General features: G+C 67.6%; 40 protein-coding genes and 3 pseudogenes (1 of these 43 running past the window's edge). 21 read left to right on the top strand and 22 right to left on the bottom strand.

The window, feature by feature from the left end; genetic code table 11:
- Window positions 1-1,267 carry the 5' portion of an acyl-CoA dehydrogenase gene (locus ACIQ7H_RS08265; RefSeq protein WP_395790274.1) on the bottom strand. It extends 536 nt beyond the left edge of the window, so 1,267 of the gene's 1,803 nt are visible here — the first part of the coding sequence; its start codon is at window positions 1,265-1,267; its stop codon lies beyond the left edge, outside the window.
- A 194-nt stretch (window positions 1,268-1,461) separates the two neighbouring features.
- Here ACIQ7H_RS08265 and ACIQ7H_RS08260 point away from each other — a divergent pair, with 194 nt between their 5' ends.
- The 3 genes from ACIQ7H_RS08260 to ACIQ7H_RS08250 all read left to right on the top strand — a co-directional run bounded on the left by ACIQ7H_RS08260 (window position 1,462) and on the right by ACIQ7H_RS08250 (window position 4,118).
- Window positions 1,462-2,541, top strand: a complete 1,080-nt coding sequence (locus ACIQ7H_RS08260) for a hypothetical protein (protein WP_395790272.1) — start codon at window positions 1,462-1,464, stop codon at window positions 2,539-2,541.
- 255 nt (window positions 2,542-2,796) lie between these two features.
- A complete protein-coding gene (locus ACIQ7H_RS08255) occupies window positions 2,797-3,621 on the top strand; it encodes an HDOD domain-containing protein (protein ID WP_395790270.1) in 825 nt (274 codons plus the stop codon).
- 194 nt (window positions 3,622-3,815) lie between these two features.
- Entirely contained in the window at window positions 3,816-4,118 is a 303-nt protein-coding gene (locus ACIQ7H_RS08250; protein WP_395790268.1) for a helix-hairpin-helix domain-containing protein, read from the top strand.
- Between the two features lie 49 nt (window positions 4,119-4,167).
- On the opposite strand, the gene ACIQ7H_RS08245 is transcribed toward ACIQ7H_RS08250, so the two are convergent.
- A complete protein-coding gene (locus tag ACIQ7H_RS08245) occupies window positions 4,168-5,916 on the bottom strand; it encodes a M14 family metallopeptidase (protein ID WP_395790266.1) in 1,749 nt (582 codons plus the stop codon).
- Between the two features lie 208 nt (window positions 5,917-6,124).
- On the opposite strand from ACIQ7H_RS08245, the gene ACIQ7H_RS08240 reads away from it, so the two are divergent.
- Window positions 6,125-7,996, top strand: a complete 1,872-nt coding sequence (locus ACIQ7H_RS08240; protein WP_395790264.1) for a bifunctional metallophosphatase/5'-nucleotidase — start codon at window positions 6,125-6,127, stop codon at window positions 7,994-7,996.
- A gap of 254 nt (window positions 7,997-8,250) precedes the next feature.
- On the opposite strand, the gene trpA is transcribed toward ACIQ7H_RS08240, so the two are convergent.
- The 8 genes and pseudogenes from trpA to prmB all read right to left on the bottom strand — a co-directional run bounded on the left by trpA (window position 8,251) and on the right by prmB (window position 18,475).
- Window positions 8,251-9,051 (bottom strand): tryptophan synthase subunit alpha, encoded by an 801-nt coding sequence (gene trpA, locus ACIQ7H_RS08235; RefSeq protein ID WP_395790262.1) that lies wholly within the window; start codon window positions 9,049-9,051, stop codon window positions 8,251-8,253.
- 162 nt (window positions 9,052-9,213) lie between these two features.
- The gene (gene trpB / locus ACIQ7H_RS08230) at window positions 9,214-10,437 is read right to left on the bottom strand and encodes a tryptophan synthase subunit beta (protein WP_395790260.1); all 1,224 of its coding nucleotides are present in this window, start codon (window positions 10,435-10,437) and stop codon (window positions 9,214-9,216) included.
- On the bottom strand, window positions 10,409-11,065 hold the full coding sequence (locus ACIQ7H_RS08225) for a phosphoribosylanthranilate isomerase (RefSeq protein ID WP_395790258.1): 657 nt from the start codon (window positions 11,063-11,065) through the stop codon (window positions 10,409-10,411). The genes trpB and ACIQ7H_RS08225 overlap by 29 nt, the downstream gene beginning before the upstream one ends.
- A gap of 209 nt (window positions 11,066-11,274) precedes the next feature.
- A pseudogene (gene truA / locus ACIQ7H_RS08220) lies at window positions 11,275-12,036 on the bottom strand (tRNA pseudouridine(38-40) synthase TruA); the annotation flags it as partial.
- Window positions 12,037-12,243: 207 nt separating this feature from the next.
- Window positions 12,244-14,670 (bottom strand): FimV/HubP family polar landmark protein, encoded by a 2,427-nt coding sequence (locus ACIQ7H_RS08215; RefSeq protein WP_395790256.1) that lies wholly within the window; start codon window positions 14,668-14,670, stop codon window positions 12,244-12,246.
- 280 nt (window positions 14,671-14,950) lie between these two features.
- Window positions 14,951-15,970 (bottom strand): aspartate-semialdehyde dehydrogenase, encoded by a 1,020-nt coding sequence (locus tag ACIQ7H_RS08210; RefSeq protein WP_395790254.1) that lies wholly within the window; start codon window positions 15,968-15,970, stop codon window positions 14,951-14,953.
- Between the two features lie 307 nt (window positions 15,971-16,277).
- Window positions 16,278-17,378 (bottom strand): chorismate synthase, encoded by a 1,101-nt coding sequence (aroC, locus tag ACIQ7H_RS08205; protein WP_395790252.1) that lies wholly within the window; start codon window positions 17,376-17,378, stop codon window positions 16,278-16,280.
- Between the two features lie 179 nt (window positions 17,379-17,557).
- Window positions 17,558-18,475, bottom strand: a complete 918-nt coding sequence (prmB, locus tag ACIQ7H_RS08200; protein ID WP_395790250.1) for a 50S ribosomal protein L3 N(5)-glutamine methyltransferase — start codon at window positions 18,473-18,475, stop codon at window positions 17,558-17,560.
- Between the two features lie 641 nt (window positions 18,476-19,116).
- Between prmB and ACIQ7H_RS08195 the strand changes: the two genes are divergently transcribed.
- The gene (locus tag ACIQ7H_RS08195; RefSeq protein ID WP_395790248.1) at window positions 19,117-22,572 is read left to right on the top strand and encodes an EAL domain-containing protein; all 3,456 of its coding nucleotides are present in this window, start codon (window positions 19,117-19,119) and stop codon (window positions 22,570-22,572) included.
- A gap of 144 nt (window positions 22,573-22,716) precedes the next feature.
- Here ACIQ7H_RS08195 and ACIQ7H_RS08190 read toward each other — a convergent pair whose 3' ends face one another.
- Window positions 22,717-23,370 (bottom strand): LysE family translocator, encoded by a 654-nt coding sequence (locus ACIQ7H_RS08190; protein WP_395790246.1) that lies wholly within the window; start codon window positions 23,368-23,370, stop codon window positions 22,717-22,719.
- Between the two features lie 300 nt (window positions 23,371-23,670).
- Here ACIQ7H_RS08190 and ACIQ7H_RS08185 point away from each other — a divergent pair, with 300 nt between their 5' ends.
- The gene (locus ACIQ7H_RS08185; protein WP_395790244.1) at window positions 23,671-24,645 is read left to right on the top strand and encodes a helix-turn-helix transcriptional regulator; all 975 of its coding nucleotides are present in this window, start codon (window positions 23,671-23,673) and stop codon (window positions 24,643-24,645) included.
- A 260-nt stretch (window positions 24,646-24,905) separates the two neighbouring features.
- Entirely contained in the window at window positions 24,906-25,199 is a 294-nt protein-coding gene (locus ACIQ7H_RS08180) for a hypothetical protein (protein WP_395790242.1), read from the top strand.
- Window positions 25,200-25,325: 126 nt separating this feature from the next.
- Here ACIQ7H_RS08180 and ftrA read toward each other — a convergent pair.
- Window positions 25,326-26,306 (bottom strand): annotated as a pseudogene (gene ftrA, locus ACIQ7H_RS08175) (transcriptional regulator FtrA); the annotation flags it as partial.
- A 267-nt stretch (window positions 26,307-26,573) separates the two neighbouring features.
- Between ftrA and ACIQ7H_RS08170 the strand changes: the two are divergent.
- Together ACIQ7H_RS08170 and ACIQ7H_RS08165 are read left to right on the top strand one after the other, a co-directional pair.
- Complete coding sequence (locus ACIQ7H_RS08170; RefSeq protein WP_395790240.1) at window positions 26,574-26,978, top strand: rhodanese-like domain-containing protein; 405 nt, start codon at window positions 26,574-26,576, stop codon at window positions 26,976-26,978.
- 369 nt (window positions 26,979-27,347) lie between these two features.
- Entirely contained in the window at window positions 27,348-28,388 is a 1,041-nt protein-coding gene (locus tag ACIQ7H_RS08165) for a hypothetical protein (protein WP_395790238.1), read from the top strand.
- 301 nt (window positions 28,389-28,689) lie between these two features.
- On the opposite strand, the gene ACIQ7H_RS08160 is transcribed toward ACIQ7H_RS08165, so the two are convergent.
- Window positions 28,690-31,146 (bottom strand): TonB-dependent receptor plug domain-containing protein, encoded by a 2,457-nt coding sequence (locus tag ACIQ7H_RS08160; RefSeq protein WP_395790236.1) that lies wholly within the window; start codon window positions 31,144-31,146, stop codon window positions 28,690-28,692.
- A 172-nt stretch (window positions 31,147-31,318) separates the two neighbouring features.
- On the opposite strand from ACIQ7H_RS08160, the gene ACIQ7H_RS08155 reads away from it, so the two are divergent.
- Genes ACIQ7H_RS08155 through ACIQ7H_RS08145 form a run of 3 tightly spaced genes read left to right on the top strand, consistent with a single transcriptional unit; the run spans window position 31,319 to window position 33,465 of the window.
- Window positions 31,319-32,650, top strand: coding sequence for an APC family permease (locus ACIQ7H_RS08155; protein ID WP_395790234.1), 1,332 nt, complete (start codon window positions 31,319-31,321; stop codon window positions 32,648-32,650).
- Window positions 32,647-33,039 (top strand): DUF3574 domain-containing protein, encoded by a 393-nt coding sequence (locus ACIQ7H_RS08150; protein WP_395790232.1) that lies wholly within the window; start codon window positions 32,647-32,649, stop codon window positions 33,037-33,039. The genes ACIQ7H_RS08155 and ACIQ7H_RS08150 overlap by 4 nt, the downstream gene beginning before the upstream one ends.
- Window positions 33,040-33,078: 39 nt before the next feature.
- Window positions 33,079-33,465: a hypothetical protein gene (locus ACIQ7H_RS08145; protein ID WP_395790230.1), complete on the top strand. Its 387-nt coding sequence runs from the start codon at window positions 33,079-33,081 to the stop codon at window positions 33,463-33,465.
- 236 nt (window positions 33,466-33,701) lie between these two features.
- Here ACIQ7H_RS08145 and ACIQ7H_RS08140 read toward each other — a convergent pair whose 3' ends face one another.
- Window positions 33,702-35,813 (bottom strand): diguanylate cyclase domain-containing protein, encoded by a 2,112-nt coding sequence (locus tag ACIQ7H_RS08140; protein ID WP_395790228.1) that lies wholly within the window; start codon window positions 35,811-35,813, stop codon window positions 33,702-33,704.
- A gap of 218 nt (window positions 35,814-36,031) precedes the next feature.
- Between ACIQ7H_RS08140 and ACIQ7H_RS08135 the strand changes: the two are divergent.
- A pseudogene (locus ACIQ7H_RS08135) lies at window positions 36,032-36,525 on the top strand (VOC family protein).
- Between the two features lie 115 nt (window positions 36,526-36,640).
- Here the strand turns inward: ACIQ7H_RS08135 and ACIQ7H_RS08130 are convergent.
- Window positions 36,641-37,039 (bottom strand): hypothetical protein, encoded by a 399-nt coding sequence (locus ACIQ7H_RS08130; RefSeq protein ID WP_395790226.1) that lies wholly within the window; start codon window positions 37,037-37,039, stop codon window positions 36,641-36,643.
- Between the two features lie 276 nt (window positions 37,040-37,315).
- On the opposite strand from ACIQ7H_RS08130, the gene ACIQ7H_RS08125 reads away from it, so the two are divergent.
- The gene (locus tag ACIQ7H_RS08125) at window positions 37,316-37,978 is read left to right on the top strand and encodes a glutathione S-transferase family protein (protein ID WP_395790224.1); all 663 of its coding nucleotides are present in this window, start codon (window positions 37,316-37,318) and stop codon (window positions 37,976-37,978) included.
- Window positions 37,979-38,067: 89 nt separating this feature from the next.
- On the opposite strand, the gene ACIQ7H_RS08120 is transcribed toward ACIQ7H_RS08125, so the two are convergent.
- Both ACIQ7H_RS08120 and ACIQ7H_RS08115 read right to left on the bottom strand, forming a co-directional pair.
- Entirely contained in the window at window positions 38,068-38,781 is a 714-nt protein-coding gene (locus ACIQ7H_RS08120; protein WP_395790222.1) for a DUF429 domain-containing protein, read from the bottom strand.
- 46 nt (window positions 38,782-38,827) lie between these two features.
- Window positions 38,828-40,279, bottom strand: a complete 1,452-nt coding sequence (locus ACIQ7H_RS08115; RefSeq protein WP_395790220.1) for a PLP-dependent aminotransferase family protein — start codon at window positions 40,277-40,279, stop codon at window positions 38,828-38,830.
- A gap of 60 nt (window positions 40,280-40,339) precedes the next feature.
- On the opposite strand from ACIQ7H_RS08115, the gene ACIQ7H_RS08110 reads away from it, so the two are divergent.
- Both ACIQ7H_RS08110 and ACIQ7H_RS08105 read left to right on the top strand, forming a co-directional pair.
- Window positions 40,340-41,026, top strand: a complete 687-nt coding sequence (locus ACIQ7H_RS08110) for a YitT family protein (protein WP_395790218.1) — start codon at window positions 40,340-40,342, stop codon at window positions 41,024-41,026.
- A gap of 282 nt (window positions 41,027-41,308) precedes the next feature.
- Window positions 41,309-42,223, top strand: coding sequence for a pyridoxal-phosphate dependent enzyme (locus tag ACIQ7H_RS08105; RefSeq protein ID WP_395790216.1), 915 nt, complete (start codon window positions 41,309-41,311; stop codon window positions 42,221-42,223).
- Between the two features lie 176 nt (window positions 42,224-42,399).
- Here ACIQ7H_RS08105 and ACIQ7H_RS08100 read toward each other — a convergent pair whose 3' ends face one another.
- Window positions 42,400-43,485: a helix-turn-helix domain-containing protein gene (locus ACIQ7H_RS08100; RefSeq protein WP_395790214.1), complete on the bottom strand. Its 1,086-nt coding sequence runs from the start codon at window positions 43,483-43,485 to the stop codon at window positions 42,400-42,402.
- A gap of 188 nt (window positions 43,486-43,673) precedes the next feature.
- On the opposite strand from ACIQ7H_RS08100, the gene ACIQ7H_RS08095 reads away from it, so the two are divergent.
- The 5 genes from ACIQ7H_RS08095 (at window position 43,674) to ACIQ7H_RS08075 (ending at window position 51,399) form a co-directional block, all read left to right on the top strand.
- Entirely contained in the window at window positions 43,674-44,471 is a 798-nt protein-coding gene (locus tag ACIQ7H_RS08095) for a DUF2306 domain-containing protein (protein WP_395790212.1), read from the top strand.
- 24 nt (window positions 44,472-44,495) lie between these two features.
- Window positions 44,496-44,813, top strand: coding sequence for a hypothetical protein (locus tag ACIQ7H_RS08090; protein WP_395790210.1), 318 nt, complete (start codon window positions 44,496-44,498; stop codon window positions 44,811-44,813).
- Between the two features lie 396 nt (window positions 44,814-45,209).
- Complete coding sequence (locus tag ACIQ7H_RS08085; protein WP_395790208.1) at window positions 45,210-45,767, top strand: ECF-type sigma factor; 558 nt, start codon at window positions 45,210-45,212, stop codon at window positions 45,765-45,767.
- Window positions 45,768-45,769: 2 nt separating this feature from the next.
- Window positions 45,770-48,109, top strand: a complete 2,340-nt coding sequence (locus tag ACIQ7H_RS08080) for a protein kinase (RefSeq protein ID WP_395790206.1) — start codon at window positions 45,770-45,772, stop codon at window positions 48,107-48,109.
- Between the two features lie 116 nt (window positions 48,110-48,225).
- Entirely contained in the window at window positions 48,226-51,399 is a 3,174-nt protein-coding gene (locus tag ACIQ7H_RS08075) for a beta strand repeat-containing protein (protein WP_395790204.1), read from the top strand.
- Between the two features lie 12 nt (window positions 51,400-51,411).
- Here the strand turns inward: ACIQ7H_RS08075 and ACIQ7H_RS08070 are convergent, their stop codons facing one another.
- From ACIQ7H_RS08070 to ACIQ7H_RS08055, 4 genes are all read right to left on the bottom strand, one after another.
- Entirely contained in the window at window positions 51,412-52,440 is a 1,029-nt protein-coding gene (locus tag ACIQ7H_RS08070; protein ID WP_395790202.1) for a glycoside hydrolase family 5 protein, read from the bottom strand.
- A 419-nt stretch (window positions 52,441-52,859) separates the two neighbouring features.
- Window positions 52,860-53,192: a LysR substrate-binding domain-containing protein gene (locus ACIQ7H_RS08065; protein ID WP_395790282.1), complete on the bottom strand. Its 333-nt coding sequence runs from the start codon at window positions 53,190-53,192 to the stop codon at window positions 52,860-52,862.
- A 296-nt stretch (window positions 53,193-53,488) separates the two neighbouring features.
- Window positions 53,489-55,423 carry a lipoxygenase family protein gene (locus ACIQ7H_RS08060; protein ID WP_395790200.1) on the bottom strand — a complete coding sequence of 645 codons (1,935 nt, stop codon included), beginning with the start codon at window positions 55,421-55,423 and terminating at the stop codon, window positions 53,489-53,491.
- A 499-nt stretch (window positions 55,424-55,922) separates the two neighbouring features.
- A partial coding sequence (locus ACIQ7H_RS08055) for a choice-of-anchor Q domain-containing protein (protein ID WP_395790198.1) occupies window positions 55,923-57,671 on the bottom strand: 1,749 nt, incomplete at its 5' end.

The following is a 57,671-nucleotide window of genomic DNA, read 5'->3' as shown; positions in this document are numbered from 1 at the left end:
AGCCATAGCCGCCCAGCACCTGGATCGCGTGATCGGAGGCGATCACCCCGTACTCCGAGCTCCATGACTTGACGATCGGCGTCAGCAGATCGAGCAGGCGGCCGGATTCCTCGCGCGTGCTGGCCTCCAGCGCATGCGCCTTCAGGTCGACCAGAGTCGCCGCGTACAGGCACAGCGCATAGCCGCCCTCGACGAAAGCGCGCTGGCGCAGCAGCAAGCGCCGCACATCGGCGTGTTCGATGATCGCCACCGGCTTGGATTCCGGATCGCGCATGTCCACCGGCCGGCCCTGGCGACGCTCGCGCGCGTACTGCAGGGCGTACAGATATCCGCGGTAGGCCAGCATCACCGCGCCGATGCCAACCCCGATCCGCGCCTCGTTCATCATGTGAAACATCGCCGCCAGGCCCTGATTGGGCTGGCCCACCAGTTCGCCTACGCACTCGCCACCTTCGCCGAACTTGAGCACGGTGTTGACGATGCCGCGCTGGCCGAGCTTGTGGTTCAGACCAGCCAGCTGCACGTCATTGCGCGCGCCGACATTGCCGTCGGCATCAATGTGATTGCGCGGCACCACGAACAGGCTGATGCCTCGGGTGCCGGCGGGCGCGCCTTCGATACGTGCCAGCACCAGATGGATGATCGTCTCGCCCAGCGTGTGCTCGCCGCTGGAGATCCACATCTTCTGGCCTTCGAGCCGATAGCTGCCGTCGGCTTGAGGGATCGCGCGGGTGCGGATATCGCCCAGCGAGCTGCCCGCCTGCGGCTCGGACAGGCACATGGTGCCGAAGAAGCGCCCGGCCAATAGCGGCTCGGCATAGCGCTGGATCTGCGCGGAGTTGCCGTGCGCCAGCAGCAGATGCGCGGCGCCGCGCGTAAGCAGGCCATAGCCCGCCGCCGCCGTGTTCGCCCCCATGAACAGGCCGTCGCAAGCCAGGGCCAAGGTGTACGGCAGGCCCAGGCCACCGTGCTCTGGCGGCGCCGAGGCCGCATTGAAACCACCCTCGGCATAGGCCGCCGTCACTGTGCGGGTCGAGGCCGGCAGCACCACACCACCCTCAACGAACTGCGGCTCCTCGCGATCCGCCTGCGCCGCCTGCGGCAGGAACACCTGTTCGGCCAGCTGCTGCGCGGCCTCCAGCACTGCATCGATCGCGGCAGGCTCATGTGCCGCGAAGGCCGGCAGGGCACACAGGCCCGGCAGGTCCAGCACCTCGGTGAGCATGAAGCGCTGGTTGCGCAGGTCGACAAGCGGGCTGGCGGACATCGGCAGGTGACCACGGCGGCGGGAGGCGAGGGGCCGAAGCCTAGCAAGCCGAGCCGATGCGAACACGCCCGCGGGCTGCAGATTTCTCCTCAAGTTGCGCCGATGCCGGCCGCTAAACCGACTAGCGGAACACCGCCGACCGACCTCGGCATCAGACCCGCCGCCAGCAAACCCGCCGAATCGAGGAGCCCGCCATGCGCATCACCGGTGCTGACATCCAGCTGAGCTCCTCACGCGAGTTCCGCCAAACCGAAACCCGCCAGGAACGGCTTGAGATCCGGCTCGGGCCGAGCGCGCCCGCGCCACGGCCTGAACTCGAAATCTCACCCCGCGCGCGCGAACTGGCGGTGCAGCTGTCGGCGGATGAAAGCCCGCTGCTGGCACCGCAGGAGGCCGCCGCAACCGACGAGAGCGCCGCCCGCGGCGACCCCAATCTGAGCCTGCTGATCGGCCTGATCGAAACCCTGACCGGGCGCCCAGTGCGCCTGTTCGACGCCAGCTCTCTCGGATCTGCGCCCGCAGCAGAGGCCGCCGTTGCAGCCCCTGCACAGGCCAGTTCGCAGGCCGCGGCGCCCAGCACCGACCCGGGCTTCAGCATCGACTACCAGGCCCGACAGACCCGCAGCGAGTACGAGCGCACCAGCGTGCAGGCGCAGGGCGAGATCCAGACCGCGGACGGCGCACGGATCCGCTTCTCGCTGAATCTGCAGATGGAACGCGCCTACAGCGAGACCACCGAGCTGCGCTTCACCGCCGGCGCCGCCGCCCAGCGCAAGGATCCGCTGGTGATCAATTTCGATGGCCGCGCCGCGAAGCTGACCGACCAGCGTTTCGAGTTCGATCTGGATGCCGATGGCCAGACCGAGCGCCTGCCCCTGCTCAGCGGCGGCAGCGGTCTGCTGGCGTTTGATCGCAATCGCGACGGCCGCATCAACGATGGCCGCGAACTGTTCGGCGCGCTCAGCGGTGATGGCTTCGGCGACCTGATCGCGCTCGACAGCGACGGCAACGGCTGGATCGACAGCGGCGACACGATCTTCGGCCAGCTGCGGGTGTGGATGCCCGACCCCACCGCGCCCGATGATTCCGAACGCGGCCGGCTGATCACACTGGAGGAAGCCGGCGTCGGCGCGATCAGCTTGAGTTCGATCAGCAGCGCATTCGACCTGCGCGGCACGGGCAACAGCGACCTCGGCGAGATCCGCAGTACAGGTCTGTATGTGAGCACCGCGCGTGAGGTCGGCACGGTGCAGCAGATCGACTTCAGCGTGTGAGGCGCCCACGGTGGGCAGCAGCGTGTGAGGCCAGATTGTCGCAGCGCAGCGCAATGATTCGCGCAGGCTGCAAACGACAGTGACAGCATGCTTGAAACAGCGCGCATGCCGGCCATGCAACCCGTCACACAAAAGCGCGTTGCAGCGTGCGAGGAACCGACAAATCCCGGCCATCGTCGCAGATCGAGTTCACACGGATTAGACTCGCGGGCCTACCGCAGGTTTTCGCGGGCCCGCACAAACAGGAATCCACGCATGCAGCTTGATGCACTCTTCGACCACGCCAGCGCCCTGCCCACGGTGCCCAAAGTGGTTCAGGAGCTGATCACCAGCCTGGACGATGACAACACCTTGATCGGCGACCTCGCGCCCAAGATCGCGGCCGACCCGGTGTTGTCGGCGCGTCTGCTGCGACTGGCGAACTCGGCTTACTACCACCCCTCCCGGCCGATCGGCACGATCGAGGACGCGCTGCGCATGCTCGGCTTCAGCACTGTGCGCACGCTTGTGATCAGCGCCGGCCTCACCAGCAGCTTCCGGCCGATTCCGGGGCTCGATCTTGCCGCGTTCTGGCGCTACAGCCTGAAGGCCGCGGTGATCGCTCGCTGGTTGGCCCAACAGGCCGGTGCCGAACCGAACCAGGCCTTTACCCTGGGCCTGATGCACGGCATCGGCCAGCTGGTGATGCACGCCGCCATGCCCGAGAAAATGCTCGCTGTCGCACGCATCGCCGGCGGCTTCGATCCGCGTCGCAGCGATGTCGAGAAATACTCGTTCGGCTACAGCTTTGTCGATGTCGGCGCGCGCCTGGCTGAGCTATGGCGCTTCCCGAACGCCTACCCCGCCGCCCTGCGCGCTTGGTCGGAGCCTTTGGAACAGCCCGAGTTCGACCGGCTTGCCGGGGTGCTGAATATCGCTGCCTGGCGCGCGCGCTGCGATGTGAACGGCCTGGATCCGGATGAGATCGCCGGCACCCTGCCCTTCAAACTGCTGGATGCGCTGGAGATCGATGAAGCGGTGATCGAGGACATGCCCAGCCCACGCGAGCTGGCCTCCGAATTCGACGCGCTGTTGGCCTGAGCGCGAACGGCAGGCCGCCCGGACCGCGGTCTCCACGTCATCAACCAGCGCAACTCCCGCAGCCGGGTGCATTTCTGCCTACAGTGTCGAGACAGGTGCGTCCCGTGCCGCCAGCAACGACTACGGCGCCAGTTCACCCGCCGACCACGGCATCCAACCCTTGGCGAAGGCTTGGCTGATTCAAGGACTGAGCAATGCATCCCCGCAAGGTGGCTCGTGATCGCCTGCGCACCCTGACCGACCTGCCCAACGTCGGTGAGGCCACCGCCGCGGATCTACGACTGTTGGGCATCGAGACGCCGAGCCAGCTGGTCGGCAAATCGGCGTTCGCGATGTACGCCGATCTGTGTGCGCTCACCGGTGTTCGGCACGATCCCTGCGTCATCGACGTGTTCCTGTCGGTCACCCGCTTCATGGCCGGCGACGACGCGCGCCCGTGGTGGGCCTACACCGCCGAGCGCAAACAGATGCTTCAACAGACGAACGGAAACGGCTGAGCGTGCAGCGGCGAATCCGCCGCCCGCTGCCTGCACCGCGAGCCACGCGCTACTGGGCGAGCTGGTCCAGGGCCGCCTGCCCCAGGCGAAGCACGGGATAGCGGCTGAACTCGGCATCGAAGTACGGCGAACGCTCATAGAAGAAGCGCAGCCGAGCGCGCGGGCTGCCGGCGAACGCTTCGTCCTGCAGGCGGGCGTCGAACTCGGCCTTCAGCGCCGGATCGCTCGCCAGCATCTCGCGGGCCATCGTTTCCATCACCCGCGCTTCGGCGTACTCCTTCTCCTCGAAGATGGCATCAAAGAATCCCCAGCGCAGCAGGCTGTCCGGCGAGCCCGGCTCCAACAGCAGGGCGACCAAACGAGCGCGTGGCTGGTCCATCGGGATCAGCCAGCTGCCGGCGGTGAGTTCGGCCGGCCCGGTTTCGGCGACCTGCTTCAATGCGCTGATCATGTGGCGGCCTTCGAATGGCCGCGCCGCCCAGACGACCTCGCTGAAGCGATAGCGCTCGGCATCGATCACCTGCGCGGCAGGCAGGCGCTGCATCTGCACTGCGTGCAGCTGCAGACGTTCGATCACTGCGGTCCACTGCGGCGGCACCACGTACGCGGCCGGCGCCGGGGCTTCGGCAGTGACGATGACTTCACGCTGCACCGGCAGGCGATAGGTTTCGGGCTGGTTGATGTCGTACTGCACCCAGATGCCACCGCTGACATCGCTCTGCGTTCGGGTGTAGGCGTAGCCGAGAAAATCCTCCTCGACCGTTGCTTCGGTCAAGCCGAAGTCGAGTGGGATCGTGCTGCCGACGGTAAAGCGCTCGGCATCGGCGGCGGCAACCGCGGCCTTCAGCGCAGCCGGATCGCGGCCGATGCTGCGCAGCAGCTCCAGCAGCAGGGCTTCATTGACCGCCGCGCGGGTCTTGAAGTCTTTCAGCATGTGGGTTTCCAGCAACAGCCCCGGCCGCCCCGCGGCCGCCGCATAGCCGATTGAAAAGCGCGGCGCGGAAGCGCCCTCGACCAGACCGGCGCGCAGATCGGTGCCGTCCTTCAGGCTGATGTAGTAGGTCAAGGGCCAACCCTGCGCGGCCAGCGCCGGCTTGACGGCGCCGTCAAACACTTCGCGCTGCCAGGCGGCTAGTGCGGGCGCAATGTTCCGCTCGGTTTCAAACGCCCAGGTCATGGCGTACTGGTAGTCGGCGCCATTGGTGTTGTGCATGTCGATCAGCAGATCGGGCTGCCAGCGTTGCCACAGGCGCAGCCAGGCCTGCATCTCGGGTGCGTCGGCCTTGGTGTAGTCGCGATTGAGGTTCAGATTCTGCGCAGTGGCACGCCAACCCATCGCCTCCGGGCCGTTCTGGTTGATCCGGTTGAAGGGCGAGAAGCGCTCGTGACCGTCGACGTTGAGCACCGGCACCAGCACCAGCACCACCGGCTCCAGCAACTCGGAGTATTTGCCGCTGACCGTGAGATCGCGGGCCAGCGCCATCAGCACATCCTTGCCCTCGTGCTCACCGGGATGGATGGCGGCCTGGATCAGGATCACCGGTTTGCCGGACGCGCGCGCGGCTTCCGGGCTGAGCTCGCCGCCCGCGGCCAGCACTACGGCCTGCATGGGCCGACCCTGCGCGCTGGTGCCGAAGTCGAAAGTCGACAGCTGGCTGCAGGCGGCATCCAGCCGCTCGAAGTAAGCGCGGGTTTGCGCATAGCGCGGAGTCTCGGTGTAGGCGCTGGCTTCGGCGGGCGTGGTCCAGTCGGTCGCCGCGCTTGCGGCGGCAGCGGTGAGAATCAGCGGGATCCACATGGTCGACGGCGCGCCCTTCAAGATGACGAAGGCGAGCAGGGTCGCGCGGGCACGGGCGCTCGGCCAGTGCCAGAAATCCGGGTGTCGCGTCCTGCAAACGATCGCTTTGCCCGCAGTGTCAAAGACGGCGAACTCCAGAGGGCAAACGGTCGGCAGCGGCCTTCACTGCGGTTACCCTGTCCGGATGACTTCCTGCCTGATGTCGACCATGCCCCCCAGAATCCAGCCGCGTCGCCTGTACCGCCCCGTGCTGCTCGCCGCCTGCAGCGCACTCGCGGCCTGCAGCGTCAACCCGCCGCTGCCCAGCGCGCCGGTCGACGACTTCGCGCTGCGGATCCTGCATATCAACGATCACCATTCGCGGCTGGCGCCCGACACCGGTGGCGAGCTCAAGATCGACGGCGAAACCGTACAGCTCAGCTTCGGCGGCTTTCCAGCGGTGACTCAGACCATCGAGGCGCTGTCGGCGGGCGTGCCCAATGTGCTGAAGCTGCACGCCGGCGACGCAATCACCGGCGATCTCTACTTCACCCTGTTCCAGGGCGAGGCCGATGCGGATCTGATGAACACGGTCTGCTTCGATGCGTTCTCGGTCGGCAACCACGAGTTCGACACCGGAGACGCCGGCCTCGCCAAATTTCTCGACTTTCTGTGGAAGGATCGCAGCCGCTGCGCCACGCCTGCGCTGGCAGCCAATGTGCGGCCGACCGTCGGCAGCTCGCCCTTGGCGCCGCGCACCGCCAATGACTATCTGCAGCCGCACCTGGTGCTGGAACGCGGCGGCCGCCGGATCGGCATCGTCGGCATCGACATCGCCGGCAAAACCAAGTCGGCGTCCAGCCCCGACGCCGGCACCGCCTTCGATGACGAGCTCACGACGGCGCAGGCGCAGATCGACCAACTGCAGGCCGAGGGCACCGACCACATCGTGCTGTTGACCCACATCGGCTACCTCAACGATCTGCGTCTGGCGCGCGGGCTGCGCGGAGTCGACATCATCGTCGGCGCCGACTCGCACACCCTCCTCGGCGATCAGTTCAGCGCGCTGGGACTGAGCCCGGCCGGCCCCTACCCCACCCGCCTGCAGAACCTCGACGGCGATGCCGTATGCGTAGTGCAGGCCTGGCAGTACACCTGGGTCGTCGGACAGCTCGATGTGCGCTTCGATGCCGATGGCCGCGTGCTGAGCTGCGACGGCACGCCGCACCTGCTGGTTGGCGCGGACCTGCGCCAGGGCAGCACACCGCTTGCCGGTGCGCAGCTGGACGCGCTGCTGAGCAGGATCGACGCGACCGACGTGCTGCGTCGCGCGCAGCCGCAGCCCGCCGCGCAGGCGGTGTTGAAGGTTTACCAGGACCAGATCGAGAAGTTCAGCACCGAGGTGGTCGGCCAAGTGCCCGAGCGGCTGTGCCTGCGCCGCGCGCCCGGTCCGTATGACCGCAGCCGCGATGGCGCCCCGGGCTGCGCCGAGGCCACCGATGTGCACGGCGGCCATGTCCAGCAGGTCATTGCGCGCGCCTTCCTGGCATTGGGCCAGCGCTTCGGCGGCGCCGATATCGCGATCCAGAACGCCGGCGGCGTGCGCAATGGCATCGCCGCCGGCGACTTCACCATTGGCGATGCCTACCTGGCCCTGCCGTTCAAGAACATGCTCGATCGCCTGCTGATGACCGGCAGCGAGGTGCACGGCGTGCTGGAAGACGCGGTCGAGCAATTCGTCAGCAACCCGGGCAGCAACAGCGGCGCCTGGCCGTACGCGGCCGGCCTGCGTTGGGACATCGACCTGACCCGCAGCCGTGCCGAAGGCCGGGTGCTGAATGTGCTGATCCATACCGACGCAGTCTGGCAGCCGCTACAGCCCGACATGACCTATCGCGTGATCACCAATGACTACATCGCCGCCGGGCGCGATGGCTTCACCGGCTTCGGTGCGATCACCGGCGAGCGCCGCGAACCCACCTACTTGCACTACGCGCAGGCGTTGGCGGACTACGCCAAGGCGGGCGGCGATCTGCTGCGGCCGAAGCCCGAGGAAATGAGCACGCAGAGCGTGGTCTATCCGGAACGCGAGCCGCGCTGAGCCGGCGCTGCACGCCCCGCAACCGGTGTTGCGTTGTGGGGCGCAACGCGGCGCGCCTGCTGCTGACGCGGATGCTTGAATCGGGGCCGAAGACCCGCGCGATTGACGTGACACCTGATGATCTCGCGCAGGGGCGCTGCTTCGGTGGCGACCCCAGCGGGCGCCCCCGCAACTGTCGCGCTGGGGTGCGTCGGTCCTGCCGCATTCCACATCGAGCCCTCGGCTCACGCTGTGTCGAGCGTGGCGACGCCGCCTCAGCCCAAGGCGGTGCGTATCGGGCTCAGAAAGGCCTCGGCACGGGCGCAGGCATCAGCGGTGTCGGCGGCCTGGGCCAGCGTGCTGACCAGGGCGCTGCCGATCACCACCGCATCGGCGAGCTCGCCGGTGGCGACCGCACTGGCGGCATCGCGCACACCGAAACCGACCGCGATCCGGCTGTTCGACAACGTACGCAGATGGCGGATGTGCTGGGCGACGTCGCCCGTGTCGAGCTTGTTGCCGGCGCCGGTCACGCCGTTGAAGGACACGTAGTACAGATAGCCCTGCGCGCTGCGGCACAGCTTGGTCAGCCGCTCGCCGGTGCTGGTCGGCGCCGCCAGGGGCACCAGCGCAAGGCCTTCGGCATTCAGGGCCTCGCGCACCGGGTCGGACTCCTCCGGCGGGCAGTCGACCAGCAACACACCGTCGACGCCAGCGTCAACCGCGGCCTTGGCGAAACGCTGCAGGCCGAACATCTCGACCGGATTGAGATAGCCCATCAGCACGATCGGCGTGGCCACATCCTGCTGACGGAACTCGGCAACCATCGCCAGCACCCGGCGCAGGCCGACTTTGCGCAGCAGGGCGCGCTCACTGCTCTGCTGGATCACCGGCCCATCGGCCATCGGGTCGGAGAACGGTACGCCGAGCTCGATCACATCCGCGCCCGCGCGCACCAGCGCATGCATCACCGGCACCGTGGCTGCGTCGGAAGGATCCCCGGCGGTGATGAACGGAATCAGCCCTTTGCGGCCAGCGGCGGCGAGAGCGTCGAAGCGGGAGTCGATGCGGTTCATTGGGTGGGAATCGGGAGTGGGGAATGGAGAATCTTCACAAGCAGACGCTTGCGGAGCGACAGAAGTAGAGGATGAGACACGCGGCACTACGGATCACTCGGCGATGGGAGCCGCGGAACTCGGCCTTAGCCGTTCCCGATTCCCCATTCCCGATTCACCGAATCACAGCGTGATGCCCTCACGCTTCGCGATCGTGTACATGTCCTTGTCGCCGCGACCGGACAGATTGGCCAGAATCAGCGCGTCCTTGGGCATCGTCTTCGCTTTCTTGATCGCCAACGCGATCGCATGACTGGATTCAAGTGCGGCCAGGATACCTTCGGTGCGGGCGAGCAGATGGAAGGCTTCCATGCACTCGACATCGGTGATCCCCTCGTACTCGGCGCGGCCACTGTCCTTCAGGAACGCGTGCTCGGGGCCGACGCCGGGATAGTCGAGGCCGGCCGAGATCGAATGGGTTTCGATGATCTGGCCGTCGTCGTCGCACAGCAGATAGGTGCGATTGCCGTGCAACACGCCCGGGCGACCCGCCGCCAGCGAAGCCGAATGGCGACCGGTTTCGATGCCATCGCCGGCCGCCTCGGCGCCGAAGATCCTGACCTCGCGATCGTTCAGGAAGGGATGAAACAGGCCGATCGCATTGCTGCCGCCGCCGACGCAGGCGACCAGCGCATCCGGCAGGCGGCCGAACTGCTCGAGCATCTGCACCCGCGCCTCGCGGCCGACCACGGCATTGAAGTCGCGCACCATGCGCGGGTACGGGCTGGGGCCGGCCACGGTGCCGATGATGTAGAAGGTGTCGTGCACGTTCGAGACCCAGTCGCGCATGGCCTCATTCAGTGCGTCCTTGAGCGTCTTCGAGCCCGAGGTCACGCCGACCACCTCCGCGCCGAGCAGCTTCATGCGGAACACATTGATCGCCTGCCGCTCGATGTCGGTAGATCCCATGTAGACCACGCATTTGAGGCCCAGCCGCGCGGCGACCGTGGCCGAGGCCACGCCGTGCTGGCCGGCGCCGGTCTCGGCGATGATGCGGGTCTTGCCCATGCGCTTGGCCAGCATCGCCTGGCCGATGGTGTTGTTGATCTTGTGCGCGCCGGTGTGGTTCAGATCCTCGCGCTTGAGCAGGATCTGCGCGCCGCCGACGTGGCGGGTCAGACGCTCGGCGACATAGATCGGCGAGGGCCGGCCGACGTAGTGCTTGAGGTCGTATTCGAGTTCGGCGATGAACTCGGGATCCTTGCGATAGCGCTCGTAGGCGGCTTCAAGCTCGCGCAGCGGCTCGATCAGGGTCTCGCTGACAAAGCTGCCGCCGAACTGGCCGAAATGCCCGCGGGCATCCGGGAACTGGTTGTAATCACTGACTTGAAGGGCTGCGGTCTGCATGGTGCACCTCGTCCACAAATTGCTGCATGCGCTGCGGGCATTTGAGCCCCGGCGCGCTCTCGATTCCGCTGGATACATCGACCGCATACGGCCGCACCGCGCGCACCGCCGCCTGCACGTTGTCGGGGGTGAGCCCACCGGCCAGCAGCAGCGGATGGCTGCGCTCGGTCGGCAGGCGCGACCAGTCAAACGCATGCCCGCTGCCGCCCTGCCCGCCGGCGGCATGACTGTCGAACACGAAGCCCGCCGCCTGCGCATAGGCCCGCTGGTAGGCCGCCACACTGGTCACGCTGGCCATCGGCACCGCCTTCAGAAACGGCACCTCGAACGCAGCACAGAACTCGGGTGTCTCGTCGCCGTGGAACTGCACCAGGTCAGGCCGCAGTGCGTGAATCGCCGAGCGCACGAATGCAGGCTCGGCATTCATCACCAGCAGCACGCTGTGCACCAGGGCGGGCACTGCGGCGCGCAGCACGCTGGCCTGATCCAGCCCGAGCGCGCGCTTGCTGCCCGGCACCATGATCAAGCCGATCGCATCAACCCCCAACGCAATCGCGCGCTGGATATCCTCCGCGCGGGTCATGCCGCAAAACTTGATGCGGGTTCGTTGTGGGGGATAGGCGTGCATGGGGCGCGTAGTGTGCCGCAGCGGGCAGGTCGATTCGTCAACAGCGCGCGATCAGGACGTTTCGGACCAACGCGACCACCGTCGCTGGCGTGGCGCAACGGAAGCGCGGCTCATTCCGCCGCAGAATCATCTGCGTTGACGTCGCTCTCATCATGCGACCCTGCGCGTGGCGGATAGGTCCGCTCCGGCTCGGGCCCGACCCAGCTGAACTCCGGCGGCAGACCGAACCGCGCCGGATACAGCGGACCCTCGAACACCAGGCCCTGGGGCTGCGCGGTCGGCCCGGCCACATGCCGATTGCGCCCGGCCAGCAGTTCGGCCAACCAGTGCTCGGGCTGCTCACCACGGCCGACCAACAGCAGGCTGCCGACGATGTTGCGCACCATGTGGTGCAGGAACGCATTCGCCTGCACCGCGACTTCAACCCATTCGCCCTGACGCCGCACGTCGATGTGGTGCAGGTCGCGCAGCGGGTGCTTGGCCTGGCAGGCGGCGGTGCGAAAGGCGCTGAAATCGTGCAGGCCCACCAGATGCTGGGCGGCGCGGTGCATCGCCTCGGCATCCAGCGGTGCGCGCTCCCACGCAGCGTGCTGGCGCTCGAGCGCGGGACGCACGCGGCGATTGAGAATGCGGTAGCGATAGCGCCGCGCCAGCGCCGAGTAGCGCGCATGGAAGTCGCTGCCCACCGGCTGCACCCACAGTAGACAAGCGGCATCCGGCAGGCGCGAGGTGGTACCCATCTGCAGCGCGCGCGTGCTGCGCTCGGCCTGGATATCGAAATGGATGATCTGGCCGCGCCCATGCACGCCGCTGTCGGTGCGGCCAGCGCACGTGACCAGCACCGGCGCCGCAACAACGAAGGACAGCGCGCGCTCGACCACGGATTGCACCGTGTCGCCGTGCGACAGCCGCTGCCAGCCGGAAAACGCGCCGCCGTCGTACTCGACCGCAGCGACGTAGCGGCGGGTGATGGGAGGATTGGACAGCGGGGTTTCGGAAGTCACGGCGGCGCTCACAGCGGAGTTTGCAGCAGCATGCACAGCGGGGCTTGGTAAAGCGGTGGGTGCGGCAGCCCGACAGTGTAGTGATCCGGACCCACTGGAGGGACGTCTGTGCCGCCCAAAAGCACAGGGGCCGGATGACCGGCCCCTGCGTGTTCAATCACCGGGCTGCAGACCTCAGCGGATCTCGTCCAGCAGACGCCGGGCGTCGCCGCGCTGTTCGGTGGTGCCTTCCTGCGCGACCTCTTCCAGCATGCCGCGCGCGCCTTCGACGTCGCCCATGTCCAGATACGCACGGGCCAGCTCCAGCTTGGTCGCCGCCGCCTCGATCGCATCGGCCGAGATGTCGAGATCCAGCGAGCTGCTGCTCGAGGGCGTAGACAGCTCCGGCGGCAACTCGAACGAAGGCGCCTCAATGGAGGCCGCAGTGAGCGCACTTGAATCGATCCGGGCGAACTCGGCTTCGCGCGACAACTGCGGCACTTCAAGCTCCGGCGAGGCCAGATCGATCCGGAACTCCGGCTCTTCGCTGAAGCGGCTCGGCTCGGCGGCGGGCGCGTCGACGTACTCGAACGACGATCCGGCAGGCGTGTTGTTGGCGTAGGCCGACGGCGCGCTGGAGGTGTCTTCGCTCGGCTCCCAGGCGCGGCTTTGCGCGGCGTGCTCCATGAACAGCGGGTGGTCGGGCAGCATTTCACGCCCCATCTCCAGCGCCTGCTGCCAAGCCGGCTCATCCGGATCGTAGACCTGGGCGTACATGGCTTCGACAGCGCCCTCGAAGCGCGAGGCGTCGTTCAGCCCGTAGTAGTAGCGGACCAAGTCCAGATGCCGTTCGAGGTCGTCCGGCTGTTCGGCCACCTGATCCAGCAGCTCGCGCTCCTCGGCATCGTCGTAGCTTTCCGCACCTGCCTGGTAGGCCTGGGACGCACCCGGCACGCCGAAATCGGCGCCCTCGAAGCGCGAGCTGGCGCCCGCAGCGGCGGCCGCAGCGGCTGCTTTCTTCTTGCCGCGACCGCGCATGCCGAGCAGGGCCAACAGGCCGATCACAACAGCACCACCACCGCCAAGCACCAGCGGGCTCATGAACCAGGGATCCTGCACCACCGGTGCAGGCGCCGGCGGCGTAACGACCGGCGCTGCGGCTTCGGGTGCCGCTGACACAGGCGCTGGCTCCGGCTCGGCGGAAGGCGTGGCTTCGAAGCCGTCATCGCCCACCGCGGACTCATCTGTATCGACCGCTGCGCCAGCGTCAAGGTCATCGCCAGGCAGGGTGCCGACATCCGGCGTGGCCTCAGCGGGGTCCGCCGAGGGCGCTGCGGCATCAGAAGAGGAAGCGGACGAGGAAACAGTTTCTGGTTCAACCACCACCGGCGTCGGCGTCGGTGCGGGAACGACGGCCGCTGCCGCTGAGCTGGCTGTTTCGGCTGCGGCACGCTCGGCTTCCAGTTCGGCCAGTCGCTGCTGCAGCGCCTCCAGCTCGCTGTTGCGGAGCTCAAGCAGGCGTTCGCTGTCGCCACGGATCTTTTCAAGCTCCTGCACGCGGGTACGCAGCTCGCGGTTCTCCTGCGCCGCGGCCTCGCTCTGCTCGCGGGCACGCGCGAGATCGGCGCGCAGTTCGGCGCCCTGGCCGCCCGCCGAAGCGCCACTCTGAGCGGCTGTCGCGGGGGTGTCGCCACGTGGGGGCACGATGGCGAGGCGGGAATCGGCCGGCGCCGGTGCCGCCGGGCTGACGGGCTGACGGCTTGCCTGCGGGGTTACCGGCTGCAGGCTCGCGCTTTCCGGGGATTGATCGCGCAGCAACTGCGCGGCTTCGCCCGGGCGAATGGCGAGTGCCTCCTCGCGCGACGGAATGCGCAGCACCGCGCCGGTGCGCAGGCGGTTGATATTGCCGCCGATGAAGGCCTCCGGGTTGGCGCGCTGCAGTGCGATCATCATCTGATTGATGTTGATCGACGAATCGGGCAGCGCCCTGCTCGCGATGCGCCAGATCGAATCCCCCTCGTTGACCGGGCCGTAACTCTCACCGGGCACCAACGAAGGCGCCGACGAAGATGGGGATGGCGAGGATGAGGATGGCGCAGGTGCGGCGGCTGGGCGGGGCGTCGGCATTGCTGGCGGCTGGGCGAGGTTTTCGGCCGGCGCCGGACGCACATCACCCTGCGGCAATGCCGTGGTCTCGGAAGGCAGGGCTCGCGACGGTACCGCGACCGGCGGGTCAAGCAGCAGCGTGTACTCGCGAAGCAGCTTGCCGCGGGCCCATTCCACCTCAATCAGCAGACCGAGGAAGGGATCATTGATCCGGTTCGGTGTGGTGACCCGGATCACCGGCCGACCGTTCGAGCCTTCGACAACGCTGAACTGCATCGCAGATACCAGCGCCCCGCTGGGTCGCTCAAGACCGATCCGCGCGAACGACTCGGCTGAAGCCAGACGGACCTGAAGGTCGGCGGCTTCACCCGGGGTGTTCTCAAGCACGGGGATTTCGGCCAGCAGCGGCTGGTTGAGGCTGGACTTCACCTGTACCTGGCCGAGGCCAAGCGCGAGCGCATTGGATGCGCCGAGGGCGAGCGCCAGCGCAACCGGCAGTCTGAGCATCTTATTCATTTGAATCTTTCCCCCATCCGCTGCGGATGATTGTTTTGAGCTGTCCAACGCCGGTGGCCCCTGGCCACTGTGGCCGGCTTCGATCGCGCCGAGCCCGCGACCAGCCCGGGCTGAACGAACAGAAGCTAGAAACGACATGACAACGGCGCGCTAACTATAGGTCAACTGTGACATTTCACCAACAATCAGGCCCACGCCGACGAGGCCGCCGACGCGGGACTGAGGTGATGTTCGTCACATTTTTGAACTCTGCCGGTAGCGCGCGCCGGTCCGGCGCCCCTCAATCGCGCTCAGCCAGCACCCGTTCAGCGATCTGCACGGCGTTCAGCGCGGCACCCTTGCGAATGTTGTCGGACACGATCCACAGGTTCAGCCCACGCGGGTGGCTGATGTCTTCGCGGATCCGTCCGACGAAAACCGGATCTTTGCCGGCAGCGTGGGTGACCGGGGTCGGATAGCCGCCCGCAATCCGCTCATCGACCACCACCACACCGGGACTGCGACCCAGCAGCTCGCGCGCCGCGGCGGCGCTGATCTTGTCGCGGGTTTCGATATGCACCGCCTCGGAATGGCCGTAGAACACGGGCACGCGGACGGCCGTCGGGTTCACTTCGATACTGTCGTCGCCGAGGATCTTGCGGGTCTCCCAGACCAGCTTCATTTCTTCTTTGGTGTAGCCGTTGTCGGTGAAGTCATCGATCTGCGGGATCAGATTGAAGGCGATCTGGACCGGGAAGCGCTGCGGTTCCGGATCCTGGAAGGCCAGCATCGCCGCGGTCTGGCGGCCGAGTTCCTCCATCGCCGAACGGCCTGCGCCGGACACCGATTGATAGGTCGCCACATTGATCCGGGTGATACCGTACTCGCGATGGATCGGCGCCAACGCGACCAGCATCTGCATGGTCGAGCAATTCGGATTGGCGATGATGCCGCGCGGCCGGTTGCGAATGGCCTCGGGGTTCACCTCGCTGACCACCAGCGGCACGTCGACATCGCGACGGAAATGCGAGGTGTTGTCGATCACCACCGCGCCGGCTGCGGCCGCCCGCGGCGCGTGCTCGGCCGAGACGCTGCCGCCGGCCGAGAAAAATGCGATATCGACGCCGGCGAAATCGAATTTGGACAGCTCACGCACGGTGTAGCTGCGCTCGCCGCAGCGAACCATGTCGCCGGCCGAACGCTCGCTGGCCAGCGGGATCAGTTCGGTGAACGGGAACTTGCGCTCGGCCAGGATCTCCAGCAGGGCTTCACCGACGGCGCCAGTGGCACCGACCATCGCGATCTTCAGGGACTTGGACATCGGGCGGACTCCATTGCAAAGGGTTTGAGCAGGGCGCGCACTCTAGCGCGACGCAGGTACGACTCGACGCCGCAGCGGCGGCGCTGACAAATGGTTGTGTCCAGCGGTGGCAACTCGATGCCAGAACATGGCTGCCAGCGGGCGCGCTAGCAGCCTGTCGGGCTTTGGGGGTCGAGGCGATAGTCGACTGCGAGAGGACAGTTTTTCGACGATTTGCAGGCCAATAGTGGGCTCTCGGCCAAGAATCGGCGGATTGTGGACCGCGCAGGCGGATTTGCAGCCCGGCCAACCAAAGTCCGACAGGCTGCTAGCCCGGCAGCCTGCCGGGCACGGCCGGCGGCGCCACCACGTCGCCGCACTGGGCTCGATGCAGCAGGGCCTGATCCATCAGCACCAGGGCGACCATCGCCTCGGCAATCGGCGTGGCACGAATGCCGACACAGGGATCGTGGCGCCCGTGGGTCACCACCTCCACCGCCTCACCCGCAACGTTCACGCTGCGGCCGGGCAGACGCGTGCTGGAAGTGGGCTTGAGCGCCAGATGGCAGATCAGGTCCTGGCCGGTGCTGATGCCGCCCAGCACGCCGCCCGCGTGGTTGCTCAGGAAACCCTCGGGCAGCATCTCGTCGCGATGCGCTGTACCCAACTGGCCAGCCACCGCCATGCCGTCGCCGATCTCCACGCCCTTGACCGCATTGATGCCCATCAAGGCTGCCGCCAGCTCGGCATCGAGTTTGGCGTACAGCGGCGCACCCCAGCCCGGCGGCACATGCTCCGCGATCACCGTCACGCGCGCGCCCACCGAATCGCCAGACTTGCGCAGCGCATCCATATACGCCTCAAGCGCAGGCAGGGAGTCGGCATCGGGCCAGAAGAAGGGGTTGCCTTCCACCGCATCCATGTCGATCGACGACGGCTCATGCGGGCCGAGCTTCGAGACGTAACCGCGCACGCGAATGCCGTGACGTTCGGCCAGCCACTTCTTTGCAATCACCCCGGCCGCCACCCGCACCGTGGTCTCGCGCGCCGAAGACCGACCGCCACCCCGGTGGTCGCGAATCCCATACTTCTGCAGGTAGGTGTAGTCCGCGTGCGCCGGCCGGAACACCTGAACCAGGTTGCCGTAGTCCTTGCTGCGCGCATCGACGTTGCGGATCAACAGCGCCAGCGAAGTGCCGGTGGTGACGCCCTCGAAAACCCCCGACAGCAGCTCGACCTCATCGGCCTCGCGCCGCTGCGAGGTGTGGCGGGAGCGCCCGGTGGCGCGGCGTTCGATGTCGTGCCGAAAATCCTCGGGCGCTATCGCGATCCCGGGCGGCAGCCCATCGATCACACAGCCGATTGCGGGTCCGTGGCTCTCACCGAAGGTGGTGACGCGCAGCAGGTGGCCAAAGGTGTTGATCGACATGGTGCGGATCCGGTGGCATGCCTCCACCCAGCAACGCAGGGACGGAGCAGGTGATGTTGTGAGAACCGAACGTCGCCGTCCGATCCGTGAGCGCTGCCGACGAGGGCACATCAACCCGGCGGCGTGCTGGGCTGGTGCTCAGCAACGAGGGCGCTGGCGGCAATCGCGCACATCGACGCTCAACGCGCGTCGGCGAGGGCCTTGATCGTAGCGGTGTGGGCAACCAGGTCGCCGCGCTCAACCACGAATACGCCCATCTGTCCTACCTTGAACTCGACCCAAGCGAACGGAACCTCCGGCAGCAGCCTGACCAGAGCCCGCTCACTCTCACCGACTTCGACTATGAGCAGGCCATTCTCGGTCAAGTGCTCCGGCGCATCGCGCAGAATCTTCAGAGCCAGATCGAGGCCGTCATCGCCCGCGCGCAGGCCCAGCTCAGGCTCGTGCGCGTACTCGGCGGGGAGTGCATCCACCTCGGCATGGGTCACATAGGGCGGGTTGCTGACGATCAGGTCGTAGCGCTCTCCGGCCACACCCTCGAACAGATTGCTGTGAACAGCCCGAACGCGGTCGCCTACTTCGAAACGGGCGATGTTCTCGGCTGCCAGCGCCAGCGCGTCTTCGCTGATGTCGATAAGATCGACCTCCAGTTCAGGGTTGTGCGCCGCCATGGCGATACCGATGCAGCCCGAGCCGGTGCAGAGGTCGAGCGCGCGCTGCACATAGCGCCCACCCAGCCAGGGCTCGAAGCCCGCTTCGATCAGCTCGGCGATCGGTGAGCGCGGCACCAGAGCACGTGAGTCCGTCTTGAACGCCAAGCCTGCGAACCACGCCTCGCCGGTGATATAGCAGGCTGGAATCCGCTCACCGATACGGCGCTCGAACAGACCCAGCACCAGGTCGCGCTCCTCCGCAGTCAGCCGCGCCGCGCCGTAGGCGGGCGAAAGATCGTGCGGAAGGTGCAAAGCGTGCAGCACCAGCTGGGTAGCTTCGTCCAATGCATTGTCGTAGCTGTGGCCAAAGCTCAACCCCGATTTGCCGAAGCGGGTTGCGCCATAGCGGATGAAGTCGATGATGCTGCGAAGTTCGGCGGACATGGGGCAGGCGCTGGCTTGAATTCGGCCGCGAAGTATAGCCGTCGCCCCTGTCAGCCCCACCATCGAAGCGTGCACGTGATCGTCAGCGCGACGGGCCGTCGGCGCGCCTGCGTCGTCAGACGTCAGATGCACATGCAAAACCGCCGACGGCCACGCGCATCCTGCAGCCGAGCCTTGAATCTGCGCTCGGCGCGTGGACTTCGGAACTTGAGCTCCGCCCAGTGTGCATGGGTCGGAGCGAAGGGCAAGCGGCGCTCAGGTGTCAGTCCGCGCTTTGCGCACCACTGGCATGCCCTACCCCGTCGCCATCGTTCACGAGGTGCGCGGGCAGCAGGCCGGCAGACACGGTTGCGCCCGATCCACTCACGGCAGGCGGCTTTGGCGGCAACAGTCGACGCGGACATGCAAGTGATCACTGAAGAAGCTCAAGAACACCTGGACTGGCCTGAAACCCGCGCCGGTGTTGGCGTACCCGTGCCGCTTGGTGTTGCTGCCGACGGCGCCGATTCCAGGCCAACCCAAGTGTTCGAGGCAGCGATGAAACGTGCAATAGAAGTCGCAGCACAAATGTTGCAGGCACTGCCCTCCATCGGCGGAGGATGTGCGGCCGATTCGCGATCGAACGCATCCAAGGATCGAGCTTGCGTTGTGCCGGCAGCGCGCACGCCGGCGCGACGTACTACGGGGGCGCAGGAATGCAGCTACAGCGGCTGGACCGTTTCATCCTCGGCTCGTCCTTGGCCTACGTGCTGTTTGGCGCCGTCTGGATCGTCGGCTCCGATGCCCTTTTGGGGCGAATGCTGAGTGTCGAGGCGATTGCTCAGCTGTCGATGGCCAAGGGTCTGCTGTTCGTGGTGCTGTCGGCCTGCGGCTTCGCCCTGGGCATGCGCCATGTGAGGGCGCTGGTCGATTCGAAGCCACCGCCCGGCTACGGCTTCGACTGGCGGCGCTGGCAGCGTTGGCCGGGCTATCTGCTCGCCCTGGTCCTGGTCTGCACCGTCGGCTATCTGCGGACGGTTCTGCTGGATTCGCTGGGCGACGACGGGCATCACCATCTGCTGCTGATTTTCGTGCCTGTGATCTTCGTGTCATCCCTGCTCGGCGGCTGGGGTCCGGGCTTGCTCAGCACCGCTGTCGCCGTGCTGATCGCAGCGCAGTCGCTGTACTTCCAGCGGGAGATCGGCCATGGCACCGGCGTTGCCGAGCATCTGCAACTGTTCCTGCTCGGCGTGAGCGGTGCCGCCGGCAGCCTGATCAGCGGAGGCCTGCATCGCGCACGCGAGGCTGCCGAGCGCGACGCGGTCACCACGGCTTCGACGCTGGGCGCGATCGGTGATGGCGTGGTTGTGCTGGATGCCGAGCACCGTGTGGTCTCACTCAACCGCGCTGCCCTGCAGATCATCGGCTGCGATCAAATCGCCGCACACGGGCAAACCCTGGCCGACCTGCTCGGTGCAGACATCGCCCGGGTGGGCAATCTGCCGCTGCACAGCGCGCAGGCGACCGACTACGGGATGGTCAACCTCACCCGAGCGGATGGCGTGGTGATGGTCCTGAAGGTCGACGGCTATCCGCTGCTTGAGCGCGGCCAACGGCGCGGCCGCGTGATCGTGCTGCGCGACGAAACCAGCCGCGACGCACTCTCACGCGAGGCCACCCGCGTGCGCGGGTTGCTCACGGCGATTATCGAGGGCTCGTCCGACGCGATCTTCGTCAAGGATCGCAACGGCCGCTACCTGCTTGGCAACGCACACTGCGCGGAGATGCTGGGCTACGCGACCGACGACCTTGTCGGCCGTGGCGACGCGGATTTTTTCCCGGCGGCGCAGGCGCGGATGCTGCAGCAGATCGATTCGAACATTCTTCAAGAGGGCACAACCCGCACCGGCGAGGAACACCTGAGCCTGCCGGGCCGGCCGGAGGTGGTGTTTCTGGCCACCAAAGGGCCGGTGCGCGACGAGACCGGCGCGGTGGTGGGCGTATTCGGTATTTCGCGTGACATCACCGAACGCAGCCAGCATGAGCGCGCGCTGGCGCGAAGCCGCGCCCAGCTGCACACCTTCGTTGAGCAAGCGCCGATCAGCGTCGCGATGTTCGACCGCGAGATGCGCTATCTGGTCGCCAGCCAGCGCTGGCGCGCCGGCTTTGCGAGCAATGAAGACACGCTGATCGGACGCTCGCACTACGATGTGCTGCCGGACGTTCCGGATCACTGGCGCGTCTTGCATGCGCGTGGGCTCGCTGGCGAGCATCTGCACTGCGATCACGAGCAGTGGGAACGCAGCGATGGTCAGCGTCACTGGCTGCGCTGGGCCATCCAACCCTGGAACAACGACAATGGCGACATCGGCGGCATCATCATCGTCGCCGAGGATCTCACCACGCAGATGCGCCTGCTTGAGCAGCAGCGGATTTCAGCGGTGGCGCTGGAAGCAGCCGACGCCATCGTCATCACCGACGCCAATACGGTGGTGCAGCAGGTCAATCGCGCCTACTGCGATATCACCGGCTACAGCGCCGACGAGGCAATCGGACGTCGCCAGGGCGATCTGGTGCGTTCGGAGAAGCAAGGCGTGGAGTTCTATCGTGCGATGTGGTCCGAGCTGGCGACCAACGGCGTGTGGCGCGGCGAACTGTGGAACCGCCGCAAGAGCGGTGAGCTGTATCCCCAGTTCCTCAGCATCACCGCGGTGCGGGACGAGCGTGGCGAGGTCAGCCACTACGTCGGCGTCATGCAGGACATCACCCAGCGCAAACGCGCTGACGAGACCATCCTGCGCCTCGCCTACTACGACGCGCTGACTGACCTGCCCAATCGCCGCCTGCTGCTCGATCACCTGCAACACGCGCTGAAGAGCTGCGAGCGTGAGGGCATCTGCGGCGCACTGCTGTTCATCGATCTCGACAATTTCAAGCAGATCAACGACACCCTCGGGCACGACGCTGGCGACGAGCTGCTGATCCAGGTCGCTCGGCGCCTGCAGGCCGCCGTCCGCGACACCGACACGGTGGCCCGCCTCGGCGGCGACGAGTTCGTGGTGATGCTGGAACATCTGTCCGATGAACCCGGACGCGCTGCGGCGCTGGCGGGCCAGGAAGCGCAACGGATTTCCGAGCGCATCGTCGCCGGCTACACGATCCGCGGCGCTGACCAGCGCAGCAGCGCGAGCATCGGCATCGCGCTGTTCTGCAGCGGCGAGATCAGCCCCGAAAGCCTGATGAAGCAGGCCGACCTCGCGATGTATCAGGCCAAGGCCGACGGCAAGAATCTGGTGCGGTTCTTTGATCCCGCCATGCAGACCGTGGTCGAGTCCCGTTCGCGTCTGGAATCCGAACTGCGCAGCGCGGTGCAGCGCGGCCAGTTCACCCTGCACTACCAGGTGCAGCTGCATCGCGACCTCGGCGTGGTCGGGGTGGAGGCGTTGATGCGCTGGCAGCGCGACGATGGCCGCCTGGTCTCGCCGGCAGAGTTCATTCCGCTCGCGGAAGAAACCGGCCTGATCGTGCCGATGGGTGCGGTCGCGCTGGTGCAAGCCTGCCGACAGCTGGTGGCCTGGCGCAACGACCCGGACACCTGTGGCTTGAGCATCGCGGTGAACGTCAGCGCACGCCAGTTCCGCAACGAAGACTTCGTGCATCAGGTCGAGTCGGCGCTGCAGCAAACCGGCGCTGACCCGCAGCGGATCAAGCTGGAGCTGACCGAAAGCCTGCTGCTGGATCAGGTCGACACCGCGATCGCACGTATGCACCAGCTGCGCGCAATCGGTCTGGTGTTCTCGCTCGACGACTTCGGCACCGGCTTCTCGTCCTTGTCCTATCTCAGACGCCTGCCGCTGGAGCAGCTGAAGATCGATCGCAGCTTCGTCACCGACTTGCTGAGCGACAGCAATGCCGCAGCGATTGCCCGCGCCATCATCCACTTGGCGCACAGCCTCGGCCTCGCCGTGGTCGCCGAAGGCGTGGAAAGCGAAGCGGTCTGGGACTGCCTTCGCGAGGAAGGCTGCGACATCGGCCAAGGCTATCTGTTCGGCCGGCCCCTGCCGGCTGAGGCGATTCCGCAGCACATACGCGAGCTCAAGGCCAGCCACCGCGATTGAGGTCGCGCAGCTGCGGTGGCGCAGCGCTTTGATGGTTCGCGGGTCCTCAAAGGCCCGATCAGCAGCACGGCGCAAGGATGTGAGCTTGCACGCCGAAGCTCATCCGCATCGATCTGGACAGCCGCCCGGGACGACGAGCTCCGCTTACAGCCCGCGCCAAGCGGCGTACGCACTGTACAGAGCCGTAGCAATCAGCAGCCCACCGACCGCTCGCAGCAGCACGGACTGCGCCGCGGGACGATCGCGCAGCCCATCGCGCAGACGGTCGGCGGCGAGCACAACGCCGCCGTAGACGATCACCTGCGCAGCCGCGGTGATCGCCACCAGCGCAGCCACCTGCAGCCCAATGCGACCGTCGTCGGGCTTCAGGAACTGCGGCAACACCGCCAGCGTGAACAGATAGGCCTTGGGATTCAGCAGACAGGTCAGCAGGCCCTGCCGGAACGCTCGAGTGTGCGATGGCGATGGCGACGAGGCTGTCGATGCCCCGTCCTGCGGAGCGGCGACGCTGACCTGCGTGCGGATCAGGCTCCAGCCGATCCAGCCGACGTAGGCAGCGCCGGCCAGCAGCATCACATTGAAGGCCATCGGCATCAGCTGCAGCAGCGTGGCGAAGCCCAGGGCACCGACCACCACATGGCAGACGCCACCGACCACGATGCCGCCCAATGCGGCGGCGCCATTGCGAAGTCCGCCGGACAGCGAACTGGCCATCACGAAGGCCATGTCCAGCCCCGGCAGCAGCACGATGCCGAACACCATTACCGCGTACAACCATAGATGCGCAGTCTGTTCCATGGGCTAGCGAGCTCCCGGGCGGCGCGCCGCCGTCGACGGCAATCGTCGCGCTTCGAAGTGGGCGCGCTGCGGGTGCGCGTAGAGCGTGGCGTGCTGACGCGTCGCAGCGTTTCGATCTGCCGTGCGCTGCATTTGCGCGGCGCGCGACGGCAGCCTGTTCAAACCGTGCCGACCGCCGATGGGTCTTGTATGTCGTGCTGCGTGCATTGCTGCCTCCCCTGCGGCCTCGTGGCCGGGTGCAGAGAGCCTGCACTTGAATCAGGTCACTATTCGCCCTGTTTCGATGGCAGCATGGCGCCCATGGAAAGTCCGACCACTCGCGTGCTGGCGGTGCTGGAGCTGCTGCAGACCCACGGCCGCCTCAGCGGCTCGGCGCTTGCCGCGCGTATCGGCGTCGACGTACGTACCCTGCGTCGCTACATCGCCGCGCTGGAAGAACTCGGCATCCCGGTGCTGACCGAGCGCGGGCGTTTCGGTGGCTATGCGCTGGCGGCGGGTTTCAGGCTGCCGCCGATGATGTTCGGCAACGACGAGGCGCTCGCCCTCTCGCTGGGCCTGCTCGCAGCACGCGCGCTGGGCCTGGCCGATGCCGCGCCCGCTATCGCCAGCGCCCAGGCCAAGCTTGAGCGGGTGATGCCGGCCAGCCTCAAGCGCCGCGTGCGCGCAATCGATGAGACGGTTGCGCTGGACCTGACCCACCCGCCGGCGAGCTCCGGCAAGTCCGAAGCCTTGCTGCGTCTGAGCGAGGCCGCGCTGTCGCGCCAGCGGCTGCGCATGCGCTATCGCAGCGAGCAGCAGGCCGACAGCGAACGCGACTTCGACGTCTACGGGATCGCCTTCCGCGACGGCCGTTGGTATGCGGTCGGGCACTGCCACCTGCGCCAAGGCGTGCGCTCGTTCCGGGTCGACCGCATCACCGATCTGCAGGCCCTGCCGCAGAGCTTCGGCCGACCGGACGGCTTCGATGCCCTCGCCCACCTGACCCGATCACTAGCCACCCTGCCGCGGGCGCACGTCATCGATGTGCAGCTACTGACCGATATCGACGCCGCCCGAGCCGCGCTGTTCGACACGATCGGCGTCCTCGAGCAGCACGAAGGCCACACCCTGCTGCGCGTGCATACCGACAATCTCGATTGGTTCGCGCGTGAACTGTCGCGGCTGCCGTTCGACTTCCGCATCATCGATCCGCCGGCCCTGCGTGATGCCTTGCGCCGGCATGTGGAGCGCTTGAGCCGTTTGGCGACAGCACCCGTCCTTACGTCTGACGGCTGATCGCCGGAGTGGGATTGCTGCAGTTCGGCGCGGTGCTGGCGGGCATGCCACCGCGGCCGGCGGCATAGCGATTGCTGAGGCCCAACGGGGCGATCGTTGCGGCAAACACCGGGACCCGTCAGGTGGGCGCACTGCGAATCTCGGAGGGAACCGCTCTCTGCCCAGGCGCTTGGCTTGGCCACACCGTGGGCCGTCGCCAGCTTCGGCTTTCGCCCGACCGGGGGCGCGATCCTATTCATTGCATCGTCGGTGGTGGCCACGTGCTGCGCCTGAGCCAGACCGAGAACATCGTCTTCCGCGCCTGCAGCTTCGAGCGGATCGAACGCTTCTGTCGATCCCACGGCAGCTTCGACAACCATCTTGAGTTCACCGGCAGCGGGCCGGATGGCCGGGCTGCAGATCCGCCTGCGCGGTCCACACTCCGCCAGCTCCAGGCCATGCTCCCATTCGGCCGGCGAATCCTCGAAAAGCGGTCCTCGCGCAGTCGACCCTCGCCGCCCCCCAATGCCCGACAGGCTGCCAGGCTGCGGCTTGCACTGGGAACGCTGCGCTGACACGCCTTCAGCGCGTTCGGCGTTCGCGCAGATCTCCGGCGGTTCTAGCGGCCGCGCGCGATCGGCATCCATCGTCAGCTGGAGGCCGCTTCGAACCGGGCACACCGGCAAGGCCGCCCACCATCGCTAGTCAGCCAACGGAGAACTGAAACTCCGCCGATATGCCGCCGGGCTTCTGCCAAGCCGCAGCCGGAAGTGGTGACGAAGCGTGGTCGCGGTGCCGAAGCCGCATTGCTCTGCAATCCGATCGATCGGCAACCGCGTCGACTCCAGCAGTTCGCGCGCGTGCTGCACGCGGATGCCGGTGAGCCAGTCATGTGGGGAAGTGCCGGTCGCGGCCTTGAAGTGCCGCAGAAAGTTGCGCTCACTCATGCTGAGCTGTGCCGCGAGCGCAGAGACCGGATGGGCCTGATCCAGACGACGGCGCATCCGATCCAGCAGCGGTGAGAGCCGGTCGCGGCCGGGTGGTGGAAGGGGCTGCTGGACGAACTGGGCCTGTCCACCCTCGCGGTGCGGCGGCACCACCAGGCGACGGGCGACGTTGTTGGCCATGCGGCTGCCGAAATCACGGCGGACCAGGTGCAGCATCAGGTCGAGCCCAGCGGCGCTGCCTGCAGACGTCAGGACTTGGCCGGCGTCTACATAAAGCACGTCCGGATCGACCTCGACACTCGGAAAGCGACGGCCCAGAGCCTCGGCATAGCGCCAGTGGGTGGTGGCGCGCTGGCCATCGAGCAAACCGGTCGCGGCCAGAACGAACGCGCCTGAGCAGATCGAGAGCAGACGCGCGCCTTTGCGGTGCGCACTGCGCAGGGCGGCGATCAAGGCGTCCGGCACGGCGACATCGATGCCGGCCCAGCCCGGGATGATGACCGTGGCGGCACTGCGCAGCTGGCGCAAGCCGCCATCCGGATCCACGCGGCCGCCGAACTGGGCCCGCACCGGTTCGCCATCGAGCGAGACCGTACGAAAGCTGTACCAGTCCGGCCCGGCCTCCGGACGATGCAGACCGAACACTTCGGCAGCGCAGGCGAACTCGAACATGCACAGGCCGTCGTACACGAGCACGGCGACCCTGCGCCTGTCTGCAGCCGATGTGCGCCGAGTGACCGCACTGGAAGCAGCAGGGGCTGCATCGACCTGGGCGGGCGCCGATCGAAGCGCTGCGGACGGGGCCCTGAGCAAGTGCTTCGGCACAGCTCCGCCGGGCGCTGATCGGCGCGCCGCCAGAGGCGAGGAAGCAGCCCGGCTTGCACTTGGCGGTTTTTGATTGCTTGTCGGCATTCCCGCCACTCTACGCCGCACCATACGCCGCCCACAATTCGCTCCGCCCCGTGTCGGGGTGACTACCCACGCGCCCACCGGAGTTCGCCCATGAGCAATGCTGTCACCGCCACTCCCGCCGCCTCCGCTGACGAGGCCCTCGCCCACTTCCAGCGCCAGTTCGCGTTCGAGACCGATTGCTGGGACACCCATGAAGCACTTCGCAGCGGCAGCCCGGGCTTCGTGCTGCTGGATGTGCGTGGAGCGGAAGCCTTCGCGAACGGGCATGTGCCGGGCGCGCTCCACCTGCCGCACGGCAAGATCATCGAGTCCCGACTGGCCCAGTGGCCTCGCGAAACACTGTTCGTGACCTACTGCGCCGGGCCGCACTGCAACGGCGCGGCGCGTGGCGCGCTGCGGCTTGCCCGCTTGGGCCGCCCGGTCAAAATCATGGCCGGCGGCATCACCGGCTGGATCGATGAAGGCTTCGCGCTCGAACGCGACGAGCGCAAGTAAACATCGACCTTCGCAAGGCTCGGGCCCCAAAACCGTCCCGCGCTGTCGAATGGGATTCGGGCCTCGAAGCGAGCGCAAGTGAAGGCCGCCCAGGGCAAGCGTCGCGGGCGCGGAATGCGGGTGCAGGGCGAAATCCGGTGTGGCGGCGGCGCCAAGTGTTCGGGTCGCGCTGCTGGAAGGTGCGGGACGGTGCTGCGAAAGGCCGCTGACCCAGCGCCTGGCGATTGCCCAGACGTAGAGCGGACATACCGAGAATGCATGCCCTCGCCCACTCGCCGATGTGGCTATGCGAACTCGGATCGCGGGCTTTACCATCGCCGCCTTGGCCTCGCATCGTCGCCACCTTCCCTTCCGCACCGCTGAGGCCGCATGAGCCAGACCGTCCATCTCTGGGAACACCCGGAACCCAAAACCCTGCAGTCAGCGGACCGCCTGCACGAATGGCTGAGCGACCGGCCGGCCGCCCCAAACCCCAAGTGGGCTCACCTTCGAGCAGCGGTCGAACAGCGCATGGTGGAACTCGACGCAGCGGTGGAGTGGGCGGAAGGCCCGATCGATCCGGACCACCGCGAGCGCAGCTACGGCCTCGCGCTCAGCGGCGACGACGTGTTCGATCAGACGGTGATCCACTGCGCCATATCGCTCGGGCTCAGTGTCTACAGCGATGAAGCGGCCTGTCTGTGTCTACCGTTCGGCTACAGGCTCACTTTCGAGGGCCTCCAGCGCATCGATTGGGGCGATGGCAGCCTCAGTTTGCCGAAGCTGGGGCCTGCAGACCGCGAGCATGTGATGGAACGCTGCGAAGCTGCCTGGCGCCCGCGCTTTGAAGCCTTGGGCTTCGAGTTCTCGCGCGGAGAGCTGTGGCGAAACGAGCTGCCTCTGTGCGCAAGCAGACGCGTGGAGACCGGCGTGCAGACCATCGAGATCAGCTTCTCCGACTACCTCGACAAGCTGTCGTTTCACGTGCTCGCCATGATCGTGCCCGATCTGCCGACGAACCTTGCAGAAGCCGCGGGTGGCAAGCAGATCCAGGTGCGCGGCCGCGAGCTCCACGGCATGGCCGCCTTCATGCTGCACAACGGCTATGAGCCGCTGACCATCGGCGGCAGCCTGCGTCGGCAGGACTATGTCGATCGACTGATCGACGCGCTGTTCGAATACCTCGACGACGAGATCCTGCCGACGCTCGATGCCTGCAGCACGGCCGCAGGCACGATCGAGGTGGCGCTGGAGCAGAACAAGACCCCCGCATTTCTTCGGCCCAGCGGCCTGACCTATGCGCTCGCCGCCATGCAGGGCAAGCCGGTGCTTGAGCAGGTGCACCAGCACTACACCCGCCACGCTGCAGATTGGGAACGCGGCCCGGTCGCTTACGCAGCGCTGTCGGCGTTGATTGACGCCCAGTCGTAACGCTCGCGCTCCAGGGCTCGATGGCGGTAAGCCCCCGACCGGGCCACCCACGTCGGGGGACATTGAGCGCGCCCGGCAGCGCGATGCGCTTGCTCCGACAAGCGGTGGCCAGCGCGAACAGGGCGGCTCGACCTGCACAAACTATCCGAGCAGCGCGAGTGGGGGACACTCGGCTGCCCAGGACGCCTGCACTCGATTCGGACCCGGGATCGAGAACGTGTTCGCAGGGTCTGCAGCGGTTGATCCAGGGCCACGCAGAGCGCTTGAACGGTTCACAGGCCGGCGCTGCGCCACCACGTGCTCAGAAGCGGTACTCGATGCCCGCCTGGTAGTACGCCCCGTTCATGCCGATCCCCGACAGGACGTCATAGGGAAAGTTGCCGAAGTAGTTGATGTCGACGCTGCTCCGGTCGGGATAGCGATCGGTGAGGTTGTACGCGCCCGCCGACAGCTCCAGGGCCGTGCCGAGGCGATAGCGCAGCTCGGCATCAAGCTGCCACACCGCCGCGTAGGTCTGTTCGGGCTCGAAGCCGCCGCCGAAGTTGAAGACGCGGGTAGTACTGCCATGGCGAATGCCACGCAGCAGCGCACCTGCGCGCTCACCCTGCCAATTGGCGCTGAGGACGGCGCGCTGGCGCGGCGCAGCGCCGATCAGGGTGTTGCGCTCTTCAACGCCCAGCAGCAGGTCATCGCCGCCCAGCGCAACGATCTGTGTCGGTGTAGCGTCGATCGCGCGGATGCGGTTCCGCGCGTAGCTGTAGGCGGCGCTGAAATCCACCGTGCCACCGGCCCATCCCAGACGGTAGGTGCTGACCAGCTCGGCGCCATCTGCGCGGGTATCGACCGCATTGGTGAAGAAGTTGACCGAGCTGATGTCGGCAACACCGAATCTCTGCTGGATGAAGGCCGCCAGCGGCGCCCCTCCGATCCGCTCCGACAGCGTGATGCGGTCGTCCACGTCGATCCTGAAGGTGTCGAGCGTGAGACCGAAACCGCCGAGCTGGAGCGCGAAGCCCACGCTGAGATTGGTCGAGGTTTCGGCATCGAGCGGCTGCACGCCGAGCGCAGCTGCGATCGGATCGTCCGCGCGCAGCAGGCGCACCCGGGTCAGCTGCCCACCGTCGCCGAAGCTGGTGGTGGTGTAGCTGAAGCCCTGTTGTGAGAGCGATGGCGCACGGTAGTTGCTCGACGCCGATCCCCGCAGTGCAAACGCATCGCTGAGCGCCCATCGCGCCGCCAGCTTGCCGGTGGCTTCGCTGCCGAAGTCGCTGTAGTCCTCGAAGCGGCCGGCGGCGCTGACGAACACGTCTTCAGCCACATCGCTCGACAGCTCGGCCCAGACGCCGTTGACGCGACGGTCGATGTCGACCGCGTCGCGCGGGCTCAAGCCCGGACCTGCCTGCGCGCCCGGCGAACGCCCGCTCAGCGTGCCTGCCGCCGTGCTGGCGGCGTCTCCCGCGCGGGTGCGGAAGTTTTCCCGGCGGTGCTCCAGACCGAGCGCCAGCGTGCTCGCACTGCCGAAGTCGTAGCTGCCGTCCAGGTTCAGGCTGGTCTGAGCGAAGCGATACTGGCCGAGGTCGAAGGACGTCGGGCTGGCTGAACCCAGCGACGCGTTCAACGAGTTGCGCAGGCCGTACTCGAAGCGGTTGAAGCCGTGGCCGAGGCTGCCCTCCAGGCGCCAGCCACCCAGGCTTCCGCGCAGCCCTGCGACCGCACCGAGATCCACGCTGTCGCCGAGCGTTTCGGGGCGAAAGCCATTGGGATAGACCTCACGCAGGTTGGCGCTGCTGTCGGGATAGCGGAAGAAGGCGGCGCCAACAGACTCGCGCTGGCTGTAGGTGGCGAAGGCAAACGCCTCCAGCTCACCGGCCGGCAGACTGCCGTTCAACCACAGCTGGCGATCGCGCGAATCGGGATCGCCGGGCTTGTAGTTGCGCCGGCCGGCAAACGCCAGATTGGCAGGGGTCTGTTCTTCGAAGAATGGGATCTGATCCGGACCGGCGCGGTTGACCGCATTGCGGTCCTTGTACTCGACACCGAGCCGCAGGCTGCCCTCGGCACCGAGCGTGAGGCCGCTATCCGCAGCGGCGCGCAGGGTCTGGCCGTCGGTGAGGGTTTGGCCGGTGGTCTCGAAGTCGGTGCGGTGCGCGCCATAGCTCAGCGCAAGACTGCCGCCGGCGCTGCCACCCTTGAGGATCACGTTCACGACGCCGGCAATGGCGTCCGAGCCGTACTGGGCGCCGGCGCCGTCGCGCAGCACTTCGATGCGCTCGATCGCCGAAAGCGGGATCGCGTTGAAGTCCACGGGCGTGGTGCCGCGGCCGATCTTGGATTCGAGATTGACGACCGCCGAGGTGTGGCGGCGCTTGCCGTTGATCAGCACCAGCACCTGGTCCGGGCTCAGGCCGCGCAGCTGTGCAGCACGCACGTGGTCGGCGCCGCCGGAGTTGGATTGCCGGGGAAAATTGAGCGAGGGCAGCAGCGTGGCCAAGGCCTGACCGAGCTCGCCGCCCAACACGTTGGCTCGGCGCAGATCGTCCTGAGTGAACACGTCGACCGCGACCGGCGTGTTGGCCTCGGTGCGCGCCGAGCCGCGGGTGCCGGTCACGACGATAGTGTCGAGTTCGGCGGCGCCGTCCTGCGGCGCGGTTGCCGCAGGTGCGGCTGCGCTCGCGACATGGCAGGTCAACGCAAGCAGCAGGGCCTGGGCCAGGCGGGATCGTGACAGGAACGGTGGCGCTGAAGACTGAAGCGGCATGGTGCGAAACCTTGGGGAAGGGCCGATCAACATCGCCCCCGCAACAGCCGATGTCAATCCATCGCGATGAAGAGATATACAACTCTTGCGCCCACCATGCGACGGCGCGTCGCAAGCCCAAGTGGATCGGCCCGCTAAGCTGCCGGATCCATCCGTTCACCGAGCCAACGCCATGCCTTCGAGCCCCACCGATAGCCGCCCTCGTCTGCACGTGGGCCATGCAGTCGCAGTGTGCGTGGGCATGGTCATCGGTGCGGGAATCTTCCGGACTTCGCCCGAGGTCGCCGCTGCGCTCAACTCCGAAGCCGCCTTGCTGACCGCGTGGCTGCTCGGCGGAGCGCTGTCGGTGATCGGCGGCCTGTGCTTCGCGGAGCTGTCCGCGGCCTATCCCGATGAAGGTGGCGACTACAGCTTTCTACGCCGCGCCTACGGCCCGGGCACGGGCTTTCTGTTCGCCTGGTCGCGCTTCACCGTCATCCACAGCGGCTCCGTGGCCCTGCTCGCCTTCGTGTTTGGCGACTACCTCAACCAGCTGCTGCCGCTTGGCGCGGGGGGCAGCGCGGCGTTCGGCGCGGGCCTGATCGTGCTGCTGGTGGTGCTCAATCTGCAGGGCGTCCGGGTGGGGGTCGGAACCCAGCTCGGGCTGATGCTGCTGGTGGCGGCCGGGCTGCTCGCCGTGGGTTCGGCCGGCGTGGTGCAGCAGGTGCAGGGCGTAGCGCCGCTTGATCCTGTGTCGCCCGCTGGCGCGCTCGGCTTCGCCGCGTTCGGGCAAGCGATGATCTTCGTGTTGCTCGCCTATGGCGGCTGGAGTGATGCCGCCACGCTGTCGGCGGAAATGGGCAACCCCAAACGGGACATGCCGCGTGCCTTGGGCATCGGGCTCAGCCTGGTGCTTGGCCTCTACCTGCTGGTCAACTGGGCCTATCTGCGCGGGCTGGGCCTGGGTGGGCTGGCAGCAAGCGAGGCACCGGCCGCAGATCTGATGCGGCTCGCCTTCGGCCGCACTGGCGAAGTTCTGATCGTCGCCGTGGTGGCGGTGACCGCAATCACAGTGATGAACGCGATCCTGATCGCGGGTGCCCGCACCACCTATGCCGCGGCACGCGATCTCGGCTTCGCCCGGCTCGGCACCTGGGACGCCTCGCGCGGAGTGCCGCGCGGGGCACTGTTCGGTCTGGCCGGAATCTCGCTGGCCCTGGTCGGGCTTGGTCTGTTCACGCGCGGCGGCTTCTCCACCCTCGTCGACTATCTCTCGCCGGTGTACTGGGGCTTTCTGATGCTGAGCGGCGTCGCGGTGATCCTGCTCCGGCGCCGCGACCCGGAACGCCTGCGTGCGTTCCGGGTGCCGCTGTATCCGCTGCTGCCACTGCTGTTCTCGGCCAGCTGCGCCTACCTGCTGTACTCGAGCCTGGTCTACGTGCGCCAGGGCGCACTGGTGGCGGTGGCGGTGCTTTCGCTGGGTGCACTGCTGTGGGTTCCGCTGCGTCGGCGCGCGCAGCCATGAGCCGCGCCCGACCAGTCGCTGCGGCGCTGTCCGTCTGCCTCGTGCTGAGCGCCTGCGCTGGCAGCCTGCAGCGCTCGTGGGTGCGAACCGAACTCTACTTCGGGCTGGGCACCGGCGCCGATGAAAATGCGACAGCCTTCGAACGCTATCTGGACGACGCCGTCGGCATCGCCTTCCCGGCAGGGTTCACCTGGTTTGACGCGCAGGGCCAGTGGCAGCCCGCAGACGGTGGGCGCCCGAAGCGGCTGCACTCGCGCGTGCTGGTCATCCTGCATCCGGCGCAGCGCAGCTCGGACGCGCGGATTGAAGCGCTGCGCGCAGAGTGGAAGCGGCGCAGCGGGCATGAATCCGTTCTGCGAGTCGACATTCCGGCGCGGGTTGAGTTCTAGCGCCACGGCGCCGCATGCCGCCCGCCGCGCTATGGGCCTGTGCAAGCAAAGCGCTTCCGCATCGACTCCGGTGACAGAGGCTACGTTGACCGCGCGCTGCTGGAAGTCGACTTCCTTCTTGTCGTAGTTGAGCCGCAGGCCGGGCAGCAGGTGCAGGCGCTCGGGTATCGCCCAATCCAGTTGGCTGAACACGGCGGTGGTGAAGGTGTCGAGCTGCGACGTGATCTCGCTGCGCGGTCCGGCGAAGTAGTTATCGACCACCGACCCACCCGGCCCCACCGCGATATTGGGGCTGCCATTCGGCCCCGGCGATGGGTTCCAGACAAAGCGGAAGTCGTCGGCACCGACTTCCTCGGTGTGGACGGGATCGGTTTCGAGCTTCTGGACAAACCCGTAGAGGCCGAATACGGCGCTGAGCCTGGATGACAGGTCGCCCGCCCAGCGGATCTCCTGGGTGAACTGTTCGTGCTTGGACGGCGCGTGCGACAAGGTGCCCACGCGCAGCGCGGTGTAGTCGCGGTCGTTCGACGGGTCCCAGTTCCAGAAGCGCCAGGCCGTGGTCGAGGTCAGCGTGCCCGACCAGATCTTGCTGTCGATGTTCAACAAGGCGCCACCGATTTCGTTGCCGGAGCGCCCGGAATCGCCGCAGCGACCCGACTCGATCAGAGGGCTTCGCGGGCCCGCGCTGCGCCGCTCGCCAGCGTGTCGGCGAAACCCTGCAGTGCGCGATCTCGGCCCTGTTGCTTTGCACGCAGCAGGGCAAGATCGGCGATGTGCAGCAGTGCGTCGATATCCGAGCCGGGAACCGGACCGGCGACCCAGCCGACCGAAACGGTGATGCGCACACTGCCATCGGCTGAGGCGAACGATCCCGCACGCGTGGCGGCCAGCCCGCGGTCGATAAGCGCGGCAGCGGACGCCTGATCGCCGTGCAGCACGAGCAGAAACTCCTCGCCGCCCCAGCGGACCAGCGCATCGCCGGGAGCCAGCACGCCGTTCCAGGCGTGGGTGAGTGCGACCAGTACCGCATCGCCGGCATCGTGGCCGAGACGGTCATTGATCGACTTGAAGTGATCGGCATCCAGCAGCGCGAGCGCGAACGGTGTTGCTGTCGCCATGCAGTCGCGCAACTGCGGCACCAGCTGCTGATGGAAATAGCGGCGATTGAACGCGCGGGTCAGTGCATCGGTATCCGCGGCGACGGCCAGCTCGCGGTTGACCCGTTCGATCTCGGCGCTGTGCGCGCGCAGCTGCTGTTCCGCGCGGCGACGGAAACGGATCCGGCTGGTTTGCAGCACCGCGAGCACGGCCGCGAGCACCAGCAGGCCGAGCAACAGGCCGCGGATCAATCGCTGCTGGCCGGCTTCGCGCTCCAGCGCCTCGATACGCTGCGCACGCGCGGCGAGTTCAAGCTCGCGTTCGCGCGCCTGGCGCTCGCCTTCCATGCGCGCAATCCCGCGCCGCAGTTCGTCGTCGCGGATCTTCTGGTTGAGCTCGAAGGCTTCGCGGAGCAGGGCCACCGCTGCGACCGCATCGCCGGCGGCTTCGGCGTAACCCGCCTGCGTGACCAGCCGCTCGCGAATCAAGGTCTGGCGACCCTGGGTGCGGGCGAATTCGAGCGCGAGCCGCCCGAACTCGAGCGCCTCCTGCGGGCGCTGCTGCACCGCGCGCACCGCCGCAAGCACCGCATTGGTCTGTGATCCTGGCGAGGGCGCCGGCTGTTCGCGCGCGGCGGCAAGGCTGGCCAGCGCTTCGGCTTCGGCAGTCGGGTGATCGCCGCGAGCGAGCGCAAGCGTTGCCAGCCCGACACGGGCCATGACCTCAGCGGAGGCATCGGTGGTCGAGAGTGCCATCTTCAGCGCCTGCTGCAGCGAAGCGCTGGCCTCATTCAGTTGGCCCAGCCGCAGCTGCGACATCGCCAGGTTCGACAGCGCAGGACCCTGGCCGGTCGGGTCGCCGACCAAACGATAGGACTCGGCCGCACGCGCGAAGTACTCGATCGAACGCGCGATTTCGTCCTGCTGCACGAGCAACAGGCCGGCCGAGTTGGCGGCGACCGCAATCCCGCGCAGATTGCCCTCCGCTTCGCTCAGGGCCAGCACCTCGTCGTTCAGCGCCAGCGAGCGATCGAGATCACCGCGATCGCGCGCGATCAGTGACAGATAGGACAGGTTCTTGAGCACCTCGCCCGGCCGCTGCAGAGCCCGGTTGATCGCGAGCGCGCGCTCGAACATCGCCTGCGAGCGGTCGGTCTGCGCCTGCCGCCACAGCATCGCGGCGTGGCTGTTCAACACGATGGCGAGCAGCCCGGTGTCGCCGGCCCGCTCGGCGAGTGCGGCGGCCTCGGTGAAGGCATCTTCCGCCTCGGCGATGCGGTGGTGATCGCGCAGCCAGCGTGCGCGCAGCACGCCGATCCGCGCCCGCGCCACCGCGCCGCGATCGGCGCCCGCCTCAAGCTGATCCAGCACAAGCGCCGCCTCGTCGAGACGGCGCGCCTTCAGCTGGCCATCGGCGATCAACAGCTGTGCATCGACCAGCAAGCTGGCATCGCCTAGCGCCCGTGCCGCCGCTTCGGCTTCGCCGGCACGGGCGATACTCGCGGCCAGGTCGCGATTCGACAGCGATTCCGCTTCGGCAAGCGCCTCGCGGATCGCCCCGGCCGCTGGCGCAACATCGGCTGCTGCAGCGATCGCGGTCAGCGCGCACAGCACTGCCGCCAGGGCCCAGCGCAACGGTGTCGGCATGACAGGACAGGTCGCGAATGGGATCGGCATGAAGGCGTATCGGAGGGCTGGAAGATCAGCGTAGCAGCCCGGGATCGTCACGCGCGGACGGCGTCTCGTCACTCTCCGCCGCCATGTCGATCTCTCGCGGGCATGTTCGACAACGGGCTGGTGGCTGCACGTCAGTCGCCCTGGAATCAACACACCGCGACCGGCAGCACTGCCCCGGTTCGATACGCTCACCCTCACTCAGATTCAGGAGCCCGCACATGCACGCCAAGAACACCATCTGCCTCTGGTACAACGGCAGCCCGCTGGACGCCGCCAACTTCTATGCCGCGACCTTTCCGGACAGCGAGGTCAAGGCCATGCATCGCGCGCCCGGCGACTTCCCTTCGGGCAAGCAGGTTCAGGCAAGCAGGGCGACGTGCTGACCGTGGAGTTCAGCGTGCTGGGCATTCCTTGCCTCGGCTTGAACGGCGGACCGGCCTTTCAGCACAGCGAAGCGTTCTCGTTCCAGGTCGCCACCGAGGACCAGGCCGAGACCGATCGTTACTGGAACGCGATCGTCGACAACGGCGGCCAGGAATCCGCCTGCGGCTGGTGCAAGGACCGTTGGGGCCTGAACTGGCAGATCACTCCGCGGGTGCTGGCCGAGGCGATCGGCGACCCCGACCGTGTCGCCGCCAAACGTGCCTTCGAAGCGATGATGAGCATGCGCAAGATCGACGTCGCAGCGATCGAGGCCGCACGACGCGGTTGAAGCGTTCGGGAGTATCAGGCCGCTCGTCGGCGACGCCACGGCGGCCAAACGCCGGACTGTCCTTGTGCGGCGGAACAAACGACTGTGCAGGCGCGGACAGGCGACGTTTGTAGGTTCAGGGACTACGCGTGGGTGGAGTGGCGCCTTCCTCAGCTGCCGTACGCGTGGCGTTCCAGTTGAACAGGAAATCGCGGTGCTCGGCCCAGGTCTGACCGACCGCCTCGGCCCCGATCAGGCACACCGCACTGTGGTAGGGCCCTGCCCCATCGCTGGTGCGGAAGCTCGCGCACAAACGACCGCGGTCGAGCTTCCAACGCCCCGCCCCGATCGTGCTGTTGTAGAAGCTGCCTTCGACCGTGCCGTCCTCCTTCAGGCTGAGCTGCATCGGCTGGGTGTAGACCTGCCCTGGCTCGCTCGCGAGGTCGACCGTCCAGTCGCCGTTCAAACCCTCATCAGCCCAAGCGGGCTGCAGCGCCCCCAGCAGACACAAGACAAGCACGCGCGATCGCAACATGGGGCAGCACTCCGTGGTCGGTGGCCGATACTGGCATGCGCTGTAGGCGTGTGCGAAACGGCGAAGCAACGGCGACGCATGCAGGACGTCAGCGCGCGTCTGCGGCCCGGCTGAGCTCGTCTCCATGGCAGTTTGATCGTGCACCGCGCGTCGGCGTGTAGAACGCAGCCCGCTCGGCTGCGTCCTGCTTTCTCTACCCGTATCGTCCGCGACAGCCCCGTGCGTCGAATCGCGCCGCCGCCGTTCGACTTACAGATACTCGCAACCGGAGCCACCATGCCAACCGCCCTGCCGCGCCTGTACGCACACCCGTTCTCTTCCTACAGCCAGAAGGCGCTGATTGCGCTGTACGAGAACCAGACCGCATTCGACTTCCGTCATCTGGAGGACGCGCAGGCCAAGGCCGAGTTCGATGCGCTGTGGCCAATCGGTCGGTTTCCGATTCTGGTTGACGGCGACCGGGTGGTGATGGAGGCGACCTGCGTCATCGAATACCTGCAGCTCCACTACCCCGGGCCGATCCAGCTGATTCCCGAGGACGACGATGCAGCGCTTGAGGTGCGAATGCTCGATCGCCTGTTCGACAACTACATCTCCACCCCACAGCAGAGGGTCGTGTTCGACCACCTCCGCAATGACGTCGACCGCGATCCGCACGGTGTCGCCCAGGCTCGCGCGATGCTGGAGGCCGCCTATGCCTGGCTGGATCGACGGATGCGCGATCGCGAATGGGCTTCAGGCGAACAGTTCACTCTGGCCGACTGCGCCGCCGCGCCCTTCCTGTTCTACGCCGACTGGACGCACGCCATCGATCCGCGCTTCGCCCACCTGCGTGCCTACCGCGAACGTCTGCTGGCGCGGCCCTCGTTCAAGCGCGCGGTGGACGAAGCGCGGCCCTACCGCGGCTATTTCCCGCTGGGGGCGCCGGATCGGGATTGATCGGGCCGCTGCGCACTCGCTGACGCTGTCGGCAGCGCTGGCAGCGGCAACAACATCAGCGCGAGGTGCCCCGAGCCAATCGTTCGTGCTCAGTACCAGATTGCCATTTGCAAGCCAGCGCTGTCCTCCGCCGGCGGCGATGGCAGCGAGCCGGCGCGGCCGGCAAGGATGCGCTCTGCGGTCCACAGCGCAGCGAGTGCATCGACTATGTCGTCGCGCGCTGCACTGCGGCGCGGCACCGCCGCAAGCAAAGCCTGCACTGGAGACTCGCCGAAGTGCTCGCTGAGCAACCTCAGACGGACTGCGTGGCCTTCGTCGCTGTGCTTGGGCGCGACCAAGCCGACATCAGCGTTCATCGCGGCGAACGAAACCTCGGGATGGATTTCGCGCACGCGGTTGCGCGCATTGGCGTCGGCGCGCAGCAGCGTGTCCCACTCGCGGATCTTTGCAAGGATGCCGAAGGCCTGCGCGCCAAATCCGCGGCCATCGATCTGACGATGGCGCGCCGACGCCTCGGGCTGGCTCTGCGCATCCAGAATGCCGCGCACCGGTGCCGAGAACACGCTGCTCGCACGCCTGCCGCCAACGAACTTGCGCGCCAGCGAATCGGGTGCGCGTGAGCCCGTATCCGACAGACCGATCGGCACATCCACTGCGATGCAGGAGGCATCCGCGTGCATCGCGACAAGGTGCTCCGCGCGCGCATAGAGATCGAAGCCGAAGCCGTTGGCAGATCGCCACACCGCGAACCAGCCGGACTTGGCGCCGTCAACGCCGATGCAGGGGACTGTAGTCGCTGACATTGAAGTCCTATCGAGTGTGAGTTCTTCGAACACCCTACCCTGCCGCTCAGGCAATCAGCAGCCGCGCACCCTCACGCCGGCGTGGTGATTCCGCGGCGAGGTTGCGCCATGCCTGTGCCAGCCGCTCGACCGCCTGTGACAGTTCTGCCTCGGGCTTCGCATACGGAATCCGCAGCCATGCGTCCGAGCCGCCTTCCACGCTGAACACCGGGCCCGGGGCCACCTGCACACCCACGCGCTCGGCGTCGGCGGCGAGACGCGTCGCACTGCCCTGCGGCAGTTGTACCCACAGGCACAGGCCGCCCTCGGGTACGCGCCAGCGCCAGTCCGGCAGGTGCTCGCGCAGCGCCTGCACCAGCACATCGCGGCGCTGTCGCAGTTGCTCGCGTCGAAGCTGCAGGATCTTCGGTCCTTGCAGCAGTTCGGCGACTACCAATTGGTCAAACAGCGAACTGCCGAGATCGCTCTGCACGCGTGCACGGATCAGGCGCGGGACGAGCTCGTGCGGGGCACGCAGCCAGCCCACGCGCAGGCCGCCCCAGTACATCTTGGAGACGCTGCCCACGGTGATGGCATCGTTCGCTAAGTGGGCAAACGGTGCGGGCATCGGTGCGTCGGACAGCTGGATCGGCTGCACGGTCTCATCCACGATCGCCACGGTGCGCGCGTTGCTCAGCGCGCGTGCGTAGTCGGCGCGCATCGCCTCGTTCATCAGAAAGCCGGTGGGGTTCTGGAAGTCGGGAATCAGGTAGGCCAGGCGCGGGGCGGTCTGCCGCAGCGTGGCGTCGATGGCGTCGATGTCCCAGCCATCAACACCCAGCGCGTCGCCCAAGGGCGCGCTGACCAGCCGTCCGCCGCCCAGCCGCAGCGCTTCGATCGCGTTCGAATACACCGGCGATTCCACCGCGATGCGGTCGCCCGGACGCGACAGCGCCCGCACCACGATGCCAATCGCCGCCAGCGCGCCGGAGGTGATCACGATCTGCTCGGCGCGGGTTGGCAGGCCGCGGCGCGCGTACGAGTCAGCGATGAGTGCGCGCAGTACCGGCAGCCCCGAGGGCAGATAGCCATCGCTGGACAGGTAGGCCGGCAGCGCGGCCAGCGCGCGCTCATAGGCGGCGGCGACGCCGGGCGTCGCAGCACCGGCGGCGCAGCTGAGATCGATCGTCCCTTCCGCCGGCTGTCCGCTGCCCACCGAATGCAGGACGTGGTCGTGCGCGCGGCGGCGCTCCAACGGTACTGCGGCGAAGGTGCCGGAGCCTTGCCGCGCGGTGGCGAATCCGGCGCTGACCAGATCCGCGTAGGCGCGGGTGACCGTATTGCGCGAAACACCCAGCACCGGCGCCACCGCACGCTCACTGGGCAGGCGACAACCGAGCGGAATGCGGCCGTCGCCGATGCGCTCCTGCAGCGCAAGACAGAGGCCGCGGTAGGCCGGTGAGCGGGGAAAGGCGCCGACAAGGGCGGCCAGACGGTCGGGGCTCAGGGATCGATGCATCGGGCCACTATCGCAGAATTGGCTCTGTATCAAAGGGCCAATTATCGAGATCGTGGCGCCATGAAAACCACCGCACCCGTTTCCGGATTGGCCAACCTCGGGCCACTCGATCAACTCAAGGCCCGGTATTTGCCGCAGCGCCTGCTAAGGCTGCTGCTGGGGCTGTGGCTCTACGGTCTGGCCATCGCGCTGATGGTGAAAGGCGCGCTGGGCGCCTCGCCCTGGGATGTGTTCCATCTCGGCGTCGCCCTGCATGTGCCGCTGTCGCTGGGCACGGTGATCGTGATCGCCTCGCTGGCCGTGCTGCTGGCCTGGATTCCGCTGCGCCAGATGCCGGGCCTGGGCACGGTCGCGAACACGCTGCTGCTCGGCCCCTTCGCCGACATCAAACTGGCCCTGCTGGGCGCGCCCTCCGGCTGGGCCGCGCAGATCGCCTTCATGCTCGGCGGCGTGGTTGTCTGCGGCTTCGCCACTGGCCTGTACGTGGGCGCGCAGCTGGGCCCAGGGCCGCGCGATGGTCTGATGACCGGGCTGGCGCGCCGCAGCGGCTGGTCGATCCGCCGCGTGCGCACCCTGATCGAACTCACCGTGCTGGCGGCCGGCATCGCACTGGGCGGAACCGTCGGCGTCGGCACCGTGGTGTTCGCGCTGACTGTCGGCCCGGTGACGCAGTTCTTCCTGCCCTATCTGGTGGTGCGGCTGGATGCGCCCGTCGCCACGCCGGCGCCGGCGCCGCTCCAGCCCTGAGTGCGCGCCTGAGTACGCGCCTGAACACACGCCAGCCGGAGTGCTGAAGGCCCCAACCACTCAGACTGGTCTGGCCCGAGCATTGGTGGCAGGCGCGGCTCGGCGACGGGAAAACTGAAGTGGATCCTGCGATCGCGGCCGGGATAGGTACTCTGCCCAGTGTTCTACACACTTAGTACGTCCTGGGCCGGTGCAACTAGGCTGCCGAAAGCACGAGTCAGTATCTCGCCCGCCAGCCGCATCGCCGGTACGACAGTTGCTCCCTTACATTGGCTCAAATCAATGAAGCCCCTTCATCTTCGTACGCCCGTCGTCAGTCGAGACCTGCACAACGACCGCCGAGTGATTCACCTGAAGCTGGAATACGTTCAGCCTGTGGGCTCGTTCAAGATTCGCGGCGTCGGCCTTCTGTGCCAACGCGCGGCTGCCGCTGGCGCGAGTCGGTTTGTCTGCGCATCCGGTGGAAATGCGGGTGTGGCGGCCGCCTACGCTGGGCGTGCCCTCGGCATACCGACCACGGTTGTCGTTCCATCGACCACCAGCCCAGCGGCGATTGATCGCATACGAGCCCATGGGGCTGCCGTCGTTCAACACGGCCGTCAGTACGCCGAAGCCCGGGACCATGCCCTGGCAATGGCCGAGTCTCAATCGGCCACATATGTACCGCCGTTCGACCATCCCGATCTTTGGGATGGGCATGCATCCCTGATCGATGAAGCGACGGAACAATGTAGGTTCGACTCGGTCATCTGTTCGGTTGGCGGCGGCGGGCTTCTCGCCGGAGTGATCGACGGTCTGCAACGCAATGGCATCCAGGTGCCCGTGCTGGCTGTTGAAACCTCGGGGGCCGCTTCACTTGCCGCCGCACTCGCAGCAGGACGTGTCGTTGAACTCGACACAGTAGATACCGTTGCAACCAGCCTCGCTGCGCGAGCGGTCTGCGAAGGCGCGTTCGAACGCGCCACCGCCAACGACGTGCGCCCCGTCGTAGTCAGCGACGAAGACGCGATTCGCGCCTGCCTGGCGTTCGCGGAATCGGACCGCTCACTGGTCGAGCCCGCGTGCGGAGCAGCACTCCACGTCGCACTGAGTACCCACCCCGCCGCCGACTTTTTCCAAGCGCCACTCGTGGTCGTCTGCGGTGGGGTGGGTGTGGATGTTTCCAGGTTGGCGCAATGGATCGTGGAGCGCGCATAGGCGTCTGCGAGAAGCGTGCGAGGGCTGAAGTCGCGTGCAGCGGAGACCGCGGCAATCGATCATTCGGCTGCCAGCACACTGTTCAGCGGCGATACTTTCAGGCAGCTGCTGATGAGCAGCAATTGAGCTGCGGCGCAGGCCGATTGCCAAGAAGCTGGGCGCGAGGTCTGCGCAGTTCAGGACTCGGAAGGCATGGCATCGCCCGCCGCTAGCGGGCTCTGCGAGGCCTGCCCACCCTGCGCTCGCCATGCGCTCGGCGTGCAGCCGGTCGCCGCCTTGAAGGCGCGGTTGAAAGGTCCCAGCGAGCCGAACCCTGCATCAATGCTGATATCGAGCACGCTGCGTCGCGGTTGCTCCCGCAGCAGCCGGCAGGCGTGTTCGATGCGATAGCGGTTGACCCACTGGTTGAAGTTCGGCGCGCCCAGCACCTGGTTGATCACGCGACTGACGCGGTGCTCCTTGCTGCCCACGTGCCCGGCAAGATCGATCACCTTGAGTTCGGGCTGCCGATACAGTCGGTCGACCTCGATCGCGCGCACCAGGGCCACCGCCAGCGCCTGGCACTCAGCGCTGGCCACCTTAGTGCTCTCGACCACGGACGGCGCAGCGACCGAGCCTGAGCCGACAGTGCGACGCCGCAGCTCCAGCGCCACATGGGTGAACACCAGGATAGACAGCGCGCAGCACAGCACCACCAGGCGACGCGCCCCGGTCCAGCTGGCGTCGACTTCAGCCATCGCGCCGAACACGGTGCCGAGTAGAACGCAGCTGCCATACACGACGATAAATCCACGGCGCAGCGCGCGCTCGCGGCGATCCGCTTCGCTATAGGCACGCCATGCCTCGGCAAAGGCGAGCACCAGCACCGTGGAGCTGGCGAGCGTCAGCAGCTGGCCGAGCCCACTCAGGGCCACACCATCCACACCCGCCGCCTTCAGCGCGCGATAGGCCACGATCAACACGGCCACCCCCGCTGCCGCTGCGATTTCCGCCGGCCCAACGCCACCGTCGCCGCGGAACAGTGCGCGCGACACCAGCCAGTAGGCATTGCAGGTGGCGCAGCCGCCGACAGCCAGTGCCAGCTGCGCCCAAGCGGGTGCGGAGTGCCAGGCCGGCGCCAGCAGGCTGAACGCCAGAGACCCGCAAAACACCGCGAACAGCAGCTCGGCGGACGTCGAGCGCGGGCGCCTCAGCAACACCAGCACCGAGGCCAGGGCCAGGGAGACCACCACGCCGGTCAAGGCCTGTTCGACAAGTTCCATGTGCGCGCTCCGCCGTCCGATCGCGAAAGCCTGAGCAGCGCCCGCGCGCTTTGCAAGCCGCGGCAACTGAATGGCGATCCCACCGGCAATCGCCGGATCCGCATTCGACTGGCCGATTCGCGAAACGGCAGGACGCGCCCATGCCGATCGGCCAGTGTCGGCTGCACCAGGACACTACGGAGACCCGCATGCCCCCTACCCCGACGACAGGCCATCGCCCGCTGTCGCGCGCCGCCGCACTGTGGTTCCTCGGCGCTGCCGCCGGCCAGGCCGCGTTCGCCGCCTTCATCTTCGGCTTCGTGCTGCCACGCCTTGCCGCCGGCGACCTGCCGGGCTTGAACGACAAGCCGCATCTGACCGGCTATCAGCCCGGCGACACGCTGGGCAACGCCCAGTTGATCGCCCACCTGCTGTTGGGCGCGCTGATGACCGTGTCTGGCCTGCTGCAGCTGCTGCCGCCGATCCGCCAGCGCTGGCCGGCGCTGCACCGCTGGAACGGTCGCGTGTTCCTGCTGAGCGCATTGATCGTCACCCTGAGCGGCTTCTACTTGACCTGGATCCGCGGCTCGCAGCTCAACCTCGGCAGCGCGCTGTCGACCAGCGCCAACGGCGTCCTGATCCTGATCGCCCTCACCCTCACCTGGCGCGCAGCGCGCAGGCGCGACTTCGCCGCCCACCGCCGCCATGCGCTGCGCGCCTTTCTGCTGGTCAATGGTGTGTGGTTCCTTCGCCTTGGCATGGTGCTGACGGGCATGCTGCTGGCGGCGATGGGGCGCCAGCTTGATGTCGACGGCCCCGTCTTCCTCGCAGTCAGCCTGCTGAGCTGGCTGCTGCCCTTGACGCTGCTGGAGTTCTACTTCGCAGCTCAGCGCGGACAGCACGCGTGGCTTCGCTACACGGTCGCGGCAGCGCTGGGCCTGGCGGCCGTGCTCACCGCCGCCGGGGGGCTCGCCGCGTGGCTGTTCATGTGGGCTCCGCGGCTGTAGCGGATGCACAAGCGAGTGGGACACGTGACGCTCTGGACGCACCAGCAACGCTGGGCAACCGCAGCAAGGTCCGCGGCCCGCCGTGTCGCCGAAGCCATCGACGGCTGCACGCCAGCGATCAACATCCCTATCGGCTGCGCAGAGATCGCGAGCCGCCTCGCGAAGACCGGCCTGAACCCGATCCTGGTCGCTGCCGCCTACAACAGCGGCGACGTGTACGACGCATCGAAATCGACGAAGTACCGCAACCGCTGGCACCTGCGCAGCCACGGCAACCATGTGGACCGGGCGGCCAAGTGGTACGGCGAGGCCTGCAGCGTACTGGCGCAGCTGCGCGACTGAGCACCGGAACTCAGCCGACGGGAGCCCGAACAGCCACCGTCGACGCTGCGTTCGGGAAGACTGATGCCTGACGCGGCCAGAGTTGCCTCGCGCCCCAGTGTGATGATCGCCTGCGCGTACGGATCGCATACGTGCTCCAGCAAGGGCAGCAAGCCCAGCGACACGCCGCCACGGCAGCATCGATCTCCCTCAAGGCGCTGCGTCGCCAGAGGGAACTCCGCCGCAATCACCACATCAACGCCTTGTGTTCCGGCCCAACGCTCTTCCGTAGGCGCCTCACTCGCCTTCGCATCCCGCGGCTTGGGCGCATCGGTTTGCACTGCGGTGCCGACTTCGCTCGTCAGGCGCGGTCGAACTCGCCCTGCAGGCACGCACGCGCCGAGGCAGAATCAGCGCATGTCCGTGCCCCCTGATTCCGCGCTCACGCAGTGGCTGGCCCGCGCCCGCGCCGGTGACGGCGAGGCATTGAGGCAGGCGTTTGCCGGTGTGTATGCGGAGCTGCGGCGGCTGGCGCATCGGCAGTTGGCGGGCGAGCCGCAGCGCACGCTCGACACCACCGGGCTGGTGCACGAGGCCTTTCTGCGCCTGCATGGGCACGCGGGCGAAGTGCGCGACCGCGGTCATTTTTTCGCACTCGCGGCGCGGGTGATGCGCCAGGTGGTGGTCGACTTCGCGCGCGAACGGCTCAGCGAGAAGCGCGGCAGCGGCGAGCGCGGCCAGCCGCTGGACGGCATCGACATCGCCGAAGCGCGCGAGGCCGAACACCTGCTGGCCATTGATGAGGCCTTGCGCCGCTTGGCGGAGCGCGAGCCGCGGCAGGCGCAGGTGGTGGAGTGCCGCTACTTCGCGGGCCTGACCGAACCCGAGACAGCTGAAGCCCTGGGCATCGGCGAGCGCAGCGTGCAGCGCGACTGGCAGCAGGCGCGCGCCTGGCTGCGCGAGCAACTGGCCTGAACATGACGGGCGCCGACGAACCCATCACCAATGACAGCTTTCTGGTGCCGGGCGGCGCGCTCTCCGGCGCATTGGGCCATCGCCTGCTGGCGAGCCTCGGTCCAGCCCTGGACCCGCAGCCCGGCGACCGACTCGGTCCCTTCGCCCTCGAACGCGAACTCGGTCGTGGCGGCATGGGCGTGGTCTGGCTGGCGCGGCGCGCGGACGGTGCGTTCGAACAGCGGGTCGCGCTCAAATGGATCAGTGCACTCGCGCTGACCGATGCCGGCGCCCTGCTGTCGCGGGAGCGCAGCCTGCTGGCCGGGCTGGATCATCCGCACATCGCCCGGCTGATCGACGGCGGCTGCAGTGAGCAGGGGCTCGCCTGGTTTGCGATGGAGTTTGTCGACGGCCTTCGCCTCGATGCGCATGTGCTTGAGCTCGGCCTCGATCTGCGCGCGCGCGTGCGTCTGCTGCTGCCGCTGTGCGCCGCGCTGGCCTTCGCCCACCGCCAGCTGGTGGTGCACGGAGACCTGAAGCCATCCAATGTGATGATCGATCGCGCGGGGCAGCTGAAGCTGCTCGACTTCGGCATCGCCCGCCTGCTGCAGAACACGCCGCAGTCGCCGCCATCGGGCTTCACGCCGGCGTGGGCCAGCCCCGAGCAACGCCGCGGCGAACACCTCTCGACCGCCAGCGACCTCTACCAGCTCGGCCTGATCCTTGTGTCCCTCGCGCGCACGGAATCGCCTGCCGTGCCTGACTCGCGAGCGGACCGGACACGACGGGTTGAGAACGCCTCCGACGGCTTCGCGTCAGCGCAAGACCCGCGCATCGATGCCCGGCTGCCGATGATGGCGGATGCCGAACTCCGCGCGATTGCGGCGCGTGCCTGCGCGCCGCGTCCAGAGCACCGCTACCCCAGCGTGGATGCGTTCGCCGATGACCTCAGCGCCTGGCTCGAGCATCGACCGCTGGCCGCGTGGGGCGGCGGCGTGGGCTACCGCCTGCGCAAGCTGGTGCGCCGGCACCCGTTGGCCAGCGGCCTCGGAACTGTGGCCTGCGCGGCCTTGATCGCACTCGGTGCTGGCCTGCTGCAGCAGCGCGGCGCCGCGCTCGATGCAGCGGCACGCGCGGAACGCGAGGCGGCGCTCGCACGCCGGGAATCCGAGCGCAGCGCCTCCGCGCTCGACTTTCTCGGCGAGCTGCTGGGCAAGGCGGAGCCGGGCGAACATCGCGGCCGGATTCCGACGGTCGAGGATGCGCTGAACATCGGCGCCGAGCGCCTGCGCGACGACGACTCGATGTCGCCCGCCCTGCGCGGCGCCCTGCTGGCCCGGCTCGGCGCGATCCGCATCGAGCGCAGCGAATTCGGCCAGGCCCGTAACCTGCTCGAAGCCGCAGTGCCGCTGCTGCGCGCGGCCAACGACGACCCGGCGGCACTGTCCGACGCCGAAGGTGAGCTCGCCTACAGCTTGGACTACAGCGATTCGGCCCGCGCCCTGCCGCTGTTCGATGGCGCGATCGCGCGGCTGTCCACGCTGCCGGGCGAAGCAGCGCGACGGCTGCGTCTGCAGCGGTTTCGCGCCAGCCTGCTGTTCGGTATCGGTCGCTATGCCGATGCAGCAGGGGCGCTGCACGCGCACCTGGCCGAATCCGATGCACGACTGGGCGAGCACAGCGTCGAATCGGGCATGGGCCGCGTACTGCTGGCGATGAGTCTCAATGCTCAAGGCGACATCGACGGCGGGCTGGTCGCCAGCGCGCGCGCCTGGCGCACGCTCAAGGCGGCCCTGGGCGAGGCGCATCCGCGCAGCGTGCAAGCTGGCAACGGCTACGCCAGCGCGCTCTACAACCACGGCCGCTACGCCGAACAGATCGCAGTCCTCGACGATCTGCTCATCACCGCGCGCACGCTGTGGGGTGAGGCGCATCCACGCGTGGCCCTGCTGTTGACCTGGAAGGGCGCCGGCCTGCTCGCCGCGCAGCGCGCTGCCGAAGCTGTCGAAGCGCTGGAACCGGCTGTCGCGTTCTACGCCGCCGCTGCGCCCGAAGACGACCTCGGCAGCCCCAACACCCTGGGCGCACTTGGCGATGCCTATGCCGCGCTGGGCCGCAGCGATGACGCTTTGGCCGCCTACGCGCGCATGGGCCGAGTCGAGCGCGAACGCACCACTGCGCTGCCGCCCGACGACGGCAGCCGCGCGATCAAACCTGCACGCCTGCTGGTTCAGCTCGGCCGCCACGACGAAGCCCGCGCTGCATTGACCGAAGCCGAAGCCCGCGCCGCGCGCAGCGGCCACGCCAATGCGAACCTGAGGCGCGAGCTGGACGCCCTGCGCGAAGCGCTCGAAAACCGATGACGCACTCGAAACACCTGGCGGGATTCGTCGGCGCATTCCGTGGGTGCAGTCAGGGGCGCTGATGCCTCGGCGATGCGGAGCGGACGATGGCGGCGTGGACGGGGTGGCAAAGTGGCATGGCACTTGCCGCCTGCTTATGGGCGGTGTCGGCGGCGCAGGCCGGCGAGCTGCGGGTGAACTCGGCGGGCTGGGATCTCGCGCAGGACGACAACCTCAGTCTGCGCGAGGCCCTGCTGCTGGCGCAGTGGCCGCTGAATGAGTTCGAGAAGCGCTGCTGGCGGGCCGGTGAGAAGAACCGCAGCAGCGGCGGCAATTGGCAGCTGGCGAACCCGGCCAACAGCGAGCACTGCGTCCAGCCGCCGAGCTGCGTGACCAGCAGCGCCACCTGCCTTTGGGTATTGGCCAGCCTGCCGTCCTACGGTGTCGGGCTGGACCACGCCGACACCCTGCGCATCGACGCCAACATCGGCCCCGCACAGCCCACGGCGCCGATCTTTCTGCGCAGCGATGACCGCCTGCTCGGCCAGCGCCCCGACGGCCAGCGCCTGCAGATCGACGGCAGCCAGCTGCCCGGCAGCTTCCAGGCCCTGCTGCAGATCGCCGGCACCAATGCGCTCATCGAACAGGTCGAGGTCTATGCCAGCCCCACTGCCGGCATCGCCGTTACCGGCAACGGCAGCCGCATCGAGGCGAGCTTCGTCCGCAACAACGCCGGCGCCGGCATCCGTCTGCTGCCCAAACAGGGCGGGCCTGCACCGTTCTCACCGCGCGACGTCACCGTCGGCAGCGCCGACCCCGGGCGCGGCAATTTCATCGTCGGCAACGGCGGCGATGGCGTGCTGCTGGAAGCGGTCGCCACCGAAAGCGGCTTCAGCCACAACAACAAGTTCTTCGCCAACTTCATCAGCGGCAGCGGCTCTTCGGGCATCGCGGTGTTCCATTCGCGCGGCAACTCCATCGGCGATGCGGGCCTCGGCAACGAGATCCAGAGCTCGGCTGGCCTGGCCGGGGTGTTCATCGAAGGCGAGAACGCCGACGACAACCGCATCGCCGGCAACCTGATCGGCGTCACCAGTGGTGCCAACGGCAACGGCCACGGCGTGCTGATCCTGGGCGGTGCCGACGCGGCGCTGATCGGCGGCAGCGGCGCCCTGGCCAACCGCATCCTCGGCAACCGCGGACACGGCATCCAGCTGATCGGGCCGGACAGCTTCGATCACCAGATCCTCGACAACGCCATCGGCGCCTCCGGCAGCACGACACTCGGCAACGGCGGCGATGGCATCCGCCTGCAGAACGGTGTCGGCAACGTGCTGATCCGCGGCAACACGCTCGTGCGCTCGGGCTATCCGACCGCGCTCGCCGCGGATGCCGGCTGGGGTGTCCGCATCGAGGGGCCGATCAGCCGCTTCAACCGCGTGCAGCAGAACAGCATCGGCCTGCTCGGCACGACCGCCGCCGGCAACCGCCGCGGCGGCCTCGCCGTGCTGGACGGCAGCGAAAGCACCAGCGTCGGCGGTGCGGTGCTGGGCAATACGATCGGCAGCAACGAGGGTCCTGGCGTACTGATCGAAGGCGCACTCACCGCGGCGACGCAGCTGGAACACAACCGCATCGGCTTCGCGGTCGACGGCGGCAGCCTGAGCCGACCGAACGCCGGCAGCGGCGTGCTGATCCGCGGCGGTGCGCGCGACAGCGTGATCGGCGAGGGCGACGGCAGCCCCGCCGACAGCACCCGCCGCAACTGGATCAGCGGCAATGCGCGCGACGGCATCGAGGTGCTGGGTGAGGCCAGCGACGGCGTGCGCATCCGCAACAACTACCTCGGCACCGAGATCGTCGGATTGGGAGCACTCGGCAACAGCCGCAACGGCCTCTACGTGCAGGACGCCGACGGCATCGTGATCGAGCGCAATCTGATCTCCGCCAACGGCAACGACGGCATCAAGCTGGAGGGCGCGGTGGCGGGCGCACAGATCCAGGGCAACGGCATCGGTCTGAACGCCGATCGCGATGGCGTGCTGGGCAATGCGGCTTCGGGCATCGCCCTGCTCAGCGGCCCCACCGACACCGTGATCGGCGCCACGGCGGCCAATTGGATCGGCGGCAGCGGCGGCAGTGGTGTGTACATCGAGGGCGCCGCCACCCTGCGCACGCAGGTGCGCGGCAACTACATCGGCGGCAGCGGCGTGCGGGCGTTCGGCAATCAGGGCTCGGGCGTCTTCATCGGCGGCGGCAGCAGCCAGAACCTGCTGCGCGGCAACCTGCTGCTGGCCAACGGCGTCGCTGGCGTTGACCTCAACAACGCCGATGCGAACACGCTCGCCGCGAACTTCGTTGGCGCGGTCGCTGCCGGCGACGTGTTTCCGAACCCGCGCGGCATCCGCGTCTATGCGGGCTCGGCCGGCAACGTGATCGGCGGTAGCGACGTCGCCGACCGCAACTACATCACCGCCGGCAGTTTCTACGGCATTGGCCTGTTCAACATGGGAACGAATGCCAACCGGGTCGAGAACAACTGGATCGGCGAGCTGCTGGGGGGCGCGCCGGCCGGCGTGCAGGGGCCGGGCGTGCTGATCCAGGAGGGCGCGCAGTTCAACGAGATCCGCGCCAACCTGATCGCCTGGAGCCTCGGCCCCGGCGTGTGGATCCGCAACCTCGGCACGCTCACCCGCGACAACGAGGTGCTGGGCAACACCGTGCGCAACGGCGTGGTCGAGGGCGTGCGCATCAGCGATGGCGCGTCGTTCAACCAGATCGGTGGCGAGAGCACAGGCGAAGCCAACCAGATCCGCGACAACGATGGCGCCGGCATCGTGGTCAGCGGCGGCGACGGCAATGCGCTGTGGGGCAATGGCCTGATGTTCAACGAAGGCCCCGCGATCGACCTCGGCGGCGACGGCGCCACGGCGAATGATGCCGGCGATGTCGATACCGGCCCCAATCGCCTGCAGAACTTCCCGCAGCTCGGCGCGCTGATCCGCGACGCCAGCTCGACGCGCGTGAGCTATCAGCTCGACTCCGCGCCGAACCGCAGCTATCGCATCGAGCTCTACGGCTATGCGGCGGCCTGCGCGCCGGGCGGTAGCGGCCAGGGTCTGCGCGCGCTGGTGCAGAACGTGCAAACCGGCGCCGACGGCCGCGCCAGCGGTGAGCTGCAGTTGCCCATCCGCCTGCCGGGCCTTGTCAGCGCCACGGCCACCGACCTCGTCACCCTCGATACCTCCGAGCTGGGCAACTGCGTCAGCGATCCCGCCGAGATCTTCAGCAATGGCTTCGAGTCGTCCTGAGACGGGTGGCCTTCAGCCCTCGAATCCGTTCGCGAACACCGCGGCCGGCGCTGGCGCCGCGGTGAGATAGGGCAGCAGCCAGGCCATCTGCGGGCGGTCCTGCGGCGGGTTGCCGGTGGGCTCCAGGGTGAAGATGTATTCGCCCCACTGCGGGCCGGCGGCCCACCAGGCCCAACCCAGCCAGACGTCCTGATTGGCCTGCAGGTAGTCCAGCGCGCTGGTCACCGAAGTCCGGCAGGCCGCACTGTTGCCGCCGGCGAATTCGCCCAGATAGCCGCGCATGCCGCGCGCACGCAGCCAGGCGGTGACGGTTTCGAGCTGGGCTGCGCCGTGGCCGGCGCTGCACTGCGCCGACTGGCCCGAAAAGTCGCCGTCGAAATACTGGTGCAGCTCGTAGGCGACGTTCGCGCCGCTGTCGACGATGCCGCCCATGACCTGCGCATTCGGTGTGCCGTACCAGTTCTGAGCCCAGCTGTGGGCGCCGGTCCAGGCGTTGCCGGGCACCAGGATCAGCTGCTGTGCACCGGTCGCGCGGATCGCGGCGATGGCGGCGTTCGCGGCTGACAGCCAGGCCTCGGTCGACATCGAGTGCGGCTCGTTCATCAGGCCGAAGATCACCTGCGGGTTGTCGCGGAACTCGCCGGCCAGCCGCGTCCACAAATCGGCGAACTGGGCGTTGGACAGATTCGGCGAGCCCACCACCGCGCCGTTGAAACGCGCGTAGTTGTGCGGGTCAAGCACCACCTTCAGGCCCGCCGCATTGGCCGAGGCCACCACGCTGCGCAGACTGGCGAGGTAACCGGCGTTGAAGGCCTGGCCCAGGCTCGGCTGCAGACGCTCCCATTTGAAGGGCAGGCGGATGTGGTTCATGCCCTTGCCGCGGAAGTAGCTCATCTCCGCCGGTGTCGGCCAGAAGGTGCCGCTGTCGAATTCGGCGCCCGCAAGGTTGACGCCGCTGAGCTCGAAGGCGGAGGCCTGCCGAGCGCAGGGACCGAGGCTCAGGGCGAGGCTGAGCAACACTAGAGGTATGGGACTGCGCACGGTCGAAGGGCCAGAAAGCGGTACAGGAACCGAACGGTAGCACCGCCCCTGGGCGACGCTCCCGTGCTCGGTACAGCCTCTTTGGCGTAAGCGTGATGCAGCGCATGTTTCCCGCGCCGGAGGTCAGCCGAATGCCGGGTCCAGCCATCGATCACGAAGACACGCCCACCCTTGCCCTGACGACGGTCTCGCCCGTGGGGCCGGGTACGGGCGCACAGCCTGGACTGCGCATCGGTGCCTATGCGCTGACGCGGGCGCTGGGTGCTGGCGGCATGGGCGAAGTCTGGCTGGCCGAGCAGCTGCAGCCGGTGCGCGTTCCTGTGGCGCTCAAGCTCCCGGCTCACGGAAACAGTTCTGTTGACCGGAGCAGACACCCGTGTCGCTCGCTCGGGATCAGCCAGTCTCTTGCGCCGCGGCGATCAGACCTTCAATGACGAAGTCGCGGGCGGCGGAGGACTTTCCCGCGAGCTGACCAGGTAGTGCGCCGTCTCATTCGGCATGGCGCGCGCATGGACCCGGGCCAGTCTCCCGTCGCTCAGCCACGCATCGGCAAACGGCGAACGCAGCAAGGCCACGCCAAGCCCTGCGCAGGCTGCGACAAGCACGAGCTCATAGTCCTCGAATCTCCGATCGGACGATTCTGGGCGGAAGGAAACGCCGCCGTCGTCGAGCCAACCGCGCCACTGCGAAGCATCGGAGTCGTGCAGCAACGGCAGGGCAGCAAGCCGCTCAGGGCCAGGATTCGCACCCAGCTGGGCGACACGCCCGCGCTGCCCACGGCAGCCACGCCCCTCGCGTCACCCCGCACACGGCGTACCTGCGCCTCGGCAGCAGCGCTGGCGAGCGCCGAGTCGCGTATCGAAAGTTCATCGACAAAGCGCTTGAGCCGCTAGACACCGCCGACCTGCGGCTGCACACCCAGCAACAACGCGTCTGCGGAAGTGACCGCTTACGCGCCCGGATCGAAGCGCTCACCCAGCGCGCCACAAGCGTCCGTCTCAGTGGGCGCCCGAGGTCAAGGGATCGATGCGGCTGAGCCCTTTCCTGCTCAGATATTGATGCTGTTCGGGATGCCGCTCGGCAGCAGGAACGGATACGGCGTGCGCTCGGTGTTGCGCGCTTCGATGCTTGCCTGAACCTCGCGCAGCGACTGCTGGAACCGCTGCAGCGGCCCGCCGCTCTTGACGATGGCGTGGTCCTCGAACCAGGGCAGATAGGGGAAGTGGTTGCTGCGGTAATCGCCCAGCGCGCGGAAGTGCACGGAGCCCAGCAGGTACAGCACGTTCAGTTGCTCCAGCGCGAGGTTCGTCGGCGGGAACATCGCCAGCCACTGCTGCTCGTCGTGCCCGTCCTGTGCTGCCGGCGCGTCCTGCCAGCCGGCGCCGGTGATCGCAGGGGCATAGGTCATGAGCGGCTTCTGCGGGAAGTTCACCGCCGAATGCTGTGCCGTGGCGATGAACACCACCATGGTCAGCACCTCGACCAGTTGCGCACGCATGCCGATCGGCGTGAACCCCTTGATCTTGCCGTCGGCGATCAGCGATGCCGCCCAGTCGGCGAGTTCGCCATCGCCGGTCACGGCCGCGTCGTCGGCGTAGTACACGCCGACGTAGTCCTGAATCCAGCCCTTGATCGCTGCCCAGACCAGCAGCGCATCGTCGCGATACGGGTACTCCGGCAGCCGCGCCGGGTCGTCGACGCCGCGGGCCGCGAGGTCGGCCGGCAGCATGTTCGCGTAGAAGTCGAAACCCAGCCGGTCACTGCCCGCGGCCTGCTGCGAACGCGCGATCGGCGCGCCGAAGAAGTCGTCGATCGGGCTGCCGGGCGAGATCAGCGACTTCGCCGCGGCGTTGTTGATGAACAGCGTACCGATGCAGTGCGGCACCAGCAGGATGTTGATCGGGTGCGTTTCGGCCAGGCAACGATGGGTCGCCACCGCGAAGGCCTCCAGCACCAGATGCGTGCGCGCCAGATGCACGAACAACTCGTGGTAGTTGCACTCCGCCACCTGCACCACGGTCTTGGCCATCTGCCAGCCCCAGCCGAGCGCGCTGCCCTGCGCCGCCGGGAAGAACAGCGGGTGCTTCGTCGGGTCCTGACCGCACTGGATCGCCACCGGCACGAGGCGCGTCCCGCCCTTCGCGATCGCGAACAGCGCGATCGGCGCGAACACGCGTTTGGTCGCGCCAGCGGTTTCGCCCGGCACGGCGGCAAGGAAATCGAGCTCGCGGTAGTCCAGCAGATACACGCGATGTTCGGCCAGCGCGGCGGACAAGCTGTCGTCGGCCCCCATCACCGCGCGGTACTGCGCATCGCTCAGCGGCAATGTCGGCGGCAGCGCATCAACGCCACGGATCAGCATCGGGTTCGGCCCGGCGATGCGATAGCGCGCAAAGCTCGCGTCGTCCATGAAATCCCCGGCGATCGCCGGCAGCGGCAAGGTCTTGAACAGGGCCTCGTAGTCGGCCAGCGTGTTGCCCTGCGTGGTGCCCTGCTCGAACTCCGCCACCAACTCCCTGAAATCGGCCAGCAGCTCCTCGAACGAGTCACCGTGCTGCAGCGCCACGTGCTTCGCGGCGGACGCCAGCTCATGGATGAGATCCGTCTGCGCCGCGTCCGGATGGGCCGCCTTCCATGTCAGCGTGCTCGCCAGCCGCGCGCGCACTTCGGCGAGCTTGCGCACGGCCGACGCATCGTCGATCAGGCCTTTGCGCCTGTCGCCCTCCAGCTTCACCACCAGAAAGTTCTCTGCCAGCTTCAACCCGGTCTCTGCCACCAGCAACAGCCACGGCTGGCTGGGCTCATCCGCCGACGGCACCTCTGCCGCCATCGGCACACCGACCACGTTCGGCAGCGTGTCGGTCCAAAGGTAGGTCTGACAACTCTGCTGCAGCTGCTTCTCGCGCTGGCGGCGGCCTGCGGGGGAATCGTTCTGTGGCAGCGAGGGGTGCAGGCGGGGAAACAGGCGGGCGGTGATGGACATTCGCTTTCCTTAGTCTTGAGGGCAAGTCAATTCGACGGGATGCGCATGGAAGCAGCCGCAGTTTGCGCGGCGATGATCTTGGCACCCCGTGCGCGGAAAGGACAGCCACTCTCGGGAACGTTCCAGGGCGTGAAATAGTGAAGAAAGGTGCCTTTCCTGTGCCCCTTCCAGCTGCTCCGCGGGGCGGCCCTGCGACTCAAGGCCGCAGCCCCGGGGAACGTGTACGCCGGGCGCTTGAACGCTTCATCTCCAGCGCGCCAGCAGCGATGGCGAGCGTCAGCGCGCCTCGCTGCAGCCCTGCACCGAAGTACGCGGCTCGCAAGCCAGCGCCGACCTGCGCCGACACGGCCAATCACCATGCGACGTGCACAGCGACCGCTGCCGCGCCCAGTTCGAATGCCCAAACCCGCGCGCCGCTCGTGCCCGTCCGTGGGGGGCGTGCTCGCGGTCAAAGGCCGACCGGATCTGGCCACCGTGTCGTCGGTCCCGTGTCGTCGTTCTACTCGAAGCCGTTGGCGAAAATAGCGCCGGTGGGCGGCGTCGCACCGAACTCGACTGCGCCGATGTCGCAGCTTGCATCGGCGCGCACGAAGTGGCGCTGGTCGGTCGCCGTGCAGAAGGACTCGCGGCCCGCATTTATCGCGATGCTCAAGGCGCCGGGCAGTCGCGTCGGCGTGGGGCCACCGTTGTTGGCCAGCGGCCCGAGCGCAAGCGCGGAGGTACTGGCGTTGACCTGGTTCTGCGCATTGATGATCGCGGTGGTCAAGCGGCAGGTGGCGCCTGTGGCCTCAATATTGTTGTAGGCGACCGCCAGCTGCCTGGCCGCGCTCGGGAACGAGCAGGAGCCGCGAAGGAGAGTGTTCGCGATCGCCAGCGAATTGGCGGACGTCTCGTCGAGGATTCGCAGCGCCGTGGCGGACTGTCCGACCATGCCGAACTGACTCGCGACCAGGGTGCTGCCATAGAGCTGCAGGGCACCCGATACCAGCGAGATCGCACCGCCGCGGAAGGCGTCGTTGCCCGAGAACGTCGACCTCTGGATGGCGAGGGTGCCGCTCTGGAAGCCCTGAAAGCCGATCGCGCCGCCGCCTGGATCAGCGCTATCGGTGCTGGTCACGCGATTGGATTCGAAGGTGGAGCGCTCGACCTGCATGTCCCGCACGCCCCACAGCGCGCCGCCGCCATTCGAGGCGACATTGTCGACCCACAGGCTGTCGACGATCCGGGTATCTGCCGTGCTGCGCAGGCCGCCGCCGCGCACACCGGTGTTGGACGAAAACGTCGAACGCAGCACCTCGGCCGAACCGACGCTGTCGAAGTTGACCGCACCGGCCGCGTCCGTGACGTTGCCGGTCGCGACGTTGGCGTCGAAGTCACTGTCTTCGATCTGCACTCGCATCGATGACGCGCTCGCAAGGATCGCGCCACCGCCCTCACCGCCGCTGCGGTTGCCAGTGAAGCGACTGCGGCGTATCGCCACTTCGCCGCCGAAATTGTTGGGGAACCCGGTGAAATGGATGGCGCCGCCGCCATCCTTGGCCTCGTTGTCGATGAAGTCGCAGTCCTCGATCAGCACGAAGGGTCGGTTCTGGAAGAAGCTCCACGCATCCAGTGCGCCACCGCGGGCACCGTCGAGCTCCATCGCCGTGTTGCCTGCGAAACGCACCCGACGCAGAACCAGCCGATACTCGGTGATCGACGGCGCACCGGGGCCGAAGAAGTTGATCGCGCCACCTTCGAAGGTGGCGTCGTTGCCAACGAAGGCCGCGTCTTCAATGGTGACCAGCGACGTCGAGTACAGGCCGCCGCCCTCCGACGCGCTGCCGCCCTGGAGGGTGAGGCCACGCAGCACCAGGCGCTTGTCATCGTCCATGATCGTATGCAGGACACGGTCTGGCGCCGTCTGTGCGATGGTCGTGGTGGCAGCGCCGGTGCCGACGATTTCCAGGTCGTCCAGCACATCGAGATCGCCGGTGGCGTTGACGTTGTCCCCGCCGCCCGGAATCGACAGCTGCAGGGGCAGGCCTGGGGTGGCCGGCAGCAGAATCCGATCCGGGCCGGCGAGGCTGTTCGCGAGGGAAACGGCCTCGCGCAGCGAGCAGTCGCCCGGCGTGCAGCCGTTAGGGAAGCTCTGAACAACGCGATCACTTGATCCCTGGGAGTCCCACGAGTCGCCTTTTTTGAAGCGCGAACCCGAAACCGCGCCTCTGTTGTGACCCATCGACTCGCCCGCGGCTCTTTCGAGGCT

This window comes from Aquimonas sp. (assembly GCF_044377145.1).
GTDB lineage: Bacteria > Pseudomonadota > Gammaproteobacteria > Xanthomonadales > Xanthomonadaceae > Aquimonas.
Note: the sequence above shows the minus strand (reverse complement) of the source record. Positions and strands in the feature narration are given on the sequence as shown.

Excerpts from the sequence above, each read along its gene's own strand:
- trpB (WP_395790260.1), bottom strand. The coding sequence starts at position 10,437 with ATGCAGACCGCAGCCCTTCAAGTCAGTGATTACAACCAGTTCCCGGAT.
- ACIQ7H_RS08190 (WP_395790246.1), bottom strand. The coding sequence starts at position 23,370 with ATGGAACAGACTGCGCATCTATGGTTGTACGCGGTAATGGTGTTCGGC.
- ACIQ7H_RS08120 (WP_395790222.1), bottom strand. The coding sequence starts at position 38,781 with ATGTCAGCGACTACAGTCCCCTGCATCGGCGTTGACGGCGCCAAGTCC.
- ACIQ7H_RS08060 (WP_395790200.1), bottom strand. The coding sequence starts at position 55,423 with ATGTCCATCACCGCCCGCCTGTTTCCCCGCCTGCACCCCTCGCTGCCA.
- ACIQ7H_RS08100 (WP_395790214.1), bottom strand. The coding sequence starts at position 43,485 with ATGGAACTTGTCGAACAGGCCTTGACCGGCGTGGTGGTCTCCCTGGCC.
- ACIQ7H_RS08075 (WP_395790204.1), top strand. The coding sequence starts at position 48,226 with ATGGCACTTGCCGCCTGCTTATGGGCGGTGTCGGCGGCGCAGGCCGGC.
- aroC (WP_395790252.1), bottom strand. The coding sequence starts at position 17,378 with ATGTCGATCAACACCTTTGGCCACCTGCTGCGCGTCACCACCTTCGGT.
- ACIQ7H_RS08130 (WP_395790226.1), bottom strand. The coding sequence starts at position 37,039 with ATGTTGCGATCGCGCGTGCTTGTCTTGTGTCTGCTGGGGGCGCTGCAG.
- ACIQ7H_RS08085 (WP_395790208.1), top strand. The coding sequence starts at position 45,210 with ATGTCCGTGCCCCCTGATTCCGCGCTCACGCAGTGGCTGGCCCGCGCC.
- ACIQ7H_RS08260 (WP_395790272.1), top strand. The coding sequence starts at position 1,462 with ATGCGCATCACCGGTGCTGACATCCAGCTGAGCTCCTCACGCGAGTTC.
- ACIQ7H_RS08115 (WP_395790220.1), bottom strand. The coding sequence starts at position 40,279 with ATGCATCGATCCCTGAGCCCCGACCGTCTGGCCGCCCTTGTCGGCGCC.
- ACIQ7H_RS08140 (WP_395790228.1), bottom strand. The coding sequence starts at position 35,813 with ATGCCGATCCCATTCGCGACCTGTCCTGTCATGCCGACACCGTTGCGC.
- ACIQ7H_RS08170 (WP_395790240.1), top strand. The coding sequence starts at position 26,574 with ATGAGCAATGCTGTCACCGCCACTCCCGCCGCCTCCGCTGACGAGGCC.
- ACIQ7H_RS08160 (WP_395790236.1), bottom strand. The coding sequence starts at position 31,146 with ATGCCGCTTCAGTCTTCAGCGCCACCGTTCCTGTCACGATCCCGCCTG.
- ACIQ7H_RS08155 (WP_395790234.1), top strand. The coding sequence starts at position 31,319 with ATGCCTTCGAGCCCCACCGATAGCCGCCCTCGTCTGCACGTGGGCCAT.
- ACIQ7H_RS08110 (WP_395790218.1), top strand. The coding sequence starts at position 40,340 with ATGAAAACCACCGCACCCGTTTCCGGATTGGCCAACCTCGGGCCACTC.
- prmB (WP_395790250.1), bottom strand. The coding sequence starts at position 18,475 with ATGTCCGCCGAACTTCGCAGCATCATCGACTTCATCCGCTATGGCGCA.
- ACIQ7H_RS08240 (WP_395790264.1), top strand. The coding sequence starts at position 6,125 with ATGCCCCCCAGAATCCAGCCGCGTCGCCTGTACCGCCCCGTGCTGCTC.
- ACIQ7H_RS08185 (WP_395790244.1), top strand. The coding sequence starts at position 23,671 with ATGGAAAGTCCGACCACTCGCGTGCTGGCGGTGCTGGAGCTGCTGCAG.
- ACIQ7H_RS08095 (WP_395790212.1), top strand. The coding sequence starts at position 43,674 with ATGCCCCCTACCCCGACGACAGGCCATCGCCCGCTGTCGCGCGCCGCC.
- ACIQ7H_RS08125 (WP_395790224.1), top strand. The coding sequence starts at position 37,316 with ATGCCAACCGCCCTGCCGCGCCTGTACGCACACCCGTTCTCTTCCTAC.
- ACIQ7H_RS08250 (WP_395790268.1), top strand. The coding sequence starts at position 3,816 with ATGCATCCCCGCAAGGTGGCTCGTGATCGCCTGCGCACCCTGACCGAC.
- ACIQ7H_RS08245 (WP_395790266.1), bottom strand. The coding sequence starts at position 5,916 with ATGTGGATCCCGCTGATTCTCACCGCTGCCGCCGCAAGCGCGGCGACC.
- ACIQ7H_RS08215 (WP_395790256.1), bottom strand. The coding sequence starts at position 14,670 with ATGAATAAGATGCTCAGACTGCCGGTTGCGCTGGCGCTCGCCCTCGGC.
- ACIQ7H_RS08225 (WP_395790258.1), bottom strand. The coding sequence starts at position 11,065 with ATGCACGCCTATCCCCCACAACGAACCCGCATCAAGTTTTGCGGCATG.
- ACIQ7H_RS08210 (WP_395790254.1), bottom strand. The coding sequence starts at position 15,970 with ATGTCCAAGTCCCTGAAGATCGCGATGGTCGGTGCCACTGGCGCCGTC.
- ACIQ7H_RS08165 (WP_395790238.1), top strand. The coding sequence starts at position 27,348 with ATGAGCCAGACCGTCCATCTCTGGGAACACCCGGAACCCAAAACCCTG.
- ACIQ7H_RS08105 (WP_395790216.1), top strand. The coding sequence starts at position 41,309 with ATGAAGCCCCTTCATCTTCGTACGCCCGTCGTCAGTCGAGACCTGCAC.
- ACIQ7H_RS08150 (WP_395790232.1), top strand. The coding sequence starts at position 32,647 with ATGAGCCGCGCCCGACCAGTCGCTGCGGCGCTGTCCGTCTGCCTCGTG.
- ACIQ7H_RS08255 (WP_395790270.1), top strand. The coding sequence starts at position 2,797 with ATGCAGCTTGATGCACTCTTCGACCACGCCAGCGCCCTGCCCACGGTG.
- trpA (WP_395790262.1), bottom strand. The coding sequence starts at position 9,051 with ATGAACCGCATCGACTCCCGCTTCGACGCTCTCGCCGCCGCTGGCCGC.
- ACIQ7H_RS08080 (WP_395790206.1), top strand. The coding sequence starts at position 45,770 with ATGACGGGCGCCGACGAACCCATCACCAATGACAGCTTTCTGGTGCCG.